Genomic DNA, 53,676 nt, shown 5'->3' on the forward strand with positions numbered 1-53,676 from the left:
GCTCTCGGCTTCGAGCAATTCTTCCCGGCCAACTTTGCCTTGGGCAAATAACTCGCGTACGCGGACTTTTTCCTTGTTGGCGAGGCCAGAAGGCATGGGACCAGCGGGGATGAGTATGGTGGGCAAATGGCCGAAGCGAAGCGCACCGATCAGCAAGCCGGGTACGATCTTGTCGCAAATGCCGAGCAAGAGCGCGCCTTCAAACATGCCATGGGACAAGGCGATTGCCGTACTCATCGCTATTATGTCGCGGCTGAACAATGACAGTTCCATACTGTCTTGTCCCTGCGTTACGCCGTCGCACATGGCCGAAACGCCGCCAGCGACCTGAGCGGTTGCGCCTGCTTCGCGGGCAAAAATCTTGATCTGCTCCGGATAGCGCCCATAAGGCTGATGCGCGGAGAGCATGTCATTATAGGCGGTCACAATGCCGATATTCATCGCTTTGCCCGAACGAATAGTGCTTTTGTCATCGCCGCTAGAAGCAAAGCCATGGGCGAGATTGCCGCAGGACAGGGTTGGGCGGTGGACGCCTTGGTCTCGCTGTCGCTCGATCAGATCCAGATAGGCCTTCCGGCTTGATGTCGATCGCGCGATGATCCGCTCTGTGACTTGCTCAACGACAGGATGAAGGTTCATGATCGACTCCAGAATATGGTAATCGGGCAGCGCGCAGCGGCGAAAAGTCTCGTGACTGGCAGGTCATTTTCTCCCGCAATCGCCTCATTCAGTACCCGTTTTTTGTCGCATCCACGGACCACAAGTATGATTTCCCTGGCTTGTGCCAGCGCCGTTAGATTGAGCGACAGGCGTTCAAACGGCGCTTCGGGCGGCAGGGGTTCCGGGTAGGTGTGGATGACCGCTGCGTCATTTTGAACGGTCGGTTTCATATTCGGGAATAAAGAAGCAATATGGCCATCGGCACCCATGCCAAGCCAGACCAGATCAAAAACCGGCAAAGGCAAGCCCAGTTCCAGTTTCGCTATGTGAGCGGGCGTGGCATCAAATGCCGCTTCCAGGTTTCCCTGATTGCTTGCGGGATGATTGTGCGGAACGAGACGGTCATCCGTCAACATGAGGGACACCGTGCCCCAGGGTAAAGTGCGTCTCGAAAGCAGTTCGAAAATTGGCAGCGGCGTTTTGCCTCCGGGGACGGCGAGCCAATGATTTCCGGGCTGCTGGATGATCGCACTGATATGGTCGGCTACCGCATCTGGGCCGGCTTTTGCTGCCCAGCATATGGGGGCGGTGATATTCTGAGTCTCATTCATGCCAACTGACTCCGTCACGTTCCGTCAGAGCAATGGCTGCCGATGGCCCCCAGTTTCCGGCGCTATATGTCTTCGGCTTCATGTCATTGTCATCCCAGGTGTCGCGAATGGCATCGACCCAACGCCATTGCGCTTCTATTTCGTCACGGCGAACGAACAATGTTGGATCGCCGTCGATCAGGTCCAGTAGCAAGCGTTCGTAGGCAATGCGTTTTCGCGTCTTGGCAAAGGCCTGAGTCAGGGACAGGTCTAGCGGTACTTCGCGCAAGATTACCCCGTCCCGGTCGAGGCCGGGTTCCTTGGTCATGACCTGCAACCGAACATATTCTTCCGGTTGTAGCCGGATAACCAAACGGTTGGCATTGAGCTTGCCGCCGCGCTCGGCAAAGATATTATGCGGTACCGATTTGAACTGGATCACAATTTCGCTGCGCCGTTCCGAGAGGCGTTTGCCGGTGCGGAGATAGAAGGGGACGCCCTGCCATCGCCAATTTTCGATATGTGCCTTGATCGCGACGAAGGTTTCCGTGTCGGAACTGTTGCCAAGGTCGTCTTCATAGCTGCGGACCGCTTCCCCTTTTACCGCGCCCTCGCCATATTTCCCGCGTACCATCTCCTCCATTTTGACCGGACGCAGGCTGCGCAATAGCTTGACCTTCTCATCGCGAATGGATGTCGCATCGAGACTGGCGGGCGGTTCCATGGCGGTGAGCGCCAGCAGTTGCAGCATATGGTTTTGCACCATATCCCGAAGCGCCCCGGTGTCGTTGTAAAAGTCGTGCCGCCCCTCGAGACCGACAGTTTCGGAGATCGTAATCTCGACATGATCAATACCATTAGAATTCCACAAGGGCTCGAACATCATATTGGCGAAGCGCAGTGCCATCAGGTTCTGGACCGTTTCCTTGCCGAGATAATGATCGATGCGGAACGTTTGTTCTTCGGTGAAGGCTGCGGCCACCGCATCGTTGATGAGACCCGATGTTTCGAGATCATTGCCGAGCGGCTTTTCCAGGCCAATCCGGACATTTTCGCCTGTCAGCCCGGCGGACTTGAGTCCGGCGATCGTCGTTTCGAACAGTGAGGGCGCGGTTGATAGAAATATCGCCAGCCCGCCCGATATATCGCCAAGCTTGCCGGAAAGGGCTGAAAAGCCATTGTTTTGAGTTGCATCCAGCGCCTGGTAGGACAGCCGCTCCAGAAACGATCGCAACTGTCCGTTGCCCTTGCGGTCTTCGGGCAGATATTCGGACAGGGCCTTTGCGGCCAGTTCTCGAAACTGCTCGTCCGACATCTCGCTGCGCGCGCTTCCTACGATCCGGAGGTCTGGTGCGATGAGGCCATCCTCGTGCAGGGCAAAGAGCGAGGGCAGCAGCATGCGCTTGGCCAAATCTCCGGTTGCTCCGAACAGCAGCAAGCAGGATGATATGCCCCTATTTTCTGACATTTTGGTCACAATGATTTCCTGTCTGGCAAATGACACCTCTACTAGCCCGGGGGGCAGCCGACAACGGCCCGCCATACAAATGCCAGAAATCTATCTCCGGGCAGCATAGAGACCATAGCATGCGATGATGGCATAGCAGCTGATTGGCACGATCAGCGACGCGGCGAGCCCTGCACCATCGGCGACCATGCCGGTCAGTAGCGGAACGAACGCGCCGCCGACGATGGCAGTGCAGAGCAGCCCCGATGCTTGCGGCGCTTCGTCATCCAGACCTTCTGTTGCAAGGCTGAAAATCGTCGGGAACATGATCGAGTTGGCGAGGCCGACCGCGACCAGCGAATAGGCGGCCAGTTCCCCGGTCGAGATTGCCGAGACAATATTGAGCAAAATCGCCGTTGCGGCAAAAAGTGCGAGCAGCAGGCCAGGCCGGATCAGGCGCAGCAGAAAGCCGCCCATCAGGCGTCCGATCAGGGCGCCGAGCCAATAATAGGACAGCATGATACCGGCGGAACGCGGATCCAGCGCCAGCGTTCTGTCGTCTCCGAGATAGTTGACCATGATGCTGGCAATCGCCACTTCCGCGCCAACATAGAGAAAGATGCAAACCACCCCGAAGCGCAATCGTGCATTGTCGCGAAGCAGCGCGAAGCTCCCCGTCATCTTCACTTCTTCGACTTTCTGGCGTTCGATGAAATTGCGGGCAAACCAGAATAGCACGGCAATCAGGGCAAGGACGATGGCCAGGCCGATATAGCTGTGGCCGATGACCGTTGTCTCCGCGACACGATAGGCTTTCAGAGCCTCTCCGCTGAGCGTGGACCCATCGGTTTTCGAGGTTTCACCAAGAATGATCTCGGCTCCGAAACGCACCATCAGAAAGACCCCAACCGAATTGAAAAATTGCGCGAAGGTCAGGCGGCTATGCGCGGTTTCCGGGCTGCCGAGCGACAGGATCAGCGGATTGACCGCGACTTGCAGCAGGGTGATGCCGCCGCCAAGCATGAACAGGGCCGCGAGAAAGGATCCGAACAGACCCGAATAGGCGGCCGGCAGGAACAGCAGGCAGGAAACAGCCATGATTCCGAAGCCGAGGACAATGCCGCGAAAATAGCCGAGCTTTTTCATCACGATGCCGGCAGGGATCGAGAAAATGGCATAGCTGGTGAAAAAAGCGAACTGCACCAGCATCGCCTGCGCGTAGTTGAGCGAAAACAGACCCTTCAGCTTCGGAATCAAGACATCGTTGAGATTGGTTATCCCGCCAAACAGGAAAAATATCGCGACCACCAATATTAGAACGCCGCGCGTTTCCAGCTTCGAACCCTCTGCCTGCGCCACCCCGGTCGCTCCTGTTGCCTCTATTGTCATATTCTCTCTCCTGCCTGTCTCTTGTTCTTATCGGTTATATTTATTCGCAGCCCAATATCCTGTCGGCCACCGTCCCCACCGCAACCCGTGACAGGCTGAATTTGACAGTTCCGCTGGTGGACATTTGAAAAGGCGCGTCCAGTTTGCTGACATCGGCACCCGCATTGGCGAAACATTTGAGCGACAGGCCTATGGTTTGCCATTCACCGACTGCCAGTGCGTCAAGACCATCCGGCGTGATTGTCCCGCCGCAGCCAGGACCGCATTGCATCGAGAATATGATCGGCGCGCTGGCCTTTTCATCATAGCGCATGGTTACCAGTAACAGTACGTCACCGTTGGTTTCGCGGCTGATGTCGATCGGTGCATGAGTCACCAGCTCAATGCGGGCAGGGCCGCTGCCATCGGTGATAAATTGCCGGGCCCCTTCCTGTGTCAGGTGATCGACCGCCCGGACCAGAACCCGGCCTTCCACCGCTTCGACCGGTGTTGTGGTTATGCGGGTCCGGTCCGATTCGCCGTCCGATACGATCAGCGACCAAGACGCGGTGGGCAGGCCCTTGTCGAAAAACAGCCCGGCGCTGGTTTCGTCTTCTGCGACGTCGGAAATTTCCGGCAAAATCGGCACATCAGAAACCGCGTCGGTGGTCAGCCCATAGCCCAGGTCGAACAGGCGGGGACCGAGGGCGTTGGCGGTCATTGGCCAGCTGAAGCTCAACTTGCCCTCGAATTCATGGGCAAGCTTTCCATCCTTGTCGCGGAACAGCATGTCCGCCACGCCAGCACCTTCGGAGCCGGGTAGCCAGGCGGTAACAAACGCATCGGACGCGTTGATTTCCGGGTTTGTCCACAAGGGACGGCCGGTAAGGAACACAGCAACGACCGGAATGCCTTGCGCTTTCAACTTGCGCATCGTTGCCAGATGGCCCTTCAGTTCGGGCTTCAGTTGCAATGTTTTCAAATCCCCCTGGAATTCGGCATAAGGTGTCTCGCCGAAGATCACGATCGCGGCATCCGGTTTTTGGTCATAATTGCCGTCGGGCGCATGAAGCGCGGTGCCGCCGGCAGCGGTGACCGCATCCCGGATGCCCTGCCAGATCGAGGTGGCGCCGGGGAATTTGTCGTTGGAGATACCAGTTCCTTGCCAGGTCAGCGTCCAGCCCCCCGAAGCGCGACCGATATCATCGGCACCATCACCGGCGACAAGAATATGGCTCTTCGGGCTGAGCGGCAGAATCTGACCCTGATTCTTGATGAGAACCAGCGATTTGCGCACCGCTTCCCGGGCCAGCGCGCGGTGATCCGCGCTGCCGAGAAGATCATAGCGGCCGGAATAAGGGCGACTCGAAGGGCGTCCGGCTTCAAACAGTCCGGCCCGGATCTTGACCCGCAATATATTGGCGACCGCATCGTCCAGCCGGGCCATTGGCACGGTGCCGTCCTTCGCCTGTTTCACCAGGCTGTGATAGAGCGGTTTCCAGGTGTCCGGAGCCATATACATGTCGAGGCCGGCGTTGATCGCCTGCGGGCAGCTCGCATTGGTGCATCCCTGTATCTGGCCATGGGCATTCCAGTCGCTGACAATGAAGCCGCCAAAGCGCATGCGCTGTTTGAGGACATCGGTCAGCAGTCCTTTGTGGCCGGTTATCTTTTTACCGTTCCAGCTCGAGAAGCTGGCCATGATCGTCTGCACGCCGGCGTTGATCGCTGGAACATAAGGCGTACCATGGACGTCGCGCAATTCCGTTTCGCTGATTCGTGCATCGCCTTGGTCGCGGCCTTCAAACGTGCCGCCGTCAGCGAGAAAATGTTTGGTGCTGGCCAGAACGTGCGGACCGTCCAATATGGGTTTGTCGCTTGGTGCCCCCTGCAGGCCCCTGATGAACCGGCCAACATAGCTGGAAACCAGCGCGGGGTCCTGGGAATAGCCTTCATAGGCGCGGCCCCAGCGGCCATCTTGCGGCACGGTGATGGTTGGCGCAAAGGTCCATTCCATTCCGGTCGAACGCAATTCGAGAGCCGTGGCCTGGGCGATTCGCTCCAGCAATTCGGGATCGCGCATCGCGCCCAGGCCGACATTGTGGGGGAAGAGAGTCGCGCCGACAATATTGCTGTGGCCGTGCACCGCATCGGTACCCCATATGATCGGGATGGCGGTGCGTCCGCCACTGGTGTCGACCGACGCATCATAAAAGGCATCTGCCAGCGCGAGCCATTTTTCCGGTGGCGCAAATTCGTCGCCGCCCGGAGCCGAATTGCCGCCATTCAGTATCGAGCCAAGATGATAACGCTTTGCCTCTTCTGGTGTGACGCTGGCGATATCAGCCTGAATGACCTGACCGACCTTTTCCTCGAGTGTCATGCGGGCGAGAAGCGATTCGATGCGCGATTCGACCGCCGCATTCTCGGCATAGGGCCAATCGGCCTGCGGCCAGATCTCGGGATGGACGGTCGCGGTGCCAATATCCGGCGCTGTTGAAGTGTTTTCGACGGACAGGGGCGTGGTTGCGCAGGCCGGGATCAACGTCAGTGCTAGCAACGAGCCAGCGATTTTATGGTACGCATTCAATGTCAATTCCATATCCTCCCGCAAGATTTGAGCTACTTTCGTGTAGTCTTCCAACCGGCCAATACATATTTTTGACAACGTTATCAATCAAATTTGACAACCTTGTCATTTTTACGTTGACAGCGTTATCAATTTCTTGCAGATCAGTATGCGAGATGGGCTTGTCTGAGTCCATTGGCGCAACTGGGGCGTGCATTTAGCCCTTTTTCACATTTGCGAGTCGCAACGGCTGCAGATGATTAAAAATGAATGATTTCGCGGACAAGCGTTACATTCGGGAGGATGTTAGAATGATCGGTAACAGAAATATAACTCGACGTAGTCTGATGGCTGCTGCTTCCTTTTACGCAATGGGAAGCACCGGCATTGCCACGGCTCAGGACGCGCCTGCTCCGGCACCGGAAGCGGAAGCTGCCGAAACGGATGACAATATCATTATCGTCAGCGGTTTTCGTGCTTCTCTGGAAAATGCTCTGGTCGCAAAACGCGACTCAAATCTGATTATTGAATCGGTTACGGCAGAAGATATCGGTAAATTCCCGGACCAGAATATTGCCGAATCCCTGCAACGTCTTCCCGGTATCCAGATCGATCGTGAAAATGGACAGGGAACAAAAGTCCGTATCCGCGGACTCGAGCAGAATGTGACGCTTCTGAACGGCGATCTGTTTGTAAGCGGTCTGGAAAACTTCAAGGTCGGTGAAGGCAATTTCGTCCGTCAGGATTCGCTGGAAGGTGTCCCTTCCGAACTGATCGGCGGCGTTGAAGTCTATAAATCGCCCAATGCATCACTGCTCGAAGGCGGCCTTGGCGGAATCGTCAATCTCAAGACTCGTAGCGCGCTCGATATGAAGGATGGTCTGACCCTCGCGGGCAATGCGCGTCTGAACAAAGGATCAGAAATCAGTGGCTGGAAACCAACGGGTGCAGTGGTTGCTGGTTATAATTTCAATGACACATTGGGGATCATCGCTTCCTTCAGCTATGATCAGACCAATGATCATCACAATGTTCTTGGTGGTGAAAACCGTGGCAACTGGGCATTTGCGGACGGTCGTCGCGATCAAGCGACTACGCCCACCAACTATTATGCGCCAGAATATCGTTACATTCAGGATCGTGATCAGTATCGCAAGCGGTGGGGCGCATCGCTGGGGATCAATTACACACCGACAGATCAGCTCGAGCTGAGTGCCAACTATATCCATTCCGAACTGAAGATCGATACGCGCGAAGCCTCTCTCAAATTCCCATTTGGTCAGGGCGAGTTGCTGCAACTCCGCCCGGGGGCAACTATCGACAGCGATGGAATTCTGCAAAGCGGTACGGTGCAGGCCAATTCCTCTGAAGCCATCTCATTTGTCGACATCAGTAATATCATATCTGACAATCTTCAGTTTGGTATCAAGTTCGATAATGGCACCAACTTTCGAGCCAATATTGCGGCAAATTATTCAACTGCAAATCTCACCCGCGAAGTTGCCAACGCCGATGTTCGCCAAACTGCATATACCGTCAGACAAGATGGTGCGGGTGGCGCGCTGGTGAATGGCGTTGCGGGCAATCCTGCTGCTCCGGCGACTTGGGACTTTACCTATCAAAACGGTAAATTTCCGACATTTGGTTTTGGTCCAGGAACGCCAACCGATCTATTTACCAATCCGGCCTATGGCTTGTTCAAGTCGCATTGGGCGTTCGGCGACCGATCGGAAGTCGATGGGCATTCCATCAAGGCGGATTTTGCTTATGACGTAGATGATGGTGATGCCGATGCAATCACATTAAGCGCCGGTTTCCGCTATGGCCAGCGTCAGGTGCGCTTCGCATCGGGTCGTTATCTGGCAGACTATTCCGGTAAGGGTGAGCTGGACGCAACGGCGATTCCGGATGCAGAACGGGTTGACGGTTTCTCTTACAACTGGACACCATATGGCTATTTCCAGGATCCGGCTATTGGTTACAAGATTTGCGATCTGCCGGAAGTCAATAAACCGGCGGCATTTGCAGGCTGTAGCCGTTTTGGGAATTCCCCGGTTATCATAGCACCGATACAATCCTTTCTTTCCAACCCCGAGCGTCTGGAAACGATCGAAAATTTTGCCGGCGGCAAAAATATACCCGGCGGGTCGCTGACCGTTCAAGATCGGTCCCAAATGACCGATGCCCTCGCGTGGATTCAGGCTCTCTACCCCGATACGCCGTTCAGCTTCTTTGAGGATCCGCTACAGGCCTATCTGGTGAAGGAAGAAACCAAATCCGCCTATGTAATGGCTGATATGGGCAGTCCCGATGATCCCTATCACATCAATGTCGGGCTTCGGATCATCAACACCAAATTGCGCGTCGACCAGAATCAGCCGTCCAACGCCGATCCCAGCTATTGGGGTACGGATAGCTGGAACGGTGTGTTGCGTGATTTCCAGACAGATACCACGACCAAGAGTACTACGGATTTCTTGCCCAGCATCAACGCGGTGGTTGACGTGGCCGATGACCAGAAGCTCCGTTTCTCCGCGGCGCGGGTTGTTGCCCGGCAAAAGCTGGACGATCTGGGGCGTGGCTTTTCGACCCAGTTTACTCGGGATAGTACGGTCGGTTCACCGACAGAGAATCTGTTTCTGTTTACCAACGGGTCGCGTGGCAACGCCGGACTGGAACCGTTCAGGGCCTATCAGTTCGACCTGGCTTACGAACTATATCTGGGGCGTCAGGGGCTGATCTCGGTCGGTGCATTCTGGAAAGAAGTCGACTCGTTTATCGTGACCGAAACCGTCCCGGTATTCGTCAATGATCAGGGCGGTGGACGTCTGGGGCCCGTTAACCAGCCAGCCAATGGCACCGGCGGACGAGTCCGTGGCTTTGAACTTGCGGGGCAATATGCCTTCGATTTCGGACTGGGTTTTACCGGCAACTATACTTTCAGTGACACCAAGACGGATGGTTCGAATGACTTTGATACCAATCTGCCGCTTGAAGGTGTTTCGAAACATTCGTTCAACGGTCAGGTCTATTTTGAGAAAGACGGATTTGCTGCGCGGGCGTCCTATTCGTGGCGCTCCAAACAACTCTTGGGTAATTTCGGATTTGGCGATGGTGGGGTTACCCGGACGCTGGGCATCTATGGCCGGCCTTACGGTCAGTTCGATGGTCAGCTATCCTACGACATCAACGAGAATTTCGGGGTTTTTGTCGAAGGGATTAATCTGACCAAGGCTAATCAGTCCGCTTATTTGCAGTTCCCGGAATTACCGTTCCGCTATGAATCGGGCTCTCGCAGGATTTATGTCGGCGGCAAGTTCAAATTCTAGCTCCCATGATGCGAGCCTGTATTTCATACGAATACGGGCTCGCTTTTTTTTGCTAATTTGTTAGCCGGCCCGACAACTGCTAAGTCACGGTGTGGCGGTCAGGAGAGCGGACCACGATTATGAGTGAAACGCGTCAGATCAGAAAAATCGTTATTGTCGGAGGCGGCACCGCCGGTTGGTCGGCTGCCTGTTTGCTGGGTCGCATTTTTGCCCGCGACGACGCCGAAATCACGCTGATCGAATCCTCGTCCATACCAACCATAGGGGTAGGCGAGGCAACGATCCCGCCGATCTTTGAATTTCTCAAACTGCTTGAAATCAATCCCGTCGATTTTGTAAAGGAAACGCAGGCCACCTTCAAACTGGCGATCGAGTTTCGGGATTGGTTGCAGGTCGGTCACAGCTATTGGCATCCGTTCGGCAATTTTGGCGTCACCATCGATCGCCGACCCTTTCACCATTATTGGTGGAAGAATGAGGCTGAGGGGCATGAAGGCCGGGTCGCGGACTTCTGCCCCTCCATCGCTTTGGCCGAGCAGGACAAATTTCTCTTCCCGCCAGCTGATGGCCAGTTTCCGGGCGGTGCTCTTTCTTATGCATTGCATTTTGATGCCGGTTTGGTGGCCAAATATCTGCGCCGGGTTTCCGAACAACTCGGGGTGATCCGCCTTGATTGTAAAGTCGAACGGGCAACGGTCGATGATCGTGGGCATATCGACCAGCTATTCTGCGATGATGGCTCGACCGTGTCGGCCGATCTTTACATTGACTGTTCGGGTTTCCGCGGGTTGCTGATCGAACAGAGTTTGCACGCCGGTTATGAAGACTGGACCAGCTGGCTGCCCTGTGATCGCGCCGTTGCCGTGCAGAGTGAGGCGGTGGTACCGCGAACGCCTTATACGATGTCGACCGCAAGGGAAGCTGGCTGGCAGTGGCGTATCCCGCTGCAGAACCGGGTTGGCAATGGCTATGTTTACTCCAGTGCTTTCATCAGCGACGCCGATGCCGAGAAACGGCTAGTTGGTTCGCTGGATGGAAAACCTCTTGCGGATCCGCGGGTGATCGGTTTTACCGCCGGTCATAGAAAGAAATTCTGGGACGGAAATTGCGTTTCGATCGGTTTGTCTGCCGGATTTCTCGAGCCGCTGGAATCAACCAGCATCCATCTGGTCGTGACTGGCCTCAACCGGTTGCTCGACTATTTCCCTGATCGCAATTTTGATCCCCCGCTGCAAGTCGCCTATAATCGCGAGACCCTGATTGAATATGAGCATATTCGCGATTTTCTCATGCTCCATTATTACCCCAATCAGCGCCTTGGCGAACCATTCTGGGATCATGTCCGGGAAACACCGCTGCCGCACAGCCTCGCCGAAAAGATCGAAATGTTTGAAAATAACGGCCGGATCATATCGCGCCGGCGCGAGCTGTTTCACGATTTGAGCTGGTTTTTCGTCGCACGCGGCATGGGGCTGAAGCCGAAGAGCTATGATCCATTGGTGGATATTCCCGATTTCATGGATGTTCGGGAAGTAATGGGGCAGGTGAGTGCTGCGGTCGGTCAGTTCGCTGCCGCTGCTCCACCGCATGATCAGTTTCTCGAAGCGTTGATCGCATCGGGCAACCATCCCCGTCCGGCTTTTCATCCACCGTCAATATCCGGTTTCGGGCGTTAGCCGGTCTGACCGTTGCCATGTCGCTCGCTGGTCGGCCGATAGAGGAAAACAGCGATCCAGCAAATGATCGCCGCCAGGATCATCCCCGGCAAAACCGCTCCCCCCTTTGCTGTGGCATCTGCGCCGCCGGTCAAGGCCAGACTTAATGCGATAATCTGTGGTGCCAATGCCTGCCCCAATTTTCGGGCGACATTGGACAACGCATAAACGTGGGCTGCGCAGCCGGTTCCACCGGGTAGCGTTTCGAGGTCGCGGATGGCAATCGGTACCATCGACCAGAACATGATTGACATGCCGCAAGTCGCCGCAATCGCAATGGCCAGAATGATTGTCGCGATTGTCAGGCCGTGGGAATAGAATATCGCCAGCATGACCAGCGCGATTATGTGCAGCAATACCGTCCAAATCAAAGTTGCGACCAGACCGATTCGGGTTGATAGCGCGACCCATAATGGCGCAGTTATCAGCAGTGCTGCAGACGGAAGAAGCGCGGCCCAATATCCCCATTCGGAATTGCCAAGATCGCGGTCAAACAAAAACAGAATCGACTTGGCCGTCACGGTCGTGCTCAATCCTGCGGCGACAATCGTCAGCAGTAAGCGGCGCAGGGCATCATTCTGTCCGATCAATCTGAAATAGTGAGAAATCTCCTGGGGAAGGGATAAGAGCGGCGTGGGCGGCGCAGCGACACGCTCCTTCACGCCAAGCCATGTGATGAAGAAACAGGGCTGCGCCAGCACACCCAGAACCAGGGCACCGACCAGAAACGGAGCGTCGCTTCCGGATGCCAAAGCATAAATGGTGGCGGCAGTCAGTCCGCCAAGTGCTGCGCCTTGCATTCTGAGGCCGGTCAGTTTCAGTTGTTCCGACGGATCATCTGTAATTCGCGCGGTCAAAACGGCATAAGGAATATTCCCGCAACCGTAGGCAAATCGCAACCCGACATGGGTGGCGGCGGCATATAGCGCCAGACTATGTCCTTCAAGCTCGGGTGAGCGGAAGGCCAGCCATAATGCAACGGCAATCAGCGGGCCACTGAGCAGGACCCACAGCTTCATCGGATAACGGATTGCCATGCGGTCGGCGAGAGCACCAATGATCGGATCGAAAAGCCAGTCAACGACTGCACCGATCAGAAAAATGCTGGCGGCAATGCCGAGTGGCAGATGCAGAACCTGAATATAGAAGAACAACAGGTACAGTTCTATCGACTGCCAGATCAGATTAAAGCCGACGTCGCCTGCAGCATAGCTCAGACGTTCGCGGCGCTGGATCACGAGTGACTGGCAGGCGGCGCGGTTGATTGCCGGACAATCAATTCGCAAGCATGCGTTTCAAGCATATTAAACGGTTTGTTCTCGAGCTTCGCGATCAGGGCATCTGTCGCGTCGCGCGCCATGTCATAAACGGGTTGGTGGATGGTGGTGATGCGAGGCCATACAATTTGGGCGATCGCACTATCATCAAATCCGGCGATCGAGACATCATCGGGCACACTGAGGTCAAGGTCACGGGCGGCCATGATCGCTGCGGCAGCCATGTCATCATTCTGCGCGAAAATTGCAGTCGGGCGATCCGACCGGTCAAGCAGCTTATGCGCTGCTGCCAGGCCGGATTCATAGGTATAGTAGCCTTGTTCCTCCATATCGGGCGAATGGGATACGCCAGCGGTTTTCAAGGCATCCAGAAATCCATCCAGTCGGGCGCCACTAGACGGGTGGGTCGGGTCGCCCTTGATAACGCCAATACGCCGATGCCCGAGTTCGAGCAGATAAGCGGTCATTTTTCGCGACGCTTCGACGTCGTCGGTTGTTCTGCTGGGACCAATATCCAGCGATTCGGTCGGAGCAACGCGGGAAAACGGAAAATTGTGACGCGTCAGCTCGCTCAGCACCTGAGGGTGATCGGACGCTGGCGGTGTCAGGATGACCCCGTCGAGCGCCGCAGCTCGCAAGATGCTCATGATCTTGCCTGCGACTTTCGCAATGGACTCAACCGGTAACACGAGCAGGCGATATTTTTCTCCATGCAAGCGATCGAGTGCCCCGCGCTGTAACTCCACAACATAGTTTGGGCTGGGATTCTCGTAAATCAGACCTAGCAGAAAGGAGCGCCGGCCGACGAGGCCGCGCGCCATTATATTGGGATGATAGTCAAGTTCCTCTGCGGCTTTCAGGACCTTGTCCCGGAGAACTTTCCGAACATGTGGCTCGTCATTAAAAACTCTCGAAACGGTCTTGATCGAGACATCTGCAGCCGTTGCAACATCAACAATCGTAGCCCGCTTTTTCGAATCTGACATTATCCGGTTATACTCGTTTTCATTATGAGATTTTATTCCGTCATGCGGCGCTCACAGTCTATATGTTTCTAGGTTCATTGCCGCTGATTTGCAACAAAATCAGCCATATTTTACTTGCCGGCCCAGACGGGGTTATTGGCTGGAATCAAAAGAAAAGTTGCTCAAAACCGGGACGAGGATCAAGAGTGAAAAATGATACGGAGAATCGTCTTTCCTTGATCTCGCATGATCGGTCTGCCGCAGTGGGCATGAGCTCCATTTCTCAAGTGGATGATGGCTCAAGTTTGAACGCTTGCCAAAATTGTGGTTAGTGGATCATCTACTTATGATAGTTATCAAGAAATAAGATAGAAGACGTGTCTTAGAGTATAAGAGCAGAACTACTGGCGAGAAATTTTGTTGTCCTCGGGATGAAATTAAAGATCATCATGTTCCGCTAATCATAAGTCAGCGGATGCGTGATCAAATTCACGCATGTTTATTTGTCATATATTGTTTAAAAATAAATCCAACAGCGTGGAGCTATTGAAAAAAATGGTGACCCCTACGGGATTCGAACCCGTATTTCAGCCGTGAAAGGGCCGCGTCCTAACCCTTAGACGAAGGGGCCATACCAATTGCTGGTCAGCGAGCCACGGCCATTAGGGGGGTGCTCGGCTTTGGTCAACCCTCTTTCCGTCGGTTTTTCCGGCCTATTGTTTGGCGGGGCGGGAAAGACATGCGACTTACCGGTTTGCGGGTCGCCGACAGTTGAGCAGTGATTACTATAATGACGCAGTCCAGACACGCTTTTTGCGTCCCTCAATCGGCCCATGCGGCATCCTCCAGATGGATTTCCGCCGAGGGGCGGCTGCCCCAGTCATCGATCTTGGCGCGGCCGGCTATCCACAATTTGCGCCCGCGGGGAGCGTGGAGCAGCGCCTGTCCGAGATCGCTTTCAGCAGCGCGAAAGGCTATCGTCTTGATCGATGCGCCGTCATCGCCGGCGACGATCATCCGGACATGGTCGGTTCCGACAATATCGCATTTGATGATTCGCACCGGCCCGGTGGCGATGCGGGGCGCGGGCCAGCCCATGCCATAGGGGCCTGCGCCATCCATCGCCTCGACCATCGTCGGATTGACGCCCTTGGGTGACAGCACCGCATCAAGTAGCAAGGCCTTGCCATCCTGCGCCTTGCCAACGCTCTCAGCGAGACGGTCGTTGAGAAATTCGGAAAAAGCATCCACCTTGTCCACCGCGATGGTGACGCCTGCAGCCATGGCATGACCACCGCCGGCAATCAGCAGTCCGCTGTCCCTGGCCGCAATGATGGCGGCCCCCAGATCGACTCCGGACACCGAGCGGCCCGAGCCTTTGCCGATGCCGTCTTCGTCCAGTGCGATGATGATCGCTGGCCTGTCCAGCTTCTCCTTGATCCGTCCGGCAACAATCCCGATCACCCCCGGGTGCCATCCTTTGGCGGAGAGCACCGCTACTGCCTGATTCTGCTGGGCAGAACACATGGCTTCGGCTTCTTCCAGCACATGAGATTCTATCGCTCGGCGTTCCTGGTTGAGATGGTCGAGTTCGGCGGCAATGGCCTGCGCTTCTTCCGAATCCTCCGTAATCAGCAGTCGCACGCCGAGATCGGATTTTCCGACCCGTCCGCCAGCATTGATTCGCGGCCCGAGCGCAAATCCTAGGTCTGAGCAGATTGGGGCGCGCTTGAGCCGGCTGGCGTCGATCAGCGCCGAGAGGCCGATATTCTGACGGCCTGCGAGCACCTTGATACCCTGCGCGACAAAGGCCCGATTGAGGCCGCGCAGCTGGGCGACATCGGCGACCGTGCCAAGGGCGACAATATCGAGCAGTTCGAGCAGTTTCGGCTCGGCCCGGTCCTTGAAAAACCCCTGGTTGCGCAGCGTTCGCACCAGAGCCGCGCCGAGCAGGAATGCCATGCCGACGGCGGCGAGATGGCCATGTTCAGCGCCGGCATCGCTCTCGTCGAGCCGGTTGGGATTGACCAGCGCGATTGCCCTGGGCAGTTCCACCGCGCACTTGTGATGGTCAACGACGATGACCTCGACGCCAGCCTTGTGCGCCATGTCGAGTGCTTCAAAGGCCATCGCGCCACAATCAACCGTGACCACCAGATTGCTGCCCTGTTCACCCAGCTTGACCAGAGCCTCCCCAGATGGGCCATAGCCCTCCATCAAGCGGTCAGGAATATAATAGCCCGCTTCCAGGCCGAGATCCCTCAGCAGGCGGATCAGCAATGCGGCGCTGGTTGCACCATCGACATCATAGTCGCCGAATATCGTGACTTTTTCCTGGTTCTTGATCGCAAGAGCGAGCCGATCCGCTGCCGTATCCATATCCCGAAAGACCGAGGGGTCGGGCATGAAACCACGGATCGTCGGTTGGCGGTTGACCGCGAGCGTTTCCCGGCTCGCGCCGCGTGCGAGCAGTAGCTGGGTGACCAGATCATCGGGCTGGAAACCCGGATCGCGCGCGTCCGCGCTGGTGCTGCGCCAGCGCCAGCTCTGGCCAGACAGGGATTTTTCTACGTTCAAGACTGCATTCATGGTGGGTGCTATGCGTCAAAGCCGGGGCGCTGACAATCGGTCTGTTCCTTGTTAGGGGGGCGCGATGAAAAAATTACTGATCGTCTATTACAGCTATACCGGCGGCACTCAGCAGATGGTCGAGGCTGCGGCCAGCGCCGCGCGGTGCGAGGAGGGTACGGACGTGCACGTCATCCGTGCCGAAGATTGTCAGCCGGAAGACATGCTGTCCGCCGACGGCTATATTTTTGCGACACCGGAAAATCTCGCGGCGATTGCCGGCGTGATGAAAGCTTTTTTCGACCGTTGCTATTATCCCGTGCTCGGAAAGATCGAGGGGCTGCCTTATGCCGCAATGATTTGCGCGGGATCGGATGGCGGAAATGCGAAGAAACAGGTGGAGCGGATCGCAACCGGTTGGCGGCTCAAGAAAGTGATCGACACACTGATTGTCTGCACCGACGCGCAGACTCAAGACGAAATATTGGCGCAAAAGACGATCGGGCCAACCGATCTCGCAAAATGCTCGGAGATCGGGGCCACACTATCGGCTGGGCTGGCCATGGGTATCTTCTAGATTAGTGCGCTCACGCGTTTCTGCAGGACCGGAATAACCTCTGCCTCGAACCAGGGGTTTGCCTTGAACCAGCGGATATTGCGCGGGCTGGGATGGGGCAGGGGCAAGATTTCCGGCCAGAATTCCTGCCAGCGTTTCACGGTTTCGGTGAGGGTTCGGGATTTCCTATCGCCAAGATGCCAGTCGAGAGCATATTGGCCGAGCACCAGCGTCAGTTTCAGCTCGGGCATCTGATTCAGCAACGGCTGACGCCAGGCCGGAGCACATTCCGGTCGAGGCGGCAGATCACCACCTTTGCCCGTGCCGGGATAGCAGAGGCCCATCGGAATGATTGCGAACAGACCGGGATCGTAAAATTGATTCTCGGTGACGCCCAGCCAATCGCGCAGTCTTTTGCCGCTCAGATCATCAAACGGTCGGCCTTTTTCATGGGTTTTGGCGCCGGGAGCCTGACTGGAAATAAGAATCCTGGCACGCGAAGAGGCTTGCACCAAAGGTTTGGGACCGAGCGGCAAATCAGAACAAATCGTGCAGGCCCGGGCTTTGACGAGCAGGTCGGAAAGCGCCTCGCTATCACGCACTATCATTCTTTCCGACGACAAATTGCCAAATGGTCGGGCTTTGCACCTTTTGGCGGCGGAGCCAGAGTGAATACATGCGCAAGGTGCGTTGCCTGACGGCCTGCCGGACTTCGCTCGCCGTTCACCACCGCCGCAAAATCGTTACAAACCGGTGCACTGAGCAGATAGTTGCTATGGCCTGACGTTCCGCGACTGATTGCAGTGCTATCGATGATGGTCAGAGCCGTCTTATTGATTGCCTCCGCATATTTTGGATGTTTGGCATAGCATCGCTCGGGAAGATTTTTCGCTTTCAGGTCTGCGGCTTCAAAGGGATCAAAACATCTCGGATAGCCCAGACGAGGATAGCCGTGATAATTGTCTGACAGTGACAAAGCCCGATCATGCAGGGATGCATAGACTGTAATTCTGCGATCGTTCCGGACTCGCCGGTCCGACAATATCTCTTCGGCAATGTCGCGTTCGAAATCCTGCGTGTCGACATCGGGCGACACGAGAATGATGTTTGAAATGACACTGGAATCGCCATTGGGGACATTGCGGTCGACATATTCCACCGATGGCAAGACGAGCCGCGCGCCGAGCGAATGGGAAATGAGGACGATTTCCTTCGTCGTTTCCAGCTGTGCCAGCTGCATCAGGAATTTGCGAAAATTGCGTTCGTCCCAATACATATTGGTTTCATCGACCGGATATTTCAGCAGGGCGCCCTGCGAAGGCCAGCTATACTGAATGGCCGGCCCGGTGAAGTTGGTTAGCCGTGTAATTTGCGCCGTATCGCGCGAACTTGAGAAAAAGGTTTCCCGATAGCCGTGGACATAGAGCAGCACCCGTCCGTTTGCAGCTTTCATCCTGTCTGCCAGATTCGCCCACCATAGTTGCGAATGGGAGAAGGCCAGAGGAACGGCGCGACGGCCTTCACCTGATTTCTGCTCGCCGTCTCGCGGCGTCGCAAAATGGCCATAGCGCACCTTGTCGCCGCGATGATGGAGCAGACTGATGTCGTCGGTCAGGCAATCCGGCAGTCGGCTTGTGACAAAGAAAAAAGGCTTGTCGGACCAGTCGACCGGCGTTGTAGCCGCAGGATTGCATCGTTCCGGCGCAACATAGGCTGCATGCGGAAGCTTCCCATATTCAACCGGGGTGACGCAACCCGTGATCAGCCACGGTAAAGCGAAAATCGTCCATCTGGCCTTCGACGCAACACGCTGCAGCAGTTGAATGCCTGCGATTCCCATATCAGTTTTTGCGATGTTCGCTCTTTACCCAGCGCACTGTGCCGGACGAAGCACGCATGACGACGCTTTCAGTGGTCATCTTGCCGCCGCGCAATTTCTTGACGCCTTCCAGCAACGATCCGTGTGTAACGCCCGTAGCGGCAAAGATTACGTCGCCCTTTGCCAGTTCCTTCAGGTCATAAACCTTGTCGAGATCCTCAATGCCCCATTTATAGGCGCGCTGACGTTCATCATCGTTGCGGAACAACAGGCGTCCCTTGAACTGTCCGCCGACACAGCGCAGCGCAGCCGCTGCGAGCACACCTTCCGGTGCACCACCGCTGCCCATATACATATCCACGGTCGTGTCTTCATCGGAGGTGGCGATCACGCCGGCAACATCACCGTCGGGAATCAACATGATTCCGCAGCCGATACCGCGCAATTCAGCAATAATCTTGTCATGCCGCGGACGATCGAGAACACAGACGATTATCTCTGCCGGCGGGACACCTTTCTCCTTGGCGACCGCTTCGACATTTTCGGTCACCGATTTATTGAGATCGATGATATCTGGTGAATAGCCAGGTCCGACCGCCAATTTTTCCATATAGACATCGGGTGCGTTCAGCAGATTGCCCTTTTCGGCAATTGCCAGTACGGCTAGCGCATTGGCGCCCGCCTTGGCGGTAATGGTCGTACCTTCCAGCGGATCGAGCGCGATATCAATCGCCGGAGCCTCACCTTCGCAGCCGCAACCGACTTTCTCGCCGATAAAAAGCATCGGGGCCTCGTCGCGTTCGCCTTCGCCGATCACCACGGTGCCGCATATTTCCAATTCGTTCAACGCAGCGCGCATTGCTTCCACGGCGGCTGCATCCGCCGCTTTTTCATCGCCGCGACCGATCAGATTGGCCGCTGAAATGGCTGCCGCTTCGGTGACTCGCACCATTTCCATAACCAGTACGCGGTCTAATATGTGGCTTGCTTCTGGCATATTGTGGAGTAGTCCTTCTGTAGGGGGTAATTTTGAACTCTCGATAGGGGAGCGATATTACAATGTCGAGACCGGTTTTCCTGATCCTTTTGCTGATCCCGTCCAGCGCGATGGGACAGGCGGTATCGCCAGACGATCGAACGCGACAATTGATTGAGCATGCCCGGCAACTGGCGGCCGTTGATGCTGATGGCTGCCTTCTTCACCGGGCCAGTGATGAGATTGTGGTCTGTGGTACCCCGGAAATTGATCGACAGCAGCGACTGCCGTTTCCGGACCTGGCCGGACCAAATTCAAATGGCGGGCCGCAGCGTGGAGAAATTCCGGCGGCGAATTCGTCGCGCGTGGCGTCCGGAAGCTGCGGAGTTTCGCTACAGGACAGCAATTGCTTCACCGAAAGGCTCCAATCAGTTGTGGGTAACGGCAAAAGCGGTCGGATTTTGGAGGGCTTACAAAAGATCGTCGGGGTTGAAAGTCCCGATGTCCCGACCAACGATTATCAAGAACAATTTCGTGACGGTGTTCTAACCGGAGATTGATCAGTCCTGATCGCTGAGCAAATGCATCACCACTGGGGCGGCTTTCAAACTGGTTGAGCTGGACAGGGCGGCGAGACCCAATGAGACGTTCCGTTCCCGACTGTCATGGGTCACCATGGAAATCAGCACAGATCCTTCGGTGGCTTTTTCGGTCTGGATCAGGCTCTCGATGGATACATCGGCATCGCGCATGGCGGCGGTAATTTCAGCCAGAACGCCAGGTTTGTCAGCGACGACGAACCGAATGTAGCTTTTGCCTATCCGGTTGCCGCTTTCGGCGCGCTGACAGGGTTCCATCTTGCTGGCGGGGGCGGCAAATACCGTGCCGGCATCCCCGCGGGCGATGTCGATCAGGTCTGCAACAACAGCAGAGGCCGTCGGTCCTTCGCCCGCGCCCGCGCCCTGAAACATCAGCCGACCCGAAAAATTGCCTTCGGCAACGACGGCATTGGTCGATCCATCGATATGGGCCAGGGGATGACTTTCGGGCACCAGATATGGATTGACCCGCTGGAACAATTTCCCGTCGTCAAGCCGAGCCATGCCCAGCAGGCGGATGCGATAGCCCAATGCCTTTGCCTGGCTGATATCAGCTGCCATGATATTGCGAATACCATCGATCTCGACTCCTTCAAAATCGAGCGCCTTACCAAAGGACAGCGCCGCCAGAATGGCAAGTTTGTGGGCTGCGTCCACACCATCGATATCAAAGCTGGGATCTGCTTCTGCATAGCCGATCTCTTGCGCTTCCTTCAAAACATCATCGAAAGCGTGTCCGTATTTTTCCATTTCCGTGAGAATATAGTTACACGTGCCATTAAGAATGCCGTAAACGCGCTCGATCCGATTGGCGGAAGCGCCATCGCGCAGCCCCTTGATCACCGGTATGCCGCCGGCAACCGCTGCTTCATATCTCAGCGAAAGATTTCCGGTTTCGGCTGCCTTGGCTAGCTCCATCCCGTGATGGGCGATCATTGCCTTGTTGGCGGTGACAAAAGATTTGCCCGCAGCCAGACTTTTGCGTGCGAGATCCAGAGCAATGCCATCAGCGCCGCCAATCATTTCGACTACGCAGTCAATATTGTCCTGCGCCGCGAGTTGTTCGGGCTGGCCGAACCAGGGATATGCAGTCAGATCGATGCCGCGATCGCGGTCACGGTCGCGGGCGGAAATGGCGGTTACGACAATCGGGCGGCCGGCCCTTTGCGCAATCATGGCACCATTTTCTTCGATGAGCCGGATGACTCCGGTTCCGACGGTGCCCAGTCCAGCGAGCGCTATGCGAAGCGGAGCAATCATGATCATTGGCCTCTTTTCGTTTCAGGTGAGATTGTTGGCGCCTTATTAGCGCCGCCTTTGACGAATGCCAGTACTAGTTCTGTTGCCCTATGGCTGGCGTGATCGCGGACAGTTGCCGAGATCACGGAGAACCATTTGATAATCGCTGCGAGCCTGTTGAGCATTGCCCATGTTGTCGGTGGCGAGCGCATCGGCCGGTAATTGACGGGGCAGGAAACACGCCAGGCGATACCACAGCAGACTGTTTCTGACCGGCGCACGCGCCGATTCGTCGACAATCTCGCCCAGGGACACTGCCCAGAATCGCTGTTGGCCCGCGCGTTTCAATATTGTGATTGAAACAGGGGATCCCGTTTCTGTTTCCATGAAAATCTGGGTTTCACCTTCGCCGATAATTGTGCCTGGCACATGAAAAGCGCTTGCGATGCGGGATATGGCGGGCGGTGCGTCCCTGGCGACCAGTTCATGCACCAGCGAACGGACCCGTTGTTCGCGCGCCGGGGTCCAGGCAATTTGGGCATCCTGGGCGACAAGTTGCACATTGTCTCCACCGCCGGATGATCGACGGGCGAATATGATGAATGGTTTCTTCTTTATTTTGGGGGCACGGCCGCGAGCATCAAGCGGCAAATCGATTATATAGCGAATCGTTTCGCCGACTCCTCCCTGACCACGAATCAACGCCTGAGTTGACGCAATAATATAAAATCTTTGCGTTCCCGGCGGTGCATTTGGAGCCCGTTCCGGGGCAACTTTAATCGCTTCTTTAACCGTCGCATAAACAATTATCGGGGCGTCCACGCTGAGGTCGGCGAGGTCGGCATATTGCAGCGGATCAGCCTGTTCCGGGACTTGCGAAAAAGCCGGAACCAACGCAAATTGGCTAAAAATTAATGTAAAGGCGAGTATCATAAAAGGGCGCATGATTTTCTCTGTAACAGGATTTCAGGAGGCTGAATTTACCCCCTGTTCTAGGTCTTTATCAGCTTAATCGGTGCTGAACCAACAAAGCGATTGCCTGCTTGGAACTACCGCGTTAAAACAAATTTAAGACAGCTGGCAAGTGAACGAAAGGCTGTCATACGGGATAACAAAGGTCGCGACGGTTTTTTTAAGCCCCATGCCCTTTGACTAGGGCTTCAGCAACGAAGCAGTCGACCTTGATGGGGAAAAAGGAGTTACATTTCTGAATGGCTTATGCTGACCAAGAGATGAGTTCGAGCAAGATAGTATCGATTTTTCTTGTCGTAATCATCCACCTGTTACTTGGCTATGCGCTGGTCACCGGACTAGCGTATCAAGCCGTCACGAAGGTTGCTTCGCAACTGGATATGATTGACATTCAAGAGGAAGAACCGCCGGAGGAAATCGAGGAACCGCCTCCACCACCACCTGACAAGCCGATTGAACCACCGCCGGTAGTATCACCTCCGCCTATTGTGGCGCCTGTGGTAGCGCCGCGGCCTGTAATGCGGACGGTTCCAGTGGCACCGCCTCCACCGGCTCCGGTGGTCGCGCCTCCTCCACCGCCACCGCCACCTCCGCCGCAACGAGCGAATCCTGAGCCACGCGGAAACCCCGGGAACTGGGCTAATGCGAACGACTATCCTTCGAGGGCTCTGCGCGAGGAACGTGAAGGAACGACACGTTTCCGGTTGACCGTGGGGTCAAATGGTCGGGTAACCGATTGTCAGATCACCGGTTCTAGCGGCCATGCTGATTTGGATCAGGCTGCTTGCAAAAACCTTACACGTCGTGCGCGATTCAGGCCTTCTCTGGATGCGAACGGAAATCCGACAACGGGCTATTATTCCAACGCCGTTCGTTGGGAAATACCCAAATAATCAAATTGGGGAGGGCATCACAGGATGTCCTTCCCGCATCAGATTTATTGCTATTAATTTATCCTGAGGGGAATATTAAAATGTTGATTGAAATTTTAGCCGCTGGTTCAACAGCACCACAAAACTCGTTTGGTTTCTGGGAAGCCATGGAGCAGGGCGGCGTAATCGCCTGGTCTGTTCTGGCAATTCTGACCATCATGTCCGTATCTTCTTTCTATATCCTGTTTTCGAAACTGTTTGAACAGAACAAGGTGATGAAGCAGGGACAGGCTATGCGCACTACGTTCTGGCGCGCTGGATCGCTCAAGGAAGGCGCTGCGAAGCTCGACAAGAACTCCGCTTACCGCCAGATCGTCGACGACGCGATCAAAGCCGATGCAGATCATGCCAAATTGACAGATCCCGTTGAAGCACATGACTGGTTGCACGGATCGATCGGACGTTCGCAGGATATGATCAATTCGAAGCTGGCAACAGGTCTTCCATGGTTGGCTACGGTTGGCGCAACATCGCCGTTCATTGGACTGTTCGGTACCGTTATCGGCATCTATAGGGCGCTGATCAAAATCGGTATCGCTGGTCAGGCATCGATTGACGCAGTTGCTGGTCCAGTTGGCGAAGCACTGATCATGACCGCACTTGGTCTTGGTGTTGCTGTTCCAGCCGTTCTGGCTTACAACTGGTTGCAGGGCCGCAACAAGCGGATCGCTGAACAACTGGCTGCGTTTTCCAACGACGTTCTGGGCTATATGGCTTCAGATGGTGGCGTTAAACCTGCTGTCGCAGGCGCGACTGCCGCGAAGCCTGCAGCGAAACCTGCCGCTGCACCTGCCGCAAAGAAATAAGCCGGGGGCCGGGTTGTCTGCCGCTTTTGGCAGGCAAGCCGGCCAACGCATGGAAAGGGGGCCTTCGTTCCCTTCAGATGGTTTAGTTTTGAGAGGATAAAATCCTATGGCGATGAATGTTGGGGGCGGTGGCGGAGCGGAAACTCCTCTATCCGACATTAATACAACCCCACTTGTGGACGTTATGCTGGTTCTGCTGATCATTTTCTTGATTGCTGTTCCGGTGGTGATCCAGACCGTGGAACTCGAACTCCCTGTGCTTCCCTTTGAAGTGACCACGACCAAGCGCGAAAATGTGCTGCTGTCGGTCACGACGACCGATGCCGCAGGACGTGATCCAGGTGATCCGGAATATTCGGGAGCCACTCCCGGCGGCAATTGCCGTGTTTACTGGAACACCACCCCGGTCAATTCGAGCGAATTGGTGACTCGGGCTGTTAAACAACTGGAAGACCAGATCGATTCTTTTGGCGGCGTTGAAAATATGACACCGGAAGATATGCCGGAAGTTCATATCCGCGGAGATATCAACACACCCTACAAATGTATTGGTGGCGCAATCTACACCATGCAGCGCGCCGGGTTCGCGAAAGTAGGTTTTTTGTCCACACCGATTGTCGTCGAATAATTTCGGCCGGCAACCAGAGTTATATAAGGTTAAGGAGACGCACGAATGGCAATGAGTGGCGGAAAAGATGATGGCGAGCCAATGATGGAGATGAACACGACGCCGCTCATCGACGTCTTGCTAGTTCTTCTCATCATGTTCATCATCACAATCCCTGTGCAAACGCACGCGGTAAAAATCGATCTGCCGGTTGCAGATGATAATCCTTCAGATCCACCTCCTATCGATCCGGTCAAAAATCGGCTCGGGATTACCGCTACCAACCAGATCATCTGGAACGATAGCCCGGTAACGCTGAATCAGGTTAAGCAATATCTGGCACAGACGAAATCTATGGTTCCTGAGCCGGAACTGCAGTTTCAGCCCGATCCACTGAGCGCCTATCTGACAACTGATCGTACATTGGCGGTGATCAAGGACAGTGGCGTGACCAAGTTCGGATTTGTTGGCAACGAACAATATGGCAGCTTCAACAAGGCCAGCCGTTTGCCGAACTAGGTTCGCATAATAGCAATTAAAAAAGGGCGGCGATTTTCAATCGCGGCCCTTTTTTTATATCCGAAACATTCTCAATACCCGCTATCGGTGCGCGTCAAATCCCTGCGACGTGCCGCGGCAACCGGCTGGAGGCTTTTGCTTATGACCGACTCGTATCAGCGCTGCTGAACTGCAGGTCGGCTAGACGTGCGTACAACCCGTTTTTGGCAATCAGACTGTCATGATCACCCTGTTCGACAATGCGGCCCTCTTCCATCACAACGATGCGATCAGCCGACCGCACCGTTGCCAGCCGATGTGCGATAACAATCGTGGTGCGATCCTTCATCAGGTGGTCGAGCGCATCCTGGACCAGCTTTTCGCTTTCCGCATCCAGCGCGGATGTCGCTTCGTCGAGCAGCAGGATGGGTGTGTTGCGCAATAACGCGCGTGCGATCGAGATGCGCTGGCGTTGGCCGCCGGAAAGCCGTGTCCCGGCCTCTCCCATGAAACTGTCGAGCCCCTCGGGCAAGGCACGGAGGAATTTTTCGGCATTGGCAATACGCGCAGCTTCCCAAATGTCTTCATCGGTCGCGTCCCATTTGCCGTAGCGCAAATTGTCACGGGCCGAGGCGGCAAACAAGACGGTTTCCTGCGGCACGAGTGCCATCCGTTGCCGGATCTCGGATGGATCGGCAGAGGGCAGGGCGACGCCATCGATGCGCACCGAACCGCTTTGCGGATCGTAAAAACGCTGTGCGAGTTGAAACAGGGTGGATTTCCCGGCACCGGACGGTCCAACCACCGCGACGGTTTCGCCGGGCGAAACCGTCAGGGAAAAATTGCTGAGCGCCACAGTGTCAGGGCGCGTTGGATAGCAAAATGTGACATTGTCGAACGCGATCTGGCCGCGTGGTGGTACCGGCAATGCGACCGGATTTTCCGGCGCGGCAATGCCAGGTTTTTCCGACAGCAATTCCGCCAACCGGCCAGCGGCTCCGGCACCACGGAGAAGGTCGCCATACACTTCGGTCAGCGCGCCAAAGGCTCCGGCTACAAGGCCGCCGGTGAGCACAAAGGCAGCGATAGTGCCACCCGATATCGTGCCCTCGGCCACGCCGACGGCACCCCGCCACATCAGCATGACGATGCCGGTAAAGATCAGACCGATAACGATCGCGGTCATTGCTGCGCGCAGCCGGATCCGGCGTTTGGCGGTATCAAAAGTTTCCTCCACCGCTCCACGGAACCGTTCGTGCTCGCGCCTTTCCTGGCCAAAAGCCTGCACGATCTTCATCGCGCCCAAAGTTTCAGCTATCATCGCGCCGACGTCCGCCACCCGATCCTGGCTTGACCGGGAAACATTGGTCAGTTTCCGGCCGATAAAAACGATCGGTAAAATAATCACGGGTATCGCAAGGAGCAGTCCGGCCGTGAGCGCGGGGGCGAGCGTGAAGAGATAGATGATTCCGCCAACCCCGATGACAATGTTCCGCAAGGCTACAGAAACGGTGGTGCCCACCACCTGTTCGATAATAGCGGTATCGGATGTCATGCGCGATGCTATTTCAGATGGCCGGTTCTCTTCAAAAAAGCCCGGAGCCAGTCTTAACAGGTTGGATTGTACCGCGAGCCTGAGGTCGGCTACTACCCGTTCTCCAAGCCAGCTTACAAAGTAGAAGCGAAAGGCAGTTGCAATCGCGAGAACCCCGACGATCACGAGAAGGCCTTGAAAATAGGGAGCAATGTCGCCGTTACCGGCCATGAACCCCTTGTCTATAATGGTCTTGAATCCGGCGGGAATCGCCAACGTCGCCATTGCGGCGACGAAAAGAGCCAGCAAGGCAAAGACAATTTCTTTTGGATAACGGATGGCGCGTTCAAACACCATGCGCAGATTGCCGATTTTCTTGATCGGAGCACGAAGATTTTCTTTTTCGCTGATATTGGTTTTATCGTTCATAGCAAGCGCTTAGCAGTCCGTCCTAATTGCCACAATCAATGGATTGTGCTCCCACGTGCCCGGATGGGCCGTCCGGTAAACATGGCTATCAAGTGGAAAATACCAAGGGGACCAGCAATTTATCCTATTTTCTCGAACAATGATTTTAACGGCTTAACGCTAGCCAAATGGCGAGAGATTGTTAAAAGTAGAGGGGGTTCAGGATTAGACCGTCCTGGACGATTCGGATAATTTCTCGATCAAGGATGCTGCCCCTGTGAATCAGATTGCTTCTAAAGGTCAGCTGCGGATGTCTCTGCTCCGGTGGATGTTGTTTACGGTGCCGCTGATCATTTTGCTGGGTTTTCTTTCAGGGCAGGTCGCTGGATCAGGCGAAGAAAACCGATGGTTTAATGCCTTGATCAAGCCGGACGCACAGCCGCCAGGCTGGCTGTTCGGCGTGGCTTGGACGATTTTATACGCGATGATGGGCACGGCCATTGCCATGATTCTTCATGCTCGGGGAGCTCCCATGCGGGGAGTCGCGATCGTGCTGTTCCTGATCCAGTTAGCGCTCAACCTTTGCTGGTCGCCGTTATTTTTTGGCATGCATCAGGTTTCGGCAGCATTTTGGCTCCTCGTCATCATCTTTCTGACCGCGTTGGGTACAACCGTGTTGTTCGGACGAATCCGCAAGGCTGCTGCCTGGTTCATGGTGCCCTATCTGGCGTGGCTCTGTTTCGCAGGGTTCCTCAACATGCAAATTGATCGGCTGAACCCCGGGGCGGAAACCCTTGTCGTTCCGGCGGCGAGATCCCAGATATAGAATAATATATTTTCCGGCCCGACGGGTCAGTGACGGAGTTAGTAAAAATGCAAAGCCAGAACCGCTTTTTTGACGATCTTTCCAAAGTATTAAATGGTCTTGCGGGTACGGTGGCCGGGGTCGGTCGCGAAGCCGAAGCGGGTGCACGGGAACGCGCCAAGGAATGGTTCGGGGGCATGGATTTTGTATCGCGCGAAGAATTTGAAGCGGTGAAGGAGATTGCAGCGAACGCGAGGGCGGAAGCCGATGCGTTGAAGAAACGCGTTGATGCTCTGGAAAAAAATGCCACCGCTCCGGCCCGAAAGCCGGCGGCCAAATCCACCAGCACCCGCAAAACCGCAGCGCGAAAGCCAGCGGCGCGAAAGCCAGCAGCGCCCAAAACGGCCACGGGAAGAAAATCTTCTTCCAAAACAGGTGACTGATAGCCGGTCCTGATCCACGATCGTTTGCGATTCATTATCCACAGCGTTCCCACAATCAATGTGAAAGCGGACGCTTCGTTGCCTTGCCCTGATCCGGCGAGTGGGCCACTACGCATTGAACAGTAATGGATCTGGAACTGCGATGCTTGACGACCAATGGGAACAGCTTGATCAGGAGGAAGCACCGCCCGTGGATATGCTGGCGGCCTTTTTCGAGGCACGCGGCTGGTCGGTTGATCGGACCGGCGATGACGAACTGTCGGTTGAGATAAAGGGCAACTGGACCAGCTATCAGATGCGCGCTATCTGGCGGGATGAAGATCATGTCCTGCAGATTCTTCTGCTGCCGGAAATTCGCGTTCCGGAGGACAAGAAATCCGTTATTTACGAAACGCTCGGTTTAATAAACGAACAGCTTTGGCTCGGCCATTTCGATCTTTGGTCCAATAATAATATTCTGTTGTTTCGGCACGCGACCCTGTTGGGTGGCAGCGGCATGCTCGGTCTTGATCAGGCCCAGACGATTGTCGATCTGGCGATTGAAGAATGGGAACGTTTTTATCCGGTGTTCCAGTTTGTTTTGTGGAGCGACAAGAGCCCGCATGATGCAATAGAGCATGCGATGGTTGATACGATCGGTGAAGCCTGACGCACTGATCCGGTCGGATAGGATTGATCGGGTACAGCAATATCGAGGCATTCTCTAAAGCCGCTATTCTGCTTATTATATTATGACATGCCCTGTGATCCCGACCCGGATCGGGACAGAGATCAGGCGTTGTCACAGCGCAGGTCAAATACCATCTTGCGATCATTCTCGGGAACCAGGCCTTCCAGCACGTGCCAGAAACCGGTCACTGATTCCTGTCCGGCTGAAACATAGGCGGACGAGAGTTTCTCGCGCAGCTGGCGAAACAGTTCCGCTTCCAGTCCCGCCCCTTTTTCTGTCAGACGCAACAGTTTCTGGCGCCGGTCGACTGTACCGGGCGCCGTCAGAATAAAGTCCCGGTCCTGGAGTTCCTTCAGCACCCGTCCCAGCGACTGTTTGGTGATTGCCAGCAATTTGAGCAGTTCACCCACGGTCAGACCGGGGCGTCGCGCAATGAAATATAATGCCCGGTGATGCGCCCGGCCCAGTCCGTGCTGGGCAAGCTCCTGATCGATCGCGTTGGTCAGCCGGGTGTAACCGAAATAGAGAAGTTCTATGCCACGGCGGACTTCGTCCTCTCGCAGAAAAAGCGGAGAGGCTCCGGGGGAATTGGCAGGGCGAGATACGTCAGTCATGTTGACGTATCTTGACAGGCTGCTTACAGGATTGCAAGACAATAGAATTATGCTTCCAAATCTTCCAATGGCTGGCATGATTTACAGTGAAAGTGGCAGTATATGGCAGATACAAAAAGTCTCGAATTTCTTCTGGAGCCTAGCGCTACGCCAGTGCATGCCAGTGAGCGGACCAAACTCTTGGAGAACCCTGGCTTCGGTACATTGTTTACCGACCATATGGCGATGATTCGCTACACAGAAGCCGAGGGCTGGCACGATGCCAGGATCACCAAACGTGAACCGATATTGATGGACCCTGCATCCTCTGTTCTCCATTATGCTCAGGAAATATTCGAGGGCATGAAGGCCTATCGTCTTGCCGATGGCGGCATGGCTCTGTTCCGTCCGGAGGAAAATGCGAAGCGTTTTCAGGCTTCGGCCCGGCGAATGGCGATGCCGGAATTACCGCAACAGCTTTTCCTCGAATCCGTCGAGGCGCTGGTCGATATCGATCGCGATTGGTTTCCTTCCGTCGAGGGAGGGTCGCTTTATCTGCGTCCCTTCATGTTCGCGAGCGAAGTGTTTCTTGGCGTCCGTCCGGCCAAGGAATATCTCTATCTCGTGATAGCCTCCCCTGCTGGCGGCTATTTCAAGAGCGGTGCTTCGGCGATCAGTATCTGGGTGTCTGAAGATTATAGTCGTGCGGCACCTGGCGGGACCGGGGCGGCCAAATGTGGCGGCAATTATGCGGGTAGCCTGATCGCGCAGGCCGAAGCGATCGAGAAACAATGTGACCAAGTCGTGTTCCTTGATGCGGCCGAGCATAAGTGGGTCGAAGAACTCGGTGGCATGAATCTGTTTTTCGTGATGGATGATGGTGCGCTGATCACGCCGCCGCTCAATGGAACGATTCTGCCCGGCATCACCCGAGATTCAATTATGGCGCTCGCCCGTGAAGAGGGCTTGACCGTGAAGGAAGAACCTTATGCCATTGACCAATGGGAGACCGATGCGGCCAGCGGAAAGCTGGTCGAAGCGTTCGCCTGCGGTACGGCGGCCGTCGTCACGGCTGTTGGCACGGTCCGGTCCAGCAATGGGGAATTCACCATCGGCAGTGGTGGTCCCGGGCAGTTGACAGAAAAATTGCGACGCCGGTTGGTTGATATCCAGCGCGGGATCGCGCCCGATGAGCATGGTTGGGTAAAACGACTGTTTGAAGCTTAGTTGTAACTGCCTCTTGCCCCGTGCGGGCAAACTGGATAATAGGCCCGTTCAATAGCGCGGCTCACCAGTAACAGGCCGGCAAATATTGGGGTGTCGCCAAGTGGTAAGGCAGCGGCTTTTGATGCCGCCATGCGCAGGTTCGAATCCTGCCACCCCAACCATTCCTCCTTTATAAACTACCAGCGGGCTTGTCTCTGGCTGCCCGTCTGCAAGGAGAACGTCTGGCGAATTTAGTCAGCGCTCCTAAGAAGTTGCCTTAGGTAGATGTAAATGGTTGTAAATCTGTGTCCGTATTTCTGGTAAAACTTCTACATTTGATAGTAAAACGCAAATCATGAAGTTGTCTAAAGAAACAGTGTTCGCGGCATCGGCGCCCGAAGACCGCTGGGAGAATAGAAATGCGTATAGCGATAGCCGATGATGATCCCGAGATTATCGAATTCCTGGGCCAGATTGTGGAAGGACTGGGGCACGTATACTCGGGCTACGCGGACGGCACATCCTTAACCAACGCCTTATTGCGTGACACGTTTGACTTGGTCATCCTAGATTGGAACATGCCAGGCAAGACCGGTATGCAGATTTTGGAATGGGCGGACGGCGCGATCGAGGATCGACCGCCGGTGATCATGATGACCAGCCGGACGTCCAAGCAGGATGTCAGTGATGCACTGAATGCCGGCGCCGATGACTATATTACGAAGCCTGAAGACAAGAATGTTATTGCTGCCCGTATCACCGCCTTGTTGCGTAGGAATAATGGTGCATCAGCGATGGAACCGACGGCCGAATATGGTGATTATCTGCTCGATCGTATTGAACAGACGGTCAGGCATGGCGAGAAGGAAGTTGCCCTGACCGCAAAAGAGTTCGAACTTGCTGATCTGATGTTCCGCAATCGCGACCGGACCCTGTCTCGGCGATATATTATGGAAACGGTCTGGCGTACCAATGCCCATCTTGCAACCCGGACTCTCGACATGCATGTTTCGCGAATCCGATCCAAGCTTGCGTTGAAGCCAGAAAACGGGTTTCGGATTTTTACAGTTTTCGGCTATGGCTATCGATTGGAGACGCTTGGTAACGGAGGGTAATAGTGTTTGAAGGCTGCCGAGAACTGATTCCCTTATCGGGTTTGCGGCTTTTGGTCAGCTTTTTGATACTGGGTCTCGCCCTTGCACCGAACGAAGCTGCGGCTCAGAAAAGTAACGCGTCAGAACAAATAACCTATGTCTTCAAAAATGGGGACACGTTGTTTAATCTGGCGAATAAATATTTACGAAAACAGGCCGACTATTTTGCGGTTCAGCGGATCAATCGCATCGCCAATCCGCGACGAATTCCGGTCGGAAAATCTATACGGATACCCGTCTATTTGCTCAAATATCGTCCGAGCACAGCAAGTTTGAGTGCGTTTCGTGGAGACGTCTCGATCGCGACCGGAGATCGCAATCTAACGCCGGTCCAGGGACTGAACGTTGTTGAAGGCAGTCATCTCAAAACGGCAGCGCGCAGTTTTTTGACTCTGCAACTGGAAGACGGCTCTCGGATATCCCTGCCATCGAACAGTCATGTCAGGATCACCCGCCTGCGCCACATCCTGCTGACGGATAGTGTGGACTATGAGATTGCTGTCGACAAGGGCCGCATCCGGTCGAAAGTCGCACCGTTGCAAAAGAAAGCCGACCGCTATCGGGTCCGGACCCCCGTCGCAGTTTCCGCTGTTCGCGGGACAGACTATCGTACCAGAGTTGATGAAACGTCGGGCACGACCTTTTCCGAAACGGTAGAGGGCGAAGTGGTCGTGGCAGCGGGCGGAAGTCTGGGTAGCGACAGGGTTGTATCAATACCTGCGGGCACTGGCGCAGCGGCTTCCGTCACCGGTGCACTTGTCAAAAATGAGTTGCTGTCTCCACCGGAACTTCTGGATCCGGCGATGATACAGTCGGAGACGGAGTTGCGGTTTGCCGTCGCACCACGCGCAATCGCTGTGGGGCATCGCATCGTGATTGCGTCAGATGCCGGCTTTGTCGATGTTGTGGCAGAGGTACAGGAACCAGGAGCGGTGATTAACATGCCCTCTATCCCCAACGGGCGCTATTTCGTTCAGGTGACCGCGCTGGGTGCTGACGGATTTGAAGGCATGCCAGCGACATATAGCTTCAAGCGCCAGCTCAGCACCTTGGGCGGCAGCGCAGACGCCGGTGATTTTGGGTATCGGTTCAAGTGGTTCGGGGAAGGTGAGGGACAAAGATTCTATCGGCTTCAGATTTTGAAGGATAGCAAAACGGCGATCCCGATCATCGACGAAGCAGGACTCTCGACGGACACTGTGACCTTGTCAGATCTTCCCGACGGGGAATATTACTGGCGTGTGGGCGTGACTCAGTTCTCCAGCGATCCGGAAGATCGGGAAGCGATCGAAAAATGGACCGATTTTGAAAAACTGACCGTGGCCAATTAACTGCCTAGGCTCGAACATTGATCGATTTTTCGCGGAGGCATGATCACCGATGAGACTGCGCCAGCGACTGGGCTTGGAATGGCTGGCCGTGGCGTTGCTCGCATCCTGCGTGGTTGCGGCGCTGACCTATTGGGACAGTCTCTCACGCTTTGATAATCTGGTCTACGATCAGCTGTCCGGGATTAACCGGCCTGCACCACCCCCCGAAATCCTCATTGTCAAAATTGATGAAGACAGTCTCGCTGCGTTCGGCAAATGGCCGTGGCCGCGACAACGGCATGCGGAATTGTTCGATCAATTGGCGAAGGACAAACCGGACGCAATTGGTTTCGATATTTTACTCAGCGAACCCGGCGACCCCGTTGACGACGCGAATCTCGCACGGGCGATGGCAGCGAATAGAAAATTATTCCTGCCGGTACATTTCGTTTTTCCTGGCAGCAATGGTGCCGAATTTGATGTTAAACAACCGATCACAGCCTTGGCGGATGCGGCCACCGGACTTGGTCATGTGAATCTCGTCCTGGATGGGGACGGGGTGGTTCGCCGTGCGGCTCTGTGTTTTGGCGACAAGGCGTCCGGAATGGAGTGGCCACATCTGATCGAGCAAATTTACCGGTCCGTGAAAGGACAGCCTTCTGCCGCCTATGACCGGCTCGAAGACTGCGAGGAAAGGCTGCTGATGCCATTTTCTCAGCGCGGTAGATTTGCCTCTATCTCTTATACGGCACTTGCCAATGGGGAGGTGCCCGGTGCCTTCGTGAAGGACAAGATTGTTCTGGTCGGTGCGACCGCCAACGGTCTTGGCGATCAATATCCGGTTCCGCTTGGTGACGGCGGAACTCTCGCCGGAGTGGAAATTATGGCAAATCTGTTCGGTGCGCTAACCCGTGATGAATTCATCACCCCGATCTCTTTTGTATCGCAAATGGCGCTATCATTGTTGCCGGTCTGGATATTGCTTGTCGGTTTCTGGCGATGGCGTCCCCGGACTACCCTCATGGTTTCGTTTGCGCTGATATTGGCGACATTATCGGTCAGCATAGTCTTGATGCAATTTGGGCGCTGGTTTGCGCCCGGGACTGCCCTGGTCGGCGTGATCCTCGTCTACCCCATTTGGGGTTGGCGGCGATTGCAGGCGACAAGTGACTTCTTGGACAGCGAATTACAGAGTTTTCACCGATCTAAAATCGATATTCCGATCATGCGTTCGGAAATGGGGCCGGTCGATGTCATTACAGGTCAGGCTGAACAATTGACCCATGCGATTTCCCATGTTCGTGATTTGCGGCGATTCATCAATGATGCTCTCAGCAACCTCCCTGATCCGATGTTCATCACCGATCTTGATGGCAAAGTGAAATTCGTGAACCGTTTGGCGCAGGCCGGGATAGAAGACGGGGCTCAGGATCTTGCGCTGGACGATATGCTCAACCGTTTCGTATCGCCCGAGGATTTGCAGGAGGTCGAAAAATATCTAGACCTGAAAAACAGCAGGTCGAAACAGAATTATGTCGATTTCACGTCTCTCGATGGCCAGATTTTTGCCATGCGCCGGGCGCCGGTTCTCTCCGATGATGGGGTGCTAAGAGGACATATTCATTATCTAGCGGATATCACCGAAGTTGCCCATGCCGCACAGCAACGCGAAGAAGTCCTGCAGCTGCTTTCCCACGATATGCGTGCACCTCAGGCAGCGATTCTCGCTCTTCTGGACGGCATAGAAGGCGATGAAACTTCTGGACGGATAGAAGGACATGCGCGTCGCACGTTGGCGCTGGCAGACAATTTTGTCGGTCTCGCAAGGATCGATTCCAGCGAATTTGCAGGAGAGGATATATTGCTCGCGGAACTGGTCGCAGAGGCCAATGACAGCCTATGGCCCCTTGGTAAAGCGCGAGATATTCTGTGCGAAATTGATGATCAGTCGGATGGGGCCTTTGTCAGCGGCGAACCCTCAAGCCTCTATCGATCGTTCGTCAACCTGATCGACAACGCAATTAAATATAGTCCGGATGGCGGTTCGGTGATTATTGTCATACGGGTTACGGAACTGGACCGACAACCATTTGTGTCGGTTGCGATTACCGATCAGGGCGAAGGGATTTCACAAGAAATACTGGGCCAGTTGTTCGAGCGTTTCGCCAGCGATGACAGTTCGGCCAATTCATCAATAAAAGGTGCAGGGCTGGGGCTCAATTTCGTTGCCAAGGTGATGGCGCGGCATGGTGGATATATCCGCGGGGAGAATCGTCGCGATGGAGGCGCTTGTTTTACCGTGCTTTTGCCTTTGGCTCCTTGATCAGGCCCTACCTGATGATTTATTCAATTCCCTGACGCGTGCGGATCGAACTGAGTGGGCTATGGGTCGGATTGCGATTCAGACCGGAGAGGGCCGCGGCGACCAGAAAAGGCAGAGACTGCGCTATCGTGCCGTTGCAGTGATATTCTGCTGCATTGCCCTCATATAATTTCGTTCCGCGGTTCTCATCGAACAGGATGATGGTCAAGCGATGTTCCTGATCTTTGCATGACTGGATGCGTTTCTGGCGTTTTGCGGGAGAAATAGATTGTTTTGCGCCTTTGTCACCAGCGTCGATCGCAATATCGGCCGGTCGTTCGGAGATTGCGACATGGACTATTATCGATGCATGGGGAGAGGGCTGATAGCCTCTTTCACCCAGAGACTTGGCGACCAGATCGCGAGCAAGTGCCAGATCGCTATTCTCCACCGCATTTTTCGGTGACAAGGTAAACTGGTTGTGGTCCGGAGCCGTGACCACCTGATGTGTTTGGACACGGGTTTCAATCGGTCCAGCACAACCGGAAACCGTCATTGCGCCCGCCAATATCCACGAGAGTGATCGCATCATCACATCCTCCAGCCGAATTTCCGCTTGCTTATGTGATAATCCGCCGGGTTGCCAAAGTCACGAAAATTGACGTCAGACGAACGAGACTAACGGGTCAGCGCGTAATAAATCACATAGAACCAGGAAAAAAAGCCATGAATGATCGCCCATAGGATCGACTTGTGTGTCGTAAAGCTGATCGCGATGGCAAGCGCGCTTCCGAAGCCGACGCCTTTGCTGACGATCTCCTTGCGGACATAGGTCACCCTTCTTCGCATCGGCGATTCTCCTGCCGGATAATCTTCTGGACGCATACGTTCCGTACGAGCCTTTTCCACCATGATCAGGCTGCTATCCGCGTGCGGTCAGACAGTTCCTGATTGAGCATTTCTGCCAGCAGGAAGGCGAGTTCCAGTGACTGCGCGGCGTTGAGACGCGGGTCGCAATGGGTGTGATAGCGATCGCCAAGTGATGCATCGGTAATGGCTACACTGCCGCCGGTACATTCGGTAACATTCTGCCCGGTCATTTCGCAGTGAATGCCGCCGGCGAACGTTCCTTCTGCTCGGTGGACCGCGAAAAATCCGCGAACTTCGGTGAGGATGCGATCGAACGGCCGGGTCTTGTAACCGCTGTCCGCTTTGATGACATTGCCGTGCATCGGATCGCAGGACCAGATAACGGGATGGCCTTCCCGTTTCACCGCCCGAACCAGCGGCGCCAGACCGCTTTCGACCTTGTCGTGCCCAAAACGCGAAATCAGCGTGATCCGGCCAGGCTCGCGCGCGGGATTGAGTGTGTCGAGCATTTTTAAAAGCGCGTCCGGTGCTAGCGACGGGCCGCATTTCAGCCCGATCGGATTGCCTATTCCACGCAGAAATTCGACATGGGCTGAATCCTCAAACCGGGTACGGTCGCCAATCCAGAGGAAGTGCGCGCTGGTATCGTACCAGTCACCGGTCAGACTGTCCTGCCGCGTCAGGGCTTGCTCATAGGGGAGCAGCAGCGCTTCATGACTGGTGTAGAATGAAGTGGCTTTCAATTGCGGCACGGTGTCCGGATTGATGCCACAAGCCTCCATAAAGGCCAGTGCCTCACCGATCCGGTCAGCCATTTCTTCAAATTTTTTCGCCCATGGACTACGTGCCATGAAATCATGGGTCCAGCCATGCACCTGTTTGAGGTTGGCATAGCCGCCGGTCGAGAAGGCTCGTAACAGATTGAGTGTTGCGGCAGCCTGATTATAGGCGCGCACCATCCGCTCGGGATCAGGATTGCGGCGGCTGCTTTCAAATTCTATCCCGTTGATAATATCCCCGCGATAGCTCGGCAGTTCGACGCCGTTCTGGACCTCGACATCAGACGAGCGCGGTTTTGCGAACTGACCCGCCATACGACCGACTTTGACGATTGGCAGCTTTGACGCATAGGTCAGCACCACTGCCATCTGAAGGATGACGCGAAATGTGTCGCGGATATTGTTCGGATGGAATTCTGCGAAGCTCTCCGCACAATCGCCGCCCTGCAGTAGGAATGCCTTGCCTGCGGCTACTTCTGCCAAATCCTGTTTCAGGCTGCGAGCCTCACCGGCAAAGACCAGCGGCGGATAGCTACCAAGCAGTTCTTCCGTTTCCGCAAGTTTGGCGGCGTCAGGATATTCGGGCATGTGCAACCCTTTAAAACCCCTCCAGCTATCTGCCGTCCAATTTTTCGCCATCAGAGCGCTCCGTTCCTTTTCCAATAAAATCGAGAGCCTTTAGGCGGGAGTCAAGAGTGAAGGCAAGGGAAACTCATCGTTGGTTGCCAGCGAAACTATTGGGCAACCGCCGCCTTCATTCAATCGCTAGGTTTCTTTTTCCAACTGCCACTGTTACGAAATTCCGGTTTGATCTGGCCCATATCGGGTAATTTCTGTCCGACAAAGGCTTGGTCACCACCTTTGGCTTTGGCTTCGCCGCTGTAATCCGGTGCCTGATAGGGCCGCGGTTTATTTGCATCTGGGGCTGGAACGGGTTGATCGTGCCGAAGAGCATTATCGGCTGCCAGAGCCCTCATTTTATCGGACAGGGCAGCTTCGGCTTCTGCTTTGCGCCGGCCTGCCTCATAAGCTTTTTCAAGTTCTATAGGATCAAGGGAAGAGCCAGCGCTATAGTTGCTTGCTATATTGGCACGACGTGTTTTCGGTACTGGCAGAGGCTCACCGCCGCGGTATTTCTGGCTGAAAGCGCCAGCGGTTCCGGCATTGCCTTTCCAGCTATAGAATCGATGTGCACCGATGGTGCCGACGAAGCGCAGGCTTGGTGCCCAATAGGGATAGACATAGGTCGCATGATAATGGGTGGCGGTGCCGACCATGGTATAGCTTTTTCCAGCCAGTGCTTCGGTGGCGACCTTTTTGGCACGGTCCCAGTGGAACCGTGTTGGTTTACGGCGCAAGGAACCGTCACAAGTATAGGTAAACTGGCAACCCGTCTTGCGTTCGCTCCCCTGATAGATGACACCGCAGACGGTGTTTGGATAGCTGGGATGGCGGACACGGTTCAGGATGACCTGCGCAACACCACGTTGACCGGCATCCGGTTCCATCCCGGCTTCGTAATAGATCGCTTGGGCCAGACAATATAAGGCCCGGCTATCGTCGATTGCGGAACCGTGAAAGGCGACCGGCCGGATGAGATGGGCCGATGTGGCCTGATCCGGATTATCCTGGGTCAGATCCGACAATCCTTCAAATGATCCATCTCCGGTCCCCGCGAGCGGATCAATGCCGATCCCGCCATAATTTTGAGGGGTCGCATAATTGGGGTCCATAAAATAGAAGGCCGATCCGGCGAAATTATCTTCTGGTCTTTCGACCGGTTGCAAACCGGACGCGCTGGGATTGAATTGTTGTGCATCGACGCTCGATCGCGGCATAATCGTCGGTATCAGGATCAGGCTGATCAAGAAAAATGCCGTCAATAATCGTTCGCGAATCGTCAAATTCACGAAGAATCGATGCTGCGCTGCTGCAGGTATATTCTGTTCCGGATCGCTGGTTTTCGTTTTGCCTTGCGCCTCACCAATCATGGTTAATGGTTCTGGGGCCCAGTCTCCCTGCCCGTAATCGGGAATATGGCCGCTCAGATGCGGAACATAAGGCGGAGGAACGCGCACGGATTCTGTAAAATACCTGATTAGGCCCAACCGGGCGGATCACACGCAATATAACCAATTTTTGCCAGCTTCGCGCGGATCAAAAAGGCGCTGTTCCATCGCGGGACGCGGTTCACGGACAAATTAATTGGTTAATGCGGCCGGTGATTCCCGTATGGTCACCGGATATTGCGCAACCAGTTGACGAGAGTCACCCATATCGTCTGACCGAAACTGGCAATGGCGAAAGAGGCATTTTGTCTTATAGTCTTTTGCCAACGGGCCAGTTCATCTGTAGTGGAACAGGATCTTTGGAGGGTGTTGGATGATCTATAAAAAAGGACTGAGCGCACTGATGATCACTGCATTGGCGGGTTGCTCTGTCGCGCAGGAGGACGAAAACCAGTCATCGCAAGAACGCGGTGTTTTTGAACGCAGAAATACCGCGCCCGATCCCGCGGACAATGGTCTGGCTCCCCGCAAAGCGGAACAGGCCTATGCGCGAATAGCGCTGAACTGCATCAACAAACAATATCCCAACAAGATCAGCCATGTTTTGAACAGCGCGGCAGATGTGGCGGAACCTGCCAAACTGACGCCCGTCTTTTATGGCTGCTTCGACTGGCACAGTTCCGTTCACGGACATTGGCTGCTGACACGCCTGTGGGGCCAAGATCTGGTTCCCGAGATGGATGAAGAGATTGCCGCAGCGCTTGCGGCCAATTTTACAGCAGAAAAAATTGCTGGCGAACTGGAATATTTCAAAGGTGCTGACCGTACGGCATTTGAGCGGCCCTACGGCATTGCTTGGTTTCTGCAGTTGACCACCGAGTTGCGCGAGATAGCCGATGGGAAGGACAGCAAGGCCGAGCAGGCAAAGACGTGGCTTACCAGGCTGGAACCGCTCGAAGCGGTAATTGTCGGCAATATCAAGGATTGGCTGCCAAAGCTGGCTTATCCTATCCGATTGGGCACCCACAACCAGTCCGCCTTTGCCTTTGGATTATTTCTCGACTGGGCCGCGCGTAGCGGTGATAGCGAAATGGCTAGTCTTGTGCGCAACAAGGCTTTGAGCTTCCATCGCAATGACCAAAACTGTCCCATGGCGTACGAACCCTCGGGGGAAGATTTCCTCTCATCCTGCCTGATGGTCGCCGACCTCATGCGGCGGGTAATGGATGAACGCGAATATGCCAACTGGCTTTCGGACTTTCTGCCGGAGATCCCGACAGATGGTAGCGGCGACTGGCTGGCGGTTGGCATTGTCAATGATCCGACCGACGGTAAATTGGTGCATCTGGACGGCCTTAATTTATCACGTGCCTGGGCGCTGGAGGGTATGGCTTCAGCGCTTCCAGCGAATGACAAGCGCCGCGCATCGCTACTCGCATCAGCGAACCTTCACGGTAATTCCGGAGAGGAATCTGTCCGCACGCCACATTATTCCGGCAGTCACTGGTTGGCCAGTTTCGCAACCTATTGGCGGACCCGGAGGGGAATCAGTGCAAGCAGGGGTAGCCCCGTTTCGTGAATCCCGATCCTGCCCTTGGATCGGCATTTGCCGAGGGCCGGATGCCGTTGCTGCTTGATCGCCTGTTCCCAGTTAATAAAGGCTTGGCACTCAGGTCGATACTGGGCATTTGGGGCGCCTACTTCCTGTTTGTATCCAGTCGGGCATTTTACATAACGCAAAACAATGCGGAGGCACTGTTCGTCCAACGGATATTGATGACCAGTATCTGCATCATTATTACGTGGCTGCTTTATCGCCTACTTGTCACAGTGCGCCGCAGAGGTATGGCGGCGGCGATCTTCATGCTATTTGTACCGACCATGATTCTGGCCAATTGCATAGCAATTCTGGACCAAATTATCTTTGACCATGATGCGGCGCTGTTCGACTTTTCCTATCTGCTTGAACCGGTCGAATTCGCTTTGTTCGACTGGACCTATATCCTCGATGAGGCGTTTACCCGTTATTTCATTCTAGCCGGATGGGGTGCTCTATACCTGGCCTTGGCCCATAGTCATGATTTGCAGCGGATGATGGTGCACAGCCGACATCTGGAGAAGGCAAACCGGGAAAGTGAATTGCGGGCGCTTCGCTATCAACTGAATCCACATTTCGTCTTCAATGCGCTCAATTCGGTTAGTAGCCTGATAATTGACCGGAAAAACAAGCAGGCTGAAAAGCTGGTAGATGATCTGGCAGATTATATGCGGGCGGTTCTTACCGATGGTGGCGAAGACATGGTGGCGGTAGAACAAGAAGTCGCGCAGCAGGTTCGCTATCTCGAGATAGAACGTATGCGCTTCCCCGAACGACTGCATTATGATGTTAATATCGATTCGGCGGCCAATGGTTGGATGATACCGGCGTTGATTATTCAACCGTTGATCGAAAATGCAGTGAAATATGGCGTTTCTGGAACGGAGCACCCGGTCAATATTCTCATCTCGGCCCAAAAAGAAGGCGATCGCCTATGTATCAGTGTCGCCAATGATGGCAGGGTGAAAAGATTCGCTGATCAGATCGATGGCCGGGCGGCGGGGACGGGAACGGGGCTTGCCAATATACAAGAACGGCTGAAAGCACTATATGGTCCAAACGCCTCTCTGCTTCTGGCAAATAACAATAACGGAATGGCCACTGCCACCATAGTCCTGCCCGACCCGTCCCTGATTTTTCAGGATATTTGAAAATGCCTAAAAGCCCGCCATCGGTTTTGATTGTTGATGATGAACCGCTCGCTCGTTCTCGCCTGAAGGCGCTATGCGAACGCACCGGGCTCTTCGGGATGATGGAACTGGCCAAGGGTGGCCGTGACGCTCTGGAGAAAATTCGGCAGCTACAACCTGATATTTTGTTGCTCGATGTCGACATGCCAGATTTGTCGGGTCTCAAAGTGGCGGAGTCTTGTGCGGACCTCACGTCGACACCGGAGATAATTTTTACGACTGCGCACGTAAAATATGCGGTTCAGGCATTTCGTTTGGAAGCCACCGACTATCTCCTCAAGCCGGTCAAGGAGGCACTGCTGCGGGAGGCAGTCGAACGCGCCATCGCCAATCTTGCGCGCCGCCGCGTCGATTGTGAGCAGGATATCTGCCAGCGCATCTGGGTGCAGGATGGGACCGGATCACTGCAATTGATCGTTTCCCATATTGAATGGATTGAAGCGGAACGGGACTATATGCGGTTATATTTACCGGGCCGTAGCTATCTGTTGCACCAATCCATGTCCTCTCTGGAAAGCCAATTGCCCGACAGCCTGTTTGTGCGCGTTCACCGGTCCGCCATCGTCCGGCGTGATTGTATCTCGGAAATTCGACGCAAAGGGCGCAGACTCTTTTTAATCTTGCAGGACGGCAGCCAGTTGGCGATAGGCCCTCGCTATGCGGACAGAATCATCGGTACCGCTCAAGCAGGACGTTTGGGAGGATCCGAAACCGTAACCGAATAACGTGGTACCGGGGCTGGCTGCATCATACCGTCAACATCGACAAAGGTCTGTCGTGCGACATTATGCGGATGTTCTTTCGCTTCCGTAAGCGAGAGGACAGGTGCAAAGCAGATGTCACTCCCTTCCATCAACTCGCACCATTGGTCGCGGGTCTTGGTTTTGAACAGCGCGGTCAATTTTTCCTTCAGCACTGGCCACAATTTTGGATTCATCTGGGCGTCGAAACTTGGGTCTTCGGTAAGGCCGGCGACTTCCCGAAGCTGGGCATAAAATTGCGGTTCAATAGATCCGATGGAGATAAATTTTCCGTCGGAAGTCTCATAGCTGTCGTAAAAATGCGCGCCGGTGTCCAACATGTTGACCCCTCGTTCATCTTTCCAATGACCAATATTATGAAAGTCGTAAATCATTGCCATCAATGCAGCAGACCCGTCGGTCATTGCACAGTCGACGACCTGGCCCGTGCCACCGGTTTTGGCATTGAGAAGAGCTGAAACCATACCGAATGCCAGCACCATTCCACCGCCGCCAAAATCACCAACCATGTTAATCGGCGGTGTCGGTTTCTCACCCGCCCGTCCGAAAGCATGCAAGGCGCCGGAAATGGAAATATAATTGATATCATGGCCAGCTGCGGCGGCGAGCGGTCCATATTGTCCCCAACCGGTCATCCGGCCATAGACAAGGCCGGGATTGTCCGCGAGCAAGACATCCGGGCCCAGGCCAAGGCGTTCCATGACGCCGGGACGGAAGCCTTCGATCAATCCGTCTGCGTTTTTGACCAGGTTGCGGGCCGTCTCAATCCCTTCTTCGGATTTCAGGTCGATCTCGACCAATTTACGAGAGCGGGAAAGCGCGAGCCGGGGGTCAGGTGGGCTGCCCGGGCGGTGGAGGACCGTGACCATGGCGCCCTGATCGGCCAGCATCATGCCGCAAAAAGGTCCCGGACCGATTCCGGAAAATTCTATAATATTGATTCCGCTTAATGGCCCTGCCATGCTCTATTCCCGTTTAATCAACTGATTAACGGATCCTATGCAGGTGAGAGATCCTAATCAAGCTTAATGTTGATGTTTGACCTGCGGTTCAGCGCGGTCGTTGGCCGTGCCGCAAAGGAACATTGCTTTTTGCCTTTTGACGCAAATATTTCGGCAATTCCACTTTGCTCTGTCCAACGGGCTTTCTTGCCAACTTTGGATCGATGGGATGGTCGAAAGCAATACCAAATCTGCCTTGGGCGACCCATGCGACATGGCCGGTAATACGCCCAATATTGCGCAGCTCAATTTGTACATCGTCGCCCCGCTTGGTCTGTACCGGGGCTTCAGCCATTAGTCCCCCTGCCGACAGATTGCGAATCCGTACCTCGCCGCAGTCGTCACCATCGATGAAGCGCAGTTCTGCTTTCAGAAACAGACTGTCCCGGTCGAGCTGGCGCTTCGGCTGGTCAATGGCCTGACTGTTCATTTTCAGACTATCGTCAAATGTTTCTTTCATGAGCTTCCCGCAGTCAACAAATGTAAAATAGTGTTTCGTGATGCAAAGAATAAGGCGGAATTGGTGCAAATTTGGTTAATGTTCGGGATTATTTTTGAGGCACACCAGATGTGCTATCGTGCACGATCATCAAACATTTCTCATCAGAGAAACCAAGGGCTTGAGTTATAAAACAGCAATAGCCGCTCCAGTCACTGGTCGCGTGATATCTTCTCGTTTCGTTCATGCGCTTCCTGCGCTTCGACGGTCATCGTGGCTATTGGCCTCGCTTTTAGCCGGTCGAGTGAAATCTGCTCGCCGGTAACCTGACAATAACCATATTCGCCATCTTCAATCCGCCGCAATGCAGCATCGATCTTGGATGTCAATTTGCGCTGGCGATCGCGTGTTCGCAGCTCGAGTCCCCAGTCAGTTTCGCTGGATGCCCGGTCATTCAGGTCGGCCTCCTGAATCGGACCGTCCTGCAAATGTGCAAGTGTCTCTTTGGATTCGTCGATGATTTCCTGTTTCCATTTCTTCAGGGCTTGCTTGAAGAAAGCGAGCTGTCGCTCGTTCATGAACTCTTCATCTTCGCTTGGTTCATATCCGTCTGGGAGGACTAGATCTGCGCCATTCGCATTATTTTTTGCCGATGCTTTTTTCGCCGAAGATGCCAACATACTCTCCAAACATCTGCCCTATCCGAATCCGGGAGGCTGGAACCAATTTACACGGCGGGCCTATACCGAGCGCACTTAGCGGAAACAAGGCGCAAAATATTTGATATTTTAATTATCCCAAATATCTGAAAATTTTGGCCGGAAAAATATGGTGCGGTCGATGTTCTCTAGATAGTCAAGGAATCACGTCTGCCTCTGCAGGCCTTTAAAATGTCGGGATTTCTTCTGGTTGAGCAATAATAACAACAGCAATGGTTCCAATACGGGACATTAACCGTCGTTGGATACGAGTTGCTAGGCAAATTTTGCATTTGGGCTTAGCAAACAAGGTTAATGGAATTGCGGTTTACGATTTCTTCTGTCTTTTTTGTTTTATGTCGGGAACGCGAACCGGAAAATCGGCGGTTGGTTGCTGATTCAATGATCGTTCCCACAGCGGAAGAAAGATAATATTATGTCGGTACGGATGGCTTTAGCAAAATTATGCGCTTGCACATGTGGCGGGGCACTAATTGGCGGCGGCGCGGTTCACGTGTCAGAAGCGCCTCCAGCACCTTATGTGAAAAAAATGTCTAAGAAGCAGCCGATTCGCGCTCGTGTGATTAGGAAAGGTGAGCCTGCTCGCAAGATCAAAAGGACGAGGCGAACGGTGACCAAGACAGTTACAGCTTGCCAACCAACGGTCGTTACAGTTGCGCAGACCCCGGCTGCGCAACCGATTCCGGTTCCCCTGCCTTCTTATAGCCCGCCTGCGCCCCCTATGCAGGGCGGCGGCAGTTCCGTCCCTGTCGTGATTGGCGGCAGCGGTGGATATGGCGGCGGCTTTTTTGGCGGCTTTTTTGGCGGTGGTGGCTCCGGCGGTGGCAGCGTGGTAATTTCTTCAACCAGCAGCGGTGGTTCAACCAGCACCTCCTCAGGCGGTAGCTCAACAAGCGGTGGTTCAACCAGCACGTCTACCGGAGGGGTGACCAGCACGGGTGGTTCAACCAGCACCTCGACGGGTGGCAGCAGTTCCTCATCCTCTAGTTCATCCAGCAGCAGTTCCTCCAGTAGTTCATCCAGTTCCAGCAGTGGCGGCACATCGTCGGGGGGACATGGTTCTTCAGGTGGTCACGGCTCGTCGGGTGGACATGGCTCCTCCGGAGGCTCCGGATCTTCAGGCAGCTCGGGGTCGTCCAGCAGTTCGTCCAGTAGTTCCAGTTCATCGTCCTCCAGCTCAGGTGGTAGTTCTACCAGCAGTTCGTCAGGAGCGACGGGCGGGTCTTCGAGTTTCGGAGGCAACAGCACGTCGTCTGGTTCCTCGGGTAGCTCGTCCAGTTCCAGTTCGTCGAGCAGCAGTTCAAGTTCTTCTTCTTCTTCGGGTGGCAGTACCGGCGGATCTAACGGCGGCACAGAGGTGCCGGCGCCACCGGTAGTTTTGCTTTTCGGTGCAGCAGCAGCGGCGCTGATTGCTCGTCGGCGCAAAGCAAAGAAAACGGTCGGCGCTTAGGACGATTGGACTAAAAAATCTGGAAAAGCGGCTGAAGCAATTTGGCCGCTTTTTTCTTTGCAGTCTTGCAAGTGAAACAGTCGCTGGGCATAGGCATTTGCCATGCACGATATAAAATATATTCGCGATAATCCGGAGGATTTTGACGCTGCGTTGGCCAAGCGTGGCGTCGAAGCTGTTGCCCAGCATATCCTGGCACTGGATGAACAGAGCCGCGCTCTGAAAACCCAGATGCAGGAGGGACAGGCCCGCCGTAATGAGGTGTCCAAGGCAATAGGAAAGGCCAAGGGGCAGGGCGACGAGGATGCTGCACGGGTATTGATGGCGGAAGTCGCAGAATTGAAAAGCAAATTGCCCGAACTGGAAGACCATGAACGGGCAGTGTCAGACCGATTGCAGACTGTTCTCGCCGCCTTGCCCAATCTGCCTGCAGATGGCGTTCCGCTTGGCGATGATGAAGATGATAATGTGGAGGTCGCACGTTGGGGTGAACCACGTAAATTTGATTTTGATCCGAAAGAGCATAGCGAGATCGGTCCCGCTCTCGGTCTGGAATTTGAGACGGCCGCCGCCATGTCCGGTGCACGTTTTGCCTTCCTGCGTGGCAAAATGGCCCGATTGCAGCGAGCGATCGGCCAATATATGCTTGATCAGCAGACGATGATAAATGGTTTTCAAGAATGCGCACCACCGCTGTTGGTGCGCGATGAGGCTGTATTCGGTACTGGGCAGTTGCCGAAATTTTCAGAAGATCTGTTCCAGACTACCGATGGCCGCTGGCTGATCCCCACTGCTGAAGTCAGTTTAACCAATAGCGTAAACGGGCAGATACTGGATGAGGCTCAACTGCCGATCCGGTTGACTGCGCTGACGCCGTGTTTCCGTAGCGAAGCGGGTTCGGCTGGCAAGGACACCAAAGGTCTCATACGCCAGCATCAGTTTGAGAAGGTTGAAATGGTTGTCATTTCGCACCCTGATTTGAGCGATGCTGAACATGACCGGATGACCGAGGCCGCGGAATCGATCCTGAAGGCGCTCGAACTTCCCTATCGAAAAATGCTGCTGTGCACGGGTGATATGGGGGCTACATCGCGTAAAACATATGATCTTGAAGTCTGGCTTCCTGGTCAGGACACTTATCGCGAAATTTCCAGCATTTCGACTTGCGGTGAATTTCAGGCACGGCGGATGAATGCCCGTTTTCGGCCAGAAGGTGAGACCAAAGGTACGCAATTTGTACACACCCTCAATGGTTCGGGACTTGCTGTGGGCCGGACATTGGTTGCGATTCTTGAAAATTATCAGCAGGCGGATGGTTCCGTCACCATTCCAAAGGTTCTGCTGTCCTATATGGGTGGGATCGACAAACTGGAGCCAGCGTGATGCGGATTTTGTTAACCAATGATGATGGTTTTGATGCACCTGGCATGAAAATCTTGCTGGAAATTGCGCAGCATTTTTCCAACGATATCTGGATTGTTGCCCCTTCAGACGAGAACTCGGGGGCTGGCCATTCGCTCACCATTACAAGGCCGCTGCGTATTCGCAAACGCGGTGATCAGCAATATTCTGTTGACGGTACACCAACCGACAGCGTGATGATGGCGGTCGCCAAAATCATGAAAGACGGACCCCCTGATCTCATATTGTCGGGCGTTAATCGCGGTGCGAATCTTGGTGAAGACGTCACTTATTCGGGTACAGTATCAGCTGCGATGGAAGGCGCACTGGCGGGCATCCCTTCGATCGCGCTTAGTCAGGCTATTGCACAAGGTGATATGGGCCCCAATGTGCCGTTTGAGGCTGCCGTGCAATGGGGAGAACGGGTGCTGCGTCCTCTGATCAAGGAACGAATGGATTATCGAACACTAGTGAATATCAATTTCCCTGCAGTTCGTGCAAATGAAGTCAAGGGCGTGAGAGTCGTTTCGCAGGGCATTCGCGACTATGGTCGCTTGCAGATCGTTAGTAACTACGATCCACGCGGTTTTGAATATCATTGGTTCGGTCTTGGGCCAATGGTCGAAACACCGGCGCACAGCACTGATCTGGAAGCGGTTGCAGATGGCTATGTCTCAATCACTCCGCTTCATCTCGATCTAACCCATTATGATTCGATGGATGGTCTGGCGAAACTTTACCGCTGAGCGGGTGGCCCGGCCCGATCAATTTATTCTCTATGGATCGCGGGGCTGGCAAGCTGCGGTTTTGCTGCTATTAGCGTTCCACCAAGGGAAAGAGTGGGTGAATGGGGTCATATATGCGTCACGTTGCGATCCTGACATTTATCATTGGTTGTACTGCGTGCATCCCGCAAGGTCGTAGTGATTATGCTGGGTCATCGGCTCAACCTCGGTTGCCGACAGATATGGCTGCTCTCGGCACGGCGCCGGAACAGGCGCCACCTTCAACCTGGCAAACGAATCCTGTGACAGCGAATGCCCAACGGGTGGAATCTGGCACATATATTGTGCAACCCGGCGATACTTTGCGCGGAATTGCCAACAAAACGGGCGCTGGATCTCAGGTCATTGCGTCGGCCAATGGATTGGTCGAGCCCTATGTCATTCATCCTGGCCAGCGATTGAAGATTACTGGCGGGCGCTATCATGCGGTCAGTTCGGGTGAGACTGGTATCGCGATCGCCCATGCCTATGGTGCATCATGGCGCGAAGTGGTGGCTCTGAACGCACTGGAGGAACCCTATATTTTGCGCGTGGGTCAGAAGCTGCTGCTACCTGCATCGGTAAGCAGCGATCCCGCCAATCTGAGCATTGAACAACGTGCGGCCGCATTTAATCTAGATATTGACGATATAGTCACCGGAAGTCAGCCGGCTCTCGCCGACGGTGCGATTGCAAAAGAACCATCGGATTGGCGAAAGACTATTACACCAAATGCAACGATAGCCACTCCGACCAGTTTTTCCGGGAGGTTTCAATGGCCGGTAGATGGCACCGTTATTTCCAGCTTTGGCAGTAAAGGCGGTGGAAAGGTTAATGATGGCCTCAACATCGGTGTCCCTAAAGGGACGCCTATTCGGGCTTCTGCTGATGGGGTCGTTGCTTATAGTGGTGACGAAATCGGCGTGTTCGGTGGATTGATTTTGATCAGCCATGGCTCCGGTTGGGTTACGGCCTATGGCCATGCCGACAAACTCAATGTGACGCGCGGCCAGAAGGTTAAAGCCGGTGATACAATCGGGCTTGCCGGCGAAAGCGGTTATGTGCAGGAACCGCAACTGCATTTCGAGATTCGCAAGGATCGTAAGCCGGTCGATCCCAACAGCTATTTGCCGAAACGCGGCTGACTGACCATGGCAAGCGGCGATCGACGCAAAATTTCTGACTATTTTACCCTGAGGCGACGTTCGAGCTTACCGATATGGGCGGATATTAGTTGGCGGGTTGCCTTCGTCCTTGGCCTGATCGGAATGGCTGTCTCGGTGCATTATTTCGACCGGAATGGCCTGCAGGACAGTTATGATGGTGATGTCAGTTTTCTCGACGTCATTTATTTTACGATGATTTCGATCACTACCACCGGCTATGGCGATATCGCCCCGGTTACTGAACGGGCGCGGATGTTCGACGCTCTGGTTGTGACTCCTATTCGCATCTTCGTCGTGCTAATCTTTGTCGGCACGGCCTATAATTTTGTTTTCAAACGAACTTGGGACAACTGGCGCATGAAACTGATTCAAAGCAACTTGCACGACCATATCGTGATCGCTGGCTTTGGCACGAGTGGTAGCGAAGCCGTGCAGGAGCTACTCGCCCGTGGTACCAAACCGGAAGAGATTGTCGTAATCGACACATCGGACGACGCCCTGTCGTTGGCCGAGAAGCTGGGCTGCGCGGTGATCAATGGTGATGCTACGCGCGACAATGCGCTGATGAACGTAAAAATTTCCCGTGCTCGCTCGTTGATTGTGTCGGCGGGGCGCGATGATACCAGCATCCTGATTGTCCTTACCGCACGGCATCTTGCCTATCATCTGCCGATCAGCGTGTCGATCAAGGCGGCGGACAATGAACTGCTCGCACGGCAGGCCGGTGCGACAACGGTTATCAATCCGGTCAGTTTCGCCGGATTGCTGCTTGCCGGCAGCTGCGAGGGTGCCAAGATTTCGGACTATCTCAGCGATCTCGCTTCCGCTACCGGCCGGGTTAAACTGGTCCAGCGAGCGGTTACCGAAAATGAAGTCGGCATGGCGATGAACGAGGTGGTCGGTTCTGGTCTGGGTGTGCGCATCTACCGGGGCGATACGGTAATCGGCTTTTGGGAGACCGAAGCCAAGAAGCTTGAGGCTGGCGATATCATCGTCGAGATCATTCCTGGCACTGACACCGATCATCCGGCAGTGCAGCAAGCCTGATTCAATCTATTCCGGCGCCTGTACCATAGTTTATGTTGCACCTGCGAGATAAACAACTATTCTGGTGGTGCAACGATGGAGCTTGCTGATGGCCGAACCAATATTGATGCCTACCGGGCTTCGTCCGCCGCACAGGCTGGCGCAGCTTGGCGAACTGTCCCTGCCACTCGACCTTCTGCGCTTTGGCCTGCAATGGCCGCGCCTTGTCACAGCCCCGCGTGGTGACGGTCGGCCAGTCTATCTGATCCCCGGCTATGGCGGCAGCGAATTGTCGATGCGCCCCCTGGAAGGTTTTCTCAGGTGGATCAACTATGACGTCGCAGACTGGTCGCTCGGCCGCAACAAGGGCTCGGTGGACCGTGATGTCGCGCGCTTTATCACAGTCGCAGAAGAGCGGTTCGCCGATAATGGCGAGCAGGCGTTTACCCTGATCGGCTGGTCGCTGGGCGGGATTATTGCCCGCGAGACTGCCCGCCTGTCGCCGCATCTGGTGCGCGAGGTGATCACCATGGGCACCCCGATCATCGGCGGCCCCAAATATACGACGCCGGGACAGCGCTATGCCAGGTCTGCCAACATCCGGCTCGACCAGTTCGAGCGCGAGGTTCATCAGCGCAACAGCATCGGCTTCGACCAGCCGCTGACCGTCCTCTATTCGAACCGCGACGGCATCGTCGGACCCGATATCGCGAAAGACATCTACAATCCGCAGGCCCGCAACATCCGCGTCGATGGCGGACATATGGGCCTGGGCTTTAACCCGCGGGTCTGGCGAATCATCGCCGACACCCTCGCCGGGCGGACCTGATCCTCGCTCCGGTTCAATCCGCCGCCTTGGCCTTCGGCTTGCGCCAGAGATAGCGGTAGACGCCGAACAGGTTGATCCCCAGCAACACGATATTCTGGATCGCCAGCGGGTTGTTGCCGTCCAGCACCGAGGCGGCGACCCAGACGATCGACGAGCCGCAGAACAATACGAAGCCCCAGCCGGTAATCTTCGCCCCGGCGTTGAGGGAGACCATGGCGGCGGCGATCATGCCGCTGATGCTTGCGGTCCATCGCAATATGTCGACCAGTTCCATTTATTTGCTCCGGCTGTTGCATCGGCTGTCACTATGGGAAGCCTACGCACGGACCGGGCATATCGTTCAATCCTTGCCCGACTTTTCCTGCCGGAGGGAACCAGTCGCTCTTTCGCTCGTTATATCAGCAAGCCGGGCGTTGCCACTCCCTCCCAATTTACGGCAACCCCGGCGTCCCTAACCGGTCCGGCTTCCCTACTATTTCTCTAACTACCTCTATTCATTGACCAAACCAGGCATGTACAATACCCATGGCGGTGTAGAAGAGCAGCCAGTAGCCGGCATCAATGAAGAACAGCGTCTTGCTCTTTTGCGAGAAGAGATAGTTGGTCCCGATCGCCGGCACGATGAAGCCGAGCGCTACACCGAAGGCGGTCAGCACCTTCACGCCGAAGTCAAGATCCGTCGCATAGGTCGCGAACGTGTGGGCCAAAGTCCACGACGCGATCAGGCTGAACGCGAATGCCCCGCCGTAGATCGCGCCCATATTGCCCGCTTTGATCTGCTCTTCGGTCAGCCCGACCGCGCCCATCCATTTCTTGCCCATCACCGGCCCGTACCAGATGCCGCCGACCAGAAAGCCAGCCAAGGCCGCGACCACCACTGCGATCCAGTTTACATCGAATAGGTTCATTTCATCCTCCCCAAGACTGTTCCCCGGCGCAGGCCGGGGTCCATCTCCTATAGCCAAATCCTGATGTTTCGGCAATTGGTGCGCGATCAGGCGTCGCAGGGCTTCCTCCTTCCGCCATGGTGAGAGGTTTGCGTTTCCGAGATGGGCCGGGGCACGGTTGCGCGCAGGGTGCTGTTCAACATTGATCGTGACTCGCCCGCAAAACGCGCCTAAAGCGCCCTCGCTATGGCTACCCAAATCCCTTCTCCGCCCAAAGTGGGCATGGTTTCGCTCGGCTGTCCCAAGGCACTGGTCGACAGCGAACGCATTCTGACGCAGCTCAGAAGCGACGGCTATGACATGTCGGCGGACTATGCCGGCGCCGATGTCGTGCTGGTCAACACCTGCGGGTTTCTCGACAGCGCCAAGGAGGAGAGCCTCGAGGCGATTGGCGAGGCGATGGCCGAGAATGGCCGGGTGATCGTCACCGGCTGCATGGGCAATGAGGCCGATGTGATCATGAAGCGCTTTCCCGATGTGCTCGCCGTTACCGGCGCGCATCAGTACGAGGACGTGGTCACCGCGGTCCATGCGGCGGCTCCGGCAGCCCGTGGCGCGTTCGTCGATCTGGTCCCCGAAGCGGGTCTCAAGCTGACCCCGCGCCACTACAGCTATCTCAAGATTTCCGAAGGCTGCAACCATCGCTGTTCCTTCTGCATCATCCCCAGCCTGCGCGGCGACCTTGTGTCCCGCCGCCCCGACGCGATCCTGCGCGAAGCGGAGAAGCTGGTCGAGGCCGGTACCAGGGAACTGCTCGTCATCAGCCAGGACACCTCGGCCTACGGCGTCGATATCCGCCACCAGTCCCGCC

50 protein-coding genes and 2 tRNA genes (1 of these 52 cut by a window edge) are annotated in these 53,676 nt (G+C 55.0%); 25 read left to right on the forward strand and 27 right to left on the reverse strand.

Annotated features, from left to right (window positions below; genetic code table 11):
* The 5 genes from edd to ACN0VD_RS08585 form a co-directional block, all read right to left on the reverse strand.
* Positions 1–639: the 5' portion of a phosphogluconate dehydratase gene (gene edd / locus ACN0VD_RS08565; protein ID WP_417593521.1), read on the reverse strand. Its footprint begins 1,182 nt before the window's first position; only the first 639 of its 1,821 coding nucleotides appear in the window; it begins with the start codon at positions 637–639; its stop codon lies beyond the left edge, outside the window.
* Positions 636–1,271, reverse strand: coding sequence for a 6-phosphogluconolactonase (locus ACN0VD_RS08570; RefSeq protein WP_417593522.1), 636 nt, complete (start codon positions 1,269–1,271; stop codon positions 636–638). The genes edd and ACN0VD_RS08570 overlap by 4 nt, the downstream gene beginning before the upstream one ends.
* On the reverse strand, positions 1,264–2,718 hold the full coding sequence (zwf, locus tag ACN0VD_RS08575; protein WP_417593571.1) for a glucose-6-phosphate dehydrogenase: 1,455 nt from the start codon (positions 2,716–2,718) through the stop codon (positions 1,264–1,266). Before zwf ends, ACN0VD_RS08570 begins: the two co-directional genes overlap by 8 nt.
* Positions 2,719–2,808: 90 nt before the next feature.
* Positions 2,809–4,086: a sugar MFS transporter gene (locus tag ACN0VD_RS08580; RefSeq protein ID WP_417593523.1), complete on the reverse strand. Its 1,278-nt coding sequence runs from the start codon at positions 4,084–4,086 to the stop codon at positions 2,809–2,811.
* A 40-nt stretch (positions 4,087–4,126) separates the two neighbouring features.
* Entirely contained in the window at positions 4,127–6,667 is a 2,541-nt protein-coding gene (locus ACN0VD_RS08585) for a glycoside hydrolase family 3 protein (RefSeq protein WP_417593524.1), read from the reverse strand.
* A gap of 278 nt (positions 6,668–6,945) precedes the next feature.
* Between ACN0VD_RS08585 and ACN0VD_RS08590 the strand changes: the two genes are divergently transcribed.
* Both ACN0VD_RS08590 and ACN0VD_RS08595 read left to right on the forward strand, forming a co-directional pair.
* Positions 6,946–9,963 (forward strand): TonB-dependent receptor, encoded by a 3,018-nt coding sequence (locus ACN0VD_RS08590; RefSeq protein WP_417593525.1) that lies wholly within the window; start codon positions 6,946–6,948, stop codon positions 9,961–9,963.
* Positions 9,964–10,082: 119 nt separating this feature from the next.
* Positions 10,083–11,639 (forward strand): tryptophan halogenase family protein, encoded by a 1,557-nt coding sequence (locus tag ACN0VD_RS08595; protein ID WP_417593526.1) that lies wholly within the window; start codon positions 10,083–10,085, stop codon positions 11,637–11,639.
* Here the strand turns inward: ACN0VD_RS08595 and ACN0VD_RS08600 are convergent.
* The 4 genes from ACN0VD_RS08600 to recJ all read right to left on the reverse strand — a co-directional run bounded on the left by ACN0VD_RS08600 (position 11,636) and on the right by recJ (position 16,509).
* Positions 11,636–12,964: an MFS transporter gene (locus tag ACN0VD_RS08600; RefSeq protein WP_417593527.1), complete on the reverse strand. Its 1,329-nt coding sequence runs from the start codon at positions 12,962–12,964 to the stop codon at positions 11,636–11,638. The genes ACN0VD_RS08595 and ACN0VD_RS08600 overlap by 4 nt on opposite strands.
* A complete protein-coding gene (locus tag ACN0VD_RS08605) occupies positions 12,913–13,941 on the reverse strand; it encodes a LacI family DNA-binding transcriptional regulator (protein WP_417593528.1) in 1,029 nt (342 codons plus the stop codon). Before ACN0VD_RS08605 ends, ACN0VD_RS08600 begins: the two co-directional genes overlap by 52 nt.
* A 535-nt stretch (positions 13,942–14,476) precedes the next feature.
* A tRNA-Glu gene (locus tag ACN0VD_RS08610) sits at positions 14,477–14,551 on the reverse strand.
* Positions 14,552–14,742: 191 nt separating this feature from the next.
* Positions 14,743–16,509, reverse strand: a complete 1,767-nt coding sequence (gene recJ / locus ACN0VD_RS08615) for a single-stranded-DNA-specific exonuclease RecJ (protein ID WP_417593529.1) — start codon at positions 16,507–16,509, stop codon at positions 14,743–14,745.
* A gap of 64 nt (positions 16,510–16,573) precedes the next feature.
* On the opposite strand from recJ, the gene ACN0VD_RS08620 reads away from it, so the two are divergent.
* Entirely contained in the window at positions 16,574–17,065 is a 492-nt protein-coding gene (locus ACN0VD_RS08620; protein WP_417593530.1) for a flavodoxin family protein, read from the forward strand.
* Here the strand turns inward: ACN0VD_RS08620 and ACN0VD_RS08625 are convergent.
* The 3 genes from ACN0VD_RS08625 to glpX are packed head-to-tail and all read right to left on the reverse strand — an operon-like array spanning position 17,062 to position 19,860.
* Positions 17,062–17,646, reverse strand: a complete 585-nt coding sequence (locus tag ACN0VD_RS08625) for a uracil-DNA glycosylase family protein (RefSeq protein WP_417593531.1) — start codon at positions 17,644–17,646, stop codon at positions 17,062–17,064. The genes ACN0VD_RS08620 and ACN0VD_RS08625 overlap by 4 nt on opposite strands.
* A gap of 2 nt (positions 17,647–17,648) precedes the next feature.
* Positions 17,649–18,884 (reverse strand): alpha/beta hydrolase, encoded by a 1,236-nt coding sequence (locus ACN0VD_RS08630; RefSeq protein ID WP_417593532.1) that lies wholly within the window; start codon positions 18,882–18,884, stop codon positions 17,649–17,651.
* Between the two features lies 1 nt (position 18,885).
* Positions 18,886–19,860: a class II fructose-bisphosphatase gene (gene glpX, locus ACN0VD_RS08635; protein WP_417593533.1), complete on the reverse strand. Its 975-nt coding sequence runs from the start codon at positions 19,858–19,860 to the stop codon at positions 18,886–18,888.
* 62 nt (positions 19,861–19,922) lie between these two features.
* On the opposite strand from glpX, the gene ACN0VD_RS08640 reads away from it, so the two are divergent.
* A complete protein-coding gene (locus tag ACN0VD_RS08640) occupies positions 19,923–20,399 on the forward strand; it encodes a hypothetical protein (RefSeq protein WP_417593534.1) in 477 nt (158 codons plus the stop codon).
* Here the strand turns inward: ACN0VD_RS08640 and ACN0VD_RS08645 are convergent, their stop codons facing one another.
* Both ACN0VD_RS08645 and ACN0VD_RS08650 read right to left on the reverse strand, forming a co-directional pair.
* On the reverse strand, positions 20,400–21,698 hold the full coding sequence (locus ACN0VD_RS08645) for a homoserine dehydrogenase (protein ID WP_417593572.1): 1,299 nt from the start codon (positions 21,696–21,698) through the stop codon (positions 20,400–20,402). It lies immediately after the preceding gene.
* An 87-nt stretch (positions 21,699–21,785) separates the two neighbouring features.
* Entirely contained in the window at positions 21,786–22,622 is an 837-nt protein-coding gene (locus ACN0VD_RS08650; RefSeq protein ID WP_417593535.1) for a hypothetical protein, read from the reverse strand.
* A 266-nt stretch (positions 22,623–22,888) separates the two neighbouring features.
* Between ACN0VD_RS08650 and ACN0VD_RS08655 the strand changes: the two genes are divergently transcribed.
* From ACN0VD_RS08655 to ACN0VD_RS08670, 4 genes are all read left to right on the forward strand, one after another.
* The gene (locus tag ACN0VD_RS08655) at positions 22,889–23,542 is read left to right on the forward strand and encodes an energy transducer TonB (RefSeq protein ID WP_417593536.1); all 654 of its coding nucleotides are present in this window, start codon (positions 22,889–22,891) and stop codon (positions 23,540–23,542) included.
* 80 nt (positions 23,543–23,622) lie between these two features.
* Positions 23,623–24,387: a MotA/TolQ/ExbB proton channel family protein gene (locus ACN0VD_RS08660; RefSeq protein WP_417593573.1), complete on the forward strand. Its 765-nt coding sequence runs from the start codon at positions 23,623–23,625 to the stop codon at positions 24,385–24,387.
* 106 nt (positions 24,388–24,493) lie between these two features.
* Positions 24,494–25,015, forward strand: a complete 522-nt coding sequence (locus ACN0VD_RS08665; protein ID WP_417593537.1) for an ExbD/TolR family protein — start codon at positions 24,494–24,496, stop codon at positions 25,013–25,015.
* Positions 25,016–25,060: 45 nt separating this feature from the next.
* Positions 25,061–25,513 (forward strand): ExbD/TolR family protein, encoded by a 453-nt coding sequence (locus ACN0VD_RS08670; RefSeq protein WP_417593538.1) that lies wholly within the window; start codon positions 25,061–25,063, stop codon positions 25,511–25,513.
* Positions 25,514–25,652: 139 nt separating this feature from the next.
* On the opposite strand, the gene ACN0VD_RS08675 is transcribed toward ACN0VD_RS08670, so the two are convergent.
* Positions 25,653–27,455: an ABC transporter transmembrane domain-containing protein gene (locus ACN0VD_RS08675; RefSeq protein ID WP_417593539.1), complete on the reverse strand. Its 1,803-nt coding sequence runs from the start codon at positions 27,453–27,455 to the stop codon at positions 25,653–25,655.
* A gap of 256 nt (positions 27,456–27,711) precedes the next feature.
* On the opposite strand from ACN0VD_RS08675, the gene ACN0VD_RS08680 reads away from it, so the two are divergent.
* The 3 genes from ACN0VD_RS08680 to ACN0VD_RS08690 all read left to right on the forward strand — a co-directional run bounded on the left by ACN0VD_RS08680 (position 27,712) and on the right by ACN0VD_RS08690 (position 29,331).
* Entirely contained in the window at positions 27,712–28,260 is a 549-nt protein-coding gene (locus ACN0VD_RS08680; RefSeq protein WP_417593540.1) for a TspO/MBR family protein, read from the forward strand.
* A 47-nt stretch (positions 28,261–28,307) separates the two neighbouring features.
* Positions 28,308–28,682 (forward strand): accessory factor UbiK family protein, encoded by a 375-nt coding sequence (locus ACN0VD_RS08685; protein WP_417593541.1) that lies wholly within the window; start codon positions 28,308–28,310, stop codon positions 28,680–28,682.
* Between the two features lie 142 nt (positions 28,683–28,824).
* Positions 28,825–29,331 carry a YbjN domain-containing protein gene (locus ACN0VD_RS08690; protein ID WP_417593542.1) on the forward strand — a complete coding sequence of 169 codons (507 nt, stop codon included), beginning with the start codon at positions 28,825–28,827 and terminating at the stop codon, positions 29,329–29,331.
* A 122-nt stretch (positions 29,332–29,453) separates the two neighbouring features.
* Here ACN0VD_RS08690 and ACN0VD_RS08695 read toward each other — a convergent pair whose 3' ends face one another.
* Positions 29,454–29,966, reverse strand: a complete 513-nt coding sequence (locus ACN0VD_RS08695; protein ID WP_417593543.1) for a MarR family winged helix-turn-helix transcriptional regulator — start codon at positions 29,964–29,966, stop codon at positions 29,454–29,456.
* A gap of 102 nt (positions 29,967–30,068) precedes the next feature.
* Between ACN0VD_RS08695 and ACN0VD_RS08700 the strand changes: the two genes are divergently transcribed.
* The 5 genes from ACN0VD_RS08700 (at position 30,069) to ACN0VD_RS08720 (ending at position 35,938) form a co-directional block, all read left to right on the forward strand.
* Positions 30,069–31,172, forward strand: coding sequence for a branched-chain amino acid aminotransferase (locus tag ACN0VD_RS08700; protein ID WP_417593544.1), 1,104 nt, complete (start codon positions 30,069–30,071; stop codon positions 31,170–31,172).
* 86 nt (positions 31,173–31,258) lie between these two features.
* Positions 31,259–31,333: transfer RNA gene (locus ACN0VD_RS08705), tRNA-Gln, on the forward strand.
* 237 nt (positions 31,334–31,570) lie between these two features.
* Positions 31,571–32,266 carry a response regulator transcription factor gene (locus ACN0VD_RS08710; protein ID WP_417593545.1) on the forward strand — a complete coding sequence of 232 codons (696 nt, stop codon included), beginning with the start codon at positions 31,571–31,573 and terminating at the stop codon, positions 32,264–32,266.
* Between the two features lie 2 nt (positions 32,267–32,268).
* The gene (locus ACN0VD_RS08715) at positions 32,269–33,636 is read left to right on the forward strand and encodes a FecR domain-containing protein (RefSeq protein WP_417593546.1); all 1,368 of its coding nucleotides are present in this window, start codon (positions 32,269–32,271) and stop codon (positions 33,634–33,636) included.
* A gap of 49 nt (positions 33,637–33,685) precedes the next feature.
* Positions 33,686–35,938, forward strand: a complete 2,253-nt coding sequence (locus ACN0VD_RS08720) for a CHASE2 domain-containing protein (protein WP_417593547.1) — start codon at positions 33,686–33,688, stop codon at positions 35,936–35,938.
* Positions 35,939–35,957: 19 nt separating this feature from the next.
* Here the strand turns inward: ACN0VD_RS08720 and ACN0VD_RS08725 are convergent, their stop codons facing one another.
* From ACN0VD_RS08725 to ACN0VD_RS08740, 4 genes are all read right to left on the reverse strand, one after another.
* Positions 35,958–36,509 (reverse strand): hypothetical protein, encoded by a 552-nt coding sequence (locus ACN0VD_RS08725; RefSeq protein WP_417593548.1) that lies wholly within the window; start codon positions 36,507–36,509, stop codon positions 35,958–35,960.
* 86 nt (positions 36,510–36,595) lie between these two features.
* The gene (locus ACN0VD_RS08730; RefSeq protein WP_417593549.1) at positions 36,596–36,829 is read right to left on the reverse strand and encodes a hypothetical protein; all 234 of its coding nucleotides are present in this window, start codon (positions 36,827–36,829) and stop codon (positions 36,596–36,598) included.
* A gap of 2 nt (positions 36,830–36,831) precedes the next feature.
* Positions 36,832–38,205, reverse strand: a complete 1,374-nt coding sequence (locus ACN0VD_RS08735) for a class II 3-deoxy-7-phosphoheptulonate synthase (RefSeq protein ID WP_417593550.1) — start codon at positions 38,203–38,205, stop codon at positions 36,832–36,834.
* Between the two features lie 119 nt (positions 38,206–38,324).
* The gene (locus ACN0VD_RS08740) at positions 38,325–39,644 is read right to left on the reverse strand and encodes a cell wall hydrolase (protein ID WP_417593551.1); all 1,320 of its coding nucleotides are present in this window, start codon (positions 39,642–39,644) and stop codon (positions 38,325–38,327) included.
* A gap of 304 nt (positions 39,645–39,948) precedes the next feature.
* Between ACN0VD_RS08740 and ACN0VD_RS08745 the strand changes: the two genes are divergently transcribed.
* Genes ACN0VD_RS08745 through ACN0VD_RS08755 form a run of 3 tightly spaced genes read left to right on the forward strand, consistent with a single transcriptional unit; the run spans position 39,949 to position 43,087 of the window.
* Entirely contained in the window at positions 39,949–41,154 is a 1,206-nt protein-coding gene (locus ACN0VD_RS08745; RefSeq protein WP_417593552.1) for a DUF2891 domain-containing protein, read from the forward strand.
* Between the two features lie 41 nt (positions 41,155–41,195).
* Positions 41,196–42,323 (forward strand): sensor histidine kinase, encoded by a 1,128-nt coding sequence (locus ACN0VD_RS08750; protein WP_417593553.1) that lies wholly within the window; start codon positions 41,196–41,198, stop codon positions 42,321–42,323.
* A gap of 2 nt (positions 42,324–42,325) precedes the next feature.
* Positions 42,326–43,087, forward strand: a complete 762-nt coding sequence (locus ACN0VD_RS08755) for a LytR/AlgR family response regulator transcription factor (protein WP_417593554.1) — start codon at positions 42,326–42,328, stop codon at positions 43,085–43,087.
* Here the strand turns inward: ACN0VD_RS08755 and ACN0VD_RS08760 are convergent.
* From ACN0VD_RS08760 to ACN0VD_RS08780, 5 genes are all read right to left on the reverse strand, one after another.
* Positions 43,045–44,085, reverse strand: coding sequence for a CaiB/BaiF CoA transferase family protein (locus ACN0VD_RS08760; RefSeq protein ID WP_417593555.1), 1,041 nt, complete (start codon positions 44,083–44,085; stop codon positions 43,045–43,047). The genes ACN0VD_RS08755 and ACN0VD_RS08760 overlap by 43 nt on opposite strands.
* An 88-nt stretch (positions 44,086–44,173) precedes the next feature.
* Positions 44,174–44,584: a PilZ domain-containing protein gene (locus ACN0VD_RS08765; protein WP_417593556.1), complete on the reverse strand. Its 411-nt coding sequence runs from the start codon at positions 44,582–44,584 to the stop codon at positions 44,174–44,176.
* A gap of 191 nt (positions 44,585–44,775) precedes the next feature.
* On the reverse strand, positions 44,776–45,243 hold the full coding sequence (gene dksA, locus ACN0VD_RS08770) for an RNA polymerase-binding protein DksA (protein ID WP_417593574.1): 468 nt from the start codon (positions 45,241–45,243) through the stop codon (positions 44,776–44,778).
* Positions 45,244–45,981: 738 nt separating this feature from the next.
* On the reverse strand, positions 45,982–46,323 hold the full coding sequence (locus ACN0VD_RS08775; protein WP_417593557.1) for a hypothetical protein: 342 nt from the start codon (positions 46,321–46,323) through the stop codon (positions 45,982–45,984).
* Between the two features lie 30 nt (positions 46,324–46,353).
* Positions 46,354–46,635, reverse strand: a complete 282-nt coding sequence (locus ACN0VD_RS08780; protein WP_417593558.1) for a hypothetical protein — start codon at positions 46,633–46,635, stop codon at positions 46,354–46,356.
* 199 nt (positions 46,636–46,834) lie between these two features.
* On the opposite strand from ACN0VD_RS08780, the gene serS reads away from it, so the two are divergent.
* The 5 genes from serS to ACN0VD_RS08805 all read left to right on the forward strand — a co-directional run bounded on the left by serS (position 46,835) and on the right by ACN0VD_RS08805 (position 51,918).
* Positions 46,835–48,115 carry a serine--tRNA ligase gene (gene serS / locus ACN0VD_RS08785; protein ID WP_417593559.1) on the forward strand — a complete coding sequence of 427 codons (1,281 nt, stop codon included), beginning with the start codon at positions 46,835–46,837 and terminating at the stop codon, positions 48,113–48,115.
* Complete coding sequence (gene surE, locus ACN0VD_RS08790) at positions 48,115–48,879, forward strand: 5'/3'-nucleotidase SurE (RefSeq protein ID WP_417593560.1); 765 nt, start codon at positions 48,115–48,117, stop codon at positions 48,877–48,879. The genes serS and surE overlap by 1 nt, the downstream gene beginning before the upstream one ends.
* 281 nt (positions 48,880–49,160) lie before the next feature.
* Entirely contained in the window at positions 49,161–50,042 is an 882-nt protein-coding gene (locus tag ACN0VD_RS08795) for a peptidoglycan DD-metalloendopeptidase family protein (protein ID WP_417593561.1), read from the forward strand.
* Between the two features lie 6 nt (positions 50,043–50,048).
* The gene (locus tag ACN0VD_RS08800) at positions 50,049–51,110 is read left to right on the forward strand and encodes a potassium channel family protein (RefSeq protein ID WP_417593562.1); all 1,062 of its coding nucleotides are present in this window, start codon (positions 50,049–50,051) and stop codon (positions 51,108–51,110) included.
* Between the two features lie 88 nt (positions 51,111–51,198).
* Positions 51,199–51,918 carry an esterase/lipase family protein gene (locus ACN0VD_RS08805; RefSeq protein ID WP_417593563.1) on the forward strand — a complete coding sequence of 240 codons (720 nt, stop codon included), beginning with the start codon at positions 51,199–51,201 and terminating at the stop codon, positions 51,916–51,918.
* A 13-nt stretch (positions 51,919–51,931) separates the two neighbouring features.
* Here ACN0VD_RS08805 and ACN0VD_RS08810 read toward each other — a convergent pair whose 3' ends face one another.
* Positions 51,932–52,192 (reverse strand): hypothetical protein, encoded by a 261-nt coding sequence (locus tag ACN0VD_RS08810; protein WP_417593564.1) that lies wholly within the window; start codon positions 52,190–52,192, stop codon positions 51,932–51,934.
* A gap of 220 nt (positions 52,193–52,412) precedes the next feature.
* The gene (locus tag ACN0VD_RS08815; protein WP_417593565.1) at positions 52,413–52,826 is read right to left on the reverse strand and encodes a DUF1761 domain-containing protein; all 414 of its coding nucleotides are present in this window, start codon (positions 52,824–52,826) and stop codon (positions 52,413–52,415) included.
* Between the two features lie 225 nt (positions 52,827–53,051).
* On the opposite strand from ACN0VD_RS08815, the gene ACN0VD_RS08820 reads away from it, so the two are divergent.
* Positions 53,052–53,676: radical SAM protein (locus tag ACN0VD_RS08820; RefSeq protein WP_417593566.1), on the forward strand; the 625-nt coding region annotated here is incomplete at its 3' end.

Source organism: Parasphingorhabdus sp., from assembly GCF_048267785.1.
In the GTDB taxonomy this organism is placed as follows: Bacteria; Pseudomonadota; Alphaproteobacteria; order Sphingomonadales; family Sphingomonadaceae; genus Parasphingorhabdus.

What these genes read in the sequence shown, in the direction of transcription:
- ACN0VD_RS08570 (WP_417593522.1), bottom strand. Translation starts at nt 1,271, where the DNA reads ATGAATGAGACTCAGAATATCACCGCCCCCATATGCTGGGCAGCAAAA.
- zwf (WP_417593571.1), bottom strand. Translation starts at nt 2,718, where the DNA reads ATGTCAGAAAATAGGGGCATATCATCCTGCTTGCTGCTGTTCGGAGCA.
- ACN0VD_RS08580 (WP_417593523.1), bottom strand. Translation starts at nt 4,086, where the DNA reads ATGACAATAGAGGCAACAGGAGCGACCGGGGTGGCGCAGGCAGAGGGT.
- ACN0VD_RS08585 (WP_417593524.1), bottom strand. Translation starts at nt 6,667, where the DNA reads ATGGAATTGACATTGAATGCGTACCATAAAATCGCTGGCTCGTTGCTA.
- ACN0VD_RS08590 (WP_417593525.1), top strand. Translation starts at nt 6,946, where the DNA reads ATGATCGGTAACAGAAATATAACTCGACGTAGTCTGATGGCTGCTGCT.
- ACN0VD_RS08595 (WP_417593526.1), top strand. Translation starts at nt 10,083, where the DNA reads ATGAGTGAAACGCGTCAGATCAGAAAAATCGTTATTGTCGGAGGCGGC.
- ACN0VD_RS08605 (WP_417593528.1), bottom strand. Translation starts at nt 13,941, where the DNA reads ATGTCAGATTCGAAAAAGCGGGCTACGATTGTTGATGTTGCAACGGCT.
- recJ (WP_417593529.1), bottom strand. Translation starts at nt 16,509, where the DNA reads ATGAATGCAGTCTTGAACGTAGAAAAATCCCTGTCTGGCCAGAGCTGG.
- ACN0VD_RS08620 (WP_417593530.1), top strand. Translation starts at nt 16,574, where the DNA reads ATGAAAAAATTACTGATCGTCTATTACAGCTATACCGGCGGCACTCAG.
- ACN0VD_RS08630 (WP_417593532.1), bottom strand. Translation starts at nt 18,884, where the DNA reads ATGGGAATCGCAGGCATTCAACTGCTGCAGCGTGTTGCGTCGAAGGCC.
- glpX (WP_417593533.1), bottom strand. Translation starts at nt 19,860, where the DNA reads ATGCCAGAAGCAAGCCACATATTAGACCGCGTACTGGTTATGGAAATG.
- ACN0VD_RS08640 (WP_417593534.1), top strand. Translation starts at nt 19,923, where the DNA reads ATGTCGAGACCGGTTTTCCTGATCCTTTTGCTGATCCCGTCCAGCGCG.
- ACN0VD_RS08645 (WP_417593572.1), bottom strand. Translation starts at nt 21,698, where the DNA reads ATGATTGCTCCGCTTCGCATAGCGCTCGCTGGACTGGGCACCGTCGGA.
- ACN0VD_RS08650 (WP_417593535.1), bottom strand. Translation starts at nt 22,622, where the DNA reads ATGCGCCCTTTTATGATACTCGCCTTTACATTAATTTTTAGCCAATTT.
- ACN0VD_RS08655 (WP_417593536.1), top strand. Translation starts at nt 22,889, where the DNA reads ATGGCTTATGCTGACCAAGAGATGAGTTCGAGCAAGATAGTATCGATT.
- ACN0VD_RS08660 (WP_417593573.1), top strand. Translation starts at nt 23,623, where the DNA reads ATGTTGATTGAAATTTTAGCCGCTGGTTCAACAGCACCACAAAACTCG.
- ACN0VD_RS08665 (WP_417593537.1), top strand. Translation starts at nt 24,494, where the DNA reads ATGGCGATGAATGTTGGGGGCGGTGGCGGAGCGGAAACTCCTCTATCC.
- ACN0VD_RS08670 (WP_417593538.1), top strand. Translation starts at nt 25,061, where the DNA reads ATGGCAATGAGTGGCGGAAAAGATGATGGCGAGCCAATGATGGAGATG.
- ACN0VD_RS08675 (WP_417593539.1), bottom strand. Translation starts at nt 27,455, where the DNA reads ATGAACGATAAAACCAATATCAGCGAAAAAGAAAATCTTCGTGCTCCG.
- ACN0VD_RS08685 (WP_417593541.1), top strand. Translation starts at nt 28,308, where the DNA reads ATGCAAAGCCAGAACCGCTTTTTTGACGATCTTTCCAAAGTATTAAAT.
- ACN0VD_RS08690 (WP_417593542.1), top strand. Translation starts at nt 28,825, where the DNA reads ATGCTTGACGACCAATGGGAACAGCTTGATCAGGAGGAAGCACCGCCC.
- ACN0VD_RS08695 (WP_417593543.1), bottom strand. Translation starts at nt 29,966, where the DNA reads ATGACTGACGTATCTCGCCCTGCCAATTCCCCCGGAGCCTCTCCGCTT.
- ACN0VD_RS08700 (WP_417593544.1), top strand. Translation starts at nt 30,069, where the DNA reads ATGGCAGATACAAAAAGTCTCGAATTTCTTCTGGAGCCTAGCGCTACG.
- ACN0VD_RS08710 (WP_417593545.1), top strand. Translation starts at nt 31,571, where the DNA reads ATGCGTATAGCGATAGCCGATGATGATCCCGAGATTATCGAATTCCTG.
- ACN0VD_RS08720 (WP_417593547.1), top strand. Translation starts at nt 33,686, where the DNA reads ATGAGACTGCGCCAGCGACTGGGCTTGGAATGGCTGGCCGTGGCGTTG.
- ACN0VD_RS08725 (WP_417593548.1), bottom strand. Translation starts at nt 36,509, where the DNA reads ATGATGCGATCACTCTCGTGGATATTGGCGGGCGCAATGACGGTTTCC.
- ACN0VD_RS08730 (WP_417593549.1), bottom strand. Translation starts at nt 36,829, where the DNA reads ATGGTGGAAAAGGCTCGTACGGAACGTATGCGTCCAGAAGATTATCCG.
- ACN0VD_RS08735 (WP_417593550.1), bottom strand. Translation starts at nt 38,205, where the DNA reads ATGGCGAAAAATTGGACGGCAGATAGCTGGAGGGGTTTTAAAGGGTTG.
- ACN0VD_RS08745 (WP_417593552.1), top strand. Translation starts at nt 39,949, where the DNA reads ATGATCTATAAAAAAGGACTGAGCGCACTGATGATCACTGCATTGGCG.
- ACN0VD_RS08750 (WP_417593553.1), top strand. Translation starts at nt 41,196, where the DNA reads ATGCCGTTGCTGCTTGATCGCCTGTTCCCAGTTAATAAAGGCTTGGCA.
- ACN0VD_RS08755 (WP_417593554.1), top strand. Translation starts at nt 42,326, where the DNA reads ATGCCTAAAAGCCCGCCATCGGTTTTGATTGTTGATGATGAACCGCTC.
- ACN0VD_RS08760 (WP_417593555.1), bottom strand. Translation starts at nt 44,085, where the DNA reads ATGGCAGGGCCATTAAGCGGAATCAATATTATAGAATTTTCCGGAATC.
- ACN0VD_RS08765 (WP_417593556.1), bottom strand. Translation starts at nt 44,584, where the DNA reads ATGAAAGAAACATTTGACGATAGTCTGAAAATGAACAGTCAGGCCATT.
- dksA (WP_417593574.1), bottom strand. Translation starts at nt 45,243, where the DNA reads ATGTTGGCATCTTCGGCGAAAAAAGCATCGGCAAAAAATAATGCGAAT.
- serS (WP_417593559.1), top strand. Translation starts at nt 46,835, where the DNA reads ATGCACGATATAAAATATATTCGCGATAATCCGGAGGATTTTGACGCT.
- surE (WP_417593560.1), top strand. Translation starts at nt 48,115, where the DNA reads ATGCGGATTTTGTTAACCAATGATGATGGTTTTGATGCACCTGGCATG.
- ACN0VD_RS08800 (WP_417593562.1), top strand. Translation starts at nt 50,049, where the DNA reads ATGGCAAGCGGCGATCGACGCAAAATTTCTGACTATTTTACCCTGAGG.
- ACN0VD_RS08805 (WP_417593563.1), top strand. Translation starts at nt 51,199, where the DNA reads ATGGCCGAACCAATATTGATGCCTACCGGGCTTCGTCCGCCGCACAGG.
- ACN0VD_RS08810 (WP_417593564.1), bottom strand. Translation starts at nt 52,192, where the DNA reads ATGGAACTGGTCGACATATTGCGATGGACCGCAAGCATCAGCGGCATG.
- ACN0VD_RS08815 (WP_417593565.1), bottom strand. Translation starts at nt 52,826, where the DNA reads ATGAACCTATTCGATGTAAACTGGATCGCAGTGGTGGTCGCGGCCTTG.